The organism is Pseudoalteromonas phenolica, from assembly GCF_001444405.1.
GTDB lineage: Bacteria > Pseudomonadota > Gammaproteobacteria > Enterobacterales > Alteromonadaceae > Pseudoalteromonas > Pseudoalteromonas phenolica.
In genome coordinates this window covers 865,072-922,742 of sequence record NZ_CP013187.1, presented here as the reverse complement: position 1 = coordinate 922,742, position 57,671 = coordinate 865,072, and the positions used below count along the sequence as shown (strand labels likewise).

The 57,671-nt window shown below is 40.7% G+C and carries 45 protein-coding genes, 7 tRNA genes and 1 pseudogene (2 of these 53 only partly in view); 20 read left to right on the top strand and 33 right to left on the bottom strand.

Annotated features, from left to right (window positions below; translation table 11 throughout):
• From PP2015_RS04085 to PP2015_RS04065, 5 genes are all read right to left on the bottom strand, one after another.
• Positions 1–120: the 5' portion of a DUF3015 family protein gene (locus PP2015_RS04085; RefSeq protein WP_058029066.1), read on the bottom strand. 342 nt of this gene lie to the left of the window's left edge; only the first 120 of its 462 coding nucleotides appear in the window; the start codon lies at positions 118–120; its stop codon lies off the left edge, out of view.
• A gap of 149 nt (positions 121–269) precedes the next feature.
• Positions 270–938, bottom strand: a complete 669-nt coding sequence (locus tag PP2015_RS04080) for a DUF799 domain-containing protein (protein WP_058029065.1) — start codon at positions 936–938, stop codon at positions 270–272.
• Positions 935–1,291 carry a DUF4810 domain-containing protein gene (locus PP2015_RS04075; protein ID WP_058029064.1) on the bottom strand — a complete coding sequence of 119 codons (357 nt, stop codon included), beginning with the start codon at positions 1,289–1,291 and terminating at the stop codon, positions 935–937. The genes PP2015_RS04080 and PP2015_RS04075 overlap by 4 nt, the downstream gene beginning before the upstream one ends.
• 15 nt (positions 1,292–1,306) lie before the next feature.
• Positions 1,307–1,966 (bottom strand): CsgG/HfaB family protein, encoded by a 660-nt coding sequence (locus PP2015_RS04070; protein ID WP_058029063.1) that lies wholly within the window; start codon positions 1,964–1,966, stop codon positions 1,307–1,309.
• Positions 1,967–2,077: 111 nt separating this feature from the next.
• A complete protein-coding gene (locus PP2015_RS04065) occupies positions 2,078–3,115 on the bottom strand; it encodes a GGDEF domain-containing protein (protein ID WP_058029062.1) in 1,038 nt (345 codons plus the stop codon).
• A gap of 192 nt (positions 3,116–3,307) precedes the next feature.
• Here PP2015_RS04065 and PP2015_RS04060 point away from each other — a divergent pair, with 192 nt between their 5' ends.
• Entirely contained in the window at positions 3,308–4,111 is an 804-nt protein-coding gene (locus PP2015_RS04060; RefSeq protein WP_058029061.1) for a polysaccharide deacetylase family protein, read from the top strand.
• 253 nt (positions 4,112–4,364) lie between these two features.
• Here the strand turns inward: PP2015_RS04060 and PP2015_RS21855 are convergent, their stop codons facing one another.
• On the bottom strand, positions 4,365–4,532 hold the full coding sequence (locus PP2015_RS21855) for a DUF6435 family protein (protein WP_128724684.1): 168 nt from the start codon (positions 4,530–4,532) through the stop codon (positions 4,365–4,367).
• A gap of 166 nt (positions 4,533–4,698) precedes the next feature.
• Here PP2015_RS21855 and PP2015_RS21850 point away from each other — a divergent pair, with 166 nt between their 5' ends.
• Positions 4,699–4,872 carry a hypothetical protein gene (locus PP2015_RS21850; protein ID WP_157599066.1) on the top strand — a complete coding sequence of 58 codons (174 nt, stop codon included), beginning with the start codon at positions 4,699–4,701 and terminating at the stop codon, positions 4,870–4,872.
• Positions 4,873–5,015: 143 nt separating this feature from the next.
• On the opposite strand, the gene PP2015_RS04055 is transcribed toward PP2015_RS21850, so the two are convergent.
• Positions 5,016–7,007: a winged helix-turn-helix domain-containing protein gene (locus PP2015_RS04055; protein WP_058029060.1), complete on the bottom strand. Its 1,992-nt coding sequence runs from the start codon at positions 7,005–7,007 to the stop codon at positions 5,016–5,018.
• Positions 7,008–7,129: 122 nt separating this feature from the next.
• Positions 7,130–8,773, bottom strand: coding sequence for an SUMF1/EgtB/PvdO family nonheme iron enzyme (locus PP2015_RS04050; protein WP_058029059.1), 1,644 nt, complete (start codon positions 8,771–8,773; stop codon positions 7,130–7,132).
• Between the two features lie 310 nt (positions 8,774–9,083).
• Here PP2015_RS04050 and PP2015_RS04045 point away from each other — a divergent pair, with 310 nt between their 5' ends.
• Positions 9,084–10,892: a sensor histidine kinase gene (locus PP2015_RS04045; RefSeq protein WP_058029058.1), complete on the top strand. Its 1,809-nt coding sequence runs from the start codon at positions 9,084–9,086 to the stop codon at positions 10,890–10,892.
• Positions 10,893–10,913: 21 nt separating this feature from the next.
• Here PP2015_RS04045 and PP2015_RS04040 read toward each other — a convergent pair whose 3' ends face one another.
• A complete protein-coding gene (locus tag PP2015_RS04040; protein WP_058029057.1) occupies positions 10,914–11,600 on the bottom strand; it encodes a lipoate--protein ligase family protein in 687 nt (228 codons plus the stop codon).
• Between the two features lie 170 nt (positions 11,601–11,770).
• Positions 11,771–14,638 carry a TonB-dependent receptor plug domain-containing protein gene (locus PP2015_RS04035; protein ID WP_058029056.1) on the bottom strand — a complete coding sequence of 956 codons (2,868 nt, stop codon included), beginning with the start codon at positions 14,636–14,638 and terminating at the stop codon, positions 11,771–11,773.
• Between the two features lie 585 nt (positions 14,639–15,223).
• Between PP2015_RS04035 and PP2015_RS04030 the strand changes: the two genes are divergently transcribed.
• Complete coding sequence (locus PP2015_RS04030; RefSeq protein WP_058029055.1) at positions 15,224–18,637, top strand: methyl-accepting chemotaxis protein; 3,414 nt, start codon at positions 15,224–15,226, stop codon at positions 18,635–18,637.
• A 212-nt stretch (positions 18,638–18,849) separates the two neighbouring features.
• Positions 18,850–20,166, top strand: a complete 1,317-nt coding sequence (locus PP2015_RS04025; protein WP_058029054.1) for an NAD(P)/FAD-dependent oxidoreductase — start codon at positions 18,850–18,852, stop codon at positions 20,164–20,166.
• A gap of 57 nt (positions 20,167–20,223) precedes the next feature.
• Here PP2015_RS04025 and PP2015_RS04020 read toward each other — a convergent pair whose 3' ends face one another.
• Complete coding sequence (locus PP2015_RS04020; RefSeq protein WP_058029053.1) at positions 20,224–20,751, bottom strand: hypothetical protein; 528 nt, start codon at positions 20,749–20,751, stop codon at positions 20,224–20,226.
• A gap of 20 nt (positions 20,752–20,771) precedes the next feature.
• Positions 20,772–21,032 (bottom strand): DUF3081 domain-containing protein, encoded by a 261-nt coding sequence (locus PP2015_RS04015; RefSeq protein WP_058029052.1) that lies wholly within the window; start codon positions 21,030–21,032, stop codon positions 20,772–20,774.
• A gap of 128 nt (positions 21,033–21,160) precedes the next feature.
• Between PP2015_RS04015 and PP2015_RS04010 the strand changes: the two genes are divergently transcribed.
• Positions 21,161–21,862 carry a hypothetical protein gene (locus PP2015_RS04010; RefSeq protein WP_058029051.1) on the top strand — a complete coding sequence of 234 codons (702 nt, stop codon included), beginning with the start codon at positions 21,161–21,163 and terminating at the stop codon, positions 21,860–21,862.
• A gap of 97 nt (positions 21,863–21,959) precedes the next feature.
• Positions 21,960–22,799, top strand: coding sequence for an SPFH domain-containing protein (locus tag PP2015_RS04005; RefSeq protein WP_058029050.1), 840 nt, complete (start codon positions 21,960–21,962; stop codon positions 22,797–22,799).
• Positions 22,800–22,813: 14 nt separating this feature from the next.
• Here the strand turns inward: PP2015_RS04005 and PP2015_RS04000 are convergent, their stop codons facing one another.
• The 4 genes from PP2015_RS04000 to PP2015_RS03985 form a co-directional block, all read right to left on the bottom strand.
• A complete protein-coding gene (locus PP2015_RS04000) occupies positions 22,814–23,803 on the bottom strand; it encodes an AraC family transcriptional regulator (RefSeq protein ID WP_058029049.1) in 990 nt (329 codons plus the stop codon).
• A 10-nt stretch (positions 23,804–23,813) separates the two neighbouring features.
• Positions 23,814–24,602, bottom strand: a complete 789-nt coding sequence (locus PP2015_RS03995) for an SDR family NAD(P)-dependent oxidoreductase (protein WP_227009192.1) — start codon at positions 24,600–24,602, stop codon at positions 23,814–23,816.
• Between the two features lie 256 nt (positions 24,603–24,858).
• The gene (dld, locus tag PP2015_RS03990; RefSeq protein ID WP_058029048.1) at positions 24,859–26,559 is read right to left on the bottom strand and encodes a D-lactate dehydrogenase; all 1,701 of its coding nucleotides are present in this window, start codon (positions 26,557–26,559) and stop codon (positions 24,859–24,861) included.
• Positions 26,560–26,572: 13 nt separating this feature from the next.
• Positions 26,573–28,276 (bottom strand): L-lactate permease, encoded by a 1,704-nt coding sequence (locus PP2015_RS03985; RefSeq protein ID WP_058029047.1) that lies wholly within the window; start codon positions 28,274–28,276, stop codon positions 26,573–26,575.
• A gap of 233 nt (positions 28,277–28,509) precedes the next feature.
• Here PP2015_RS03985 and PP2015_RS03980 point away from each other — a divergent pair, with 233 nt between their 5' ends.
• Entirely contained in the window at positions 28,510–29,415 is a 906-nt protein-coding gene (locus tag PP2015_RS03980; RefSeq protein WP_058029046.1) for a LysR family transcriptional regulator, read from the top strand.
• Positions 29,416–29,513: 98 nt separating this feature from the next.
• Here PP2015_RS03980 and PP2015_RS03975 read toward each other — a convergent pair whose 3' ends face one another.
• Positions 29,514–30,641 (bottom strand): DcaP family trimeric outer membrane transporter, encoded by a 1,128-nt coding sequence (locus PP2015_RS03975; protein WP_193330485.1) that lies wholly within the window; start codon positions 30,639–30,641, stop codon positions 29,514–29,516.
• Positions 30,642–30,988: 347 nt separating this feature from the next.
• Between PP2015_RS03975 and PP2015_RS03970 the strand changes: the two genes are divergently transcribed.
• The 7 genes from PP2015_RS03970 to PP2015_RS03940 all read left to right on the top strand — a co-directional run bounded on the left by PP2015_RS03970 (position 30,989) and on the right by PP2015_RS03940 (position 38,401).
• Entirely contained in the window at positions 30,989–32,134 is a 1,146-nt protein-coding gene (locus tag PP2015_RS03970; protein ID WP_058029044.1) for an alpha-hydroxy acid oxidase, read from the top strand.
• 204 nt (positions 32,135–32,338) lie between these two features.
• Positions 32,339–33,301 carry a collagenase gene (locus PP2015_RS03965; protein ID WP_083496626.1) on the top strand — a complete coding sequence of 321 codons (963 nt, stop codon included), beginning with the start codon at positions 32,339–32,341 and terminating at the stop codon, positions 33,299–33,301.
• Positions 33,302–33,555: 254 nt separating this feature from the next.
• The gene (locus PP2015_RS03960; RefSeq protein ID WP_058029043.1) at positions 33,556–34,866 is read left to right on the top strand and encodes a hypothetical protein; all 1,311 of its coding nucleotides are present in this window, start codon (positions 33,556–33,558) and stop codon (positions 34,864–34,866) included.
• Between the two features lie 93 nt (positions 34,867–34,959).
• Positions 34,960–36,297, top strand: coding sequence for an NAD(P)/FAD-dependent oxidoreductase (locus tag PP2015_RS03955; RefSeq protein ID WP_058029042.1), 1,338 nt, complete (start codon positions 34,960–34,962; stop codon positions 36,295–36,297).
• 128 nt (positions 36,298–36,425) lie between these two features.
• Entirely contained in the window at positions 36,426–37,574 is a 1,149-nt protein-coding gene (locus PP2015_RS03950; RefSeq protein WP_083496510.1) for a YHYH protein, read from the top strand.
• 10 nt (positions 37,575–37,584) lie between these two features.
• Complete coding sequence (locus PP2015_RS03945; RefSeq protein ID WP_058029041.1) at positions 37,585–38,103, top strand: hypothetical protein; 519 nt, start codon at positions 37,585–37,587, stop codon at positions 38,101–38,103.
• Between the two features lie 88 nt (positions 38,104–38,191).
• Positions 38,192–38,401, top strand: a complete 210-nt coding sequence (locus PP2015_RS03940; RefSeq protein WP_058029040.1) for a hypothetical protein — start codon at positions 38,192–38,194, stop codon at positions 38,399–38,401.
• A gap of 41 nt (positions 38,402–38,442) precedes the next feature.
• Here the strand turns inward: PP2015_RS03940 and PP2015_RS03935 are convergent, their stop codons facing one another.
• Positions 38,443–39,255 (bottom strand): NPP1 family protein, encoded by an 813-nt coding sequence (locus PP2015_RS03935; RefSeq protein ID WP_058029039.1) that lies wholly within the window; start codon positions 39,253–39,255, stop codon positions 38,443–38,445.
• Positions 39,256–39,512: 257 nt separating this feature from the next.
• Here PP2015_RS03935 and PP2015_RS03930 point away from each other — a divergent pair, with 257 nt between their 5' ends.
• Entirely contained in the window at positions 39,513–40,688 is a 1,176-nt protein-coding gene (locus tag PP2015_RS03930; RefSeq protein WP_058029038.1) for a DUF3103 family protein, read from the top strand.
• Positions 40,689–40,807: 119 nt separating this feature from the next.
• Here the strand turns inward: PP2015_RS03930 and PP2015_RS03925 are convergent, their stop codons facing one another.
• The 5 genes from PP2015_RS03925 to purL all read right to left on the bottom strand — a co-directional run bounded on the left by PP2015_RS03925 (position 40,808) and on the right by purL (position 48,693).
• On the bottom strand, positions 40,808–41,353 hold the full coding sequence (locus PP2015_RS03925) for a hypothetical protein (RefSeq protein ID WP_058029037.1): 546 nt from the start codon (positions 41,351–41,353) through the stop codon (positions 40,808–40,810).
• A 189-nt stretch (positions 41,354–41,542) separates the two neighbouring features.
• Positions 41,543–41,863 (bottom strand): YdbL family probable chaperone protein, encoded by a 321-nt coding sequence (locus PP2015_RS03920; protein ID WP_058029036.1) that lies wholly within the window; start codon positions 41,861–41,863, stop codon positions 41,543–41,545.
• Between the two features lie 10 nt (positions 41,864–41,873).
• On the bottom strand, positions 41,874–42,053 hold the full coding sequence (locus PP2015_RS03915) for a YnbE family lipoprotein (protein ID WP_058029035.1): 180 nt from the start codon (positions 42,051–42,053) through the stop codon (positions 41,874–41,876).
• 9 nt (positions 42,054–42,062) lie between these two features.
• Complete coding sequence (locus PP2015_RS03910) at positions 42,063–44,624, bottom strand: intermembrane phospholipid transport protein YdbH family protein (RefSeq protein ID WP_058029034.1); 2,562 nt, start codon at positions 44,622–44,624, stop codon at positions 42,063–42,065.
• Positions 44,625–44,808: 184 nt separating this feature from the next.
• Positions 44,809–48,693, bottom strand: coding sequence for a phosphoribosylformylglycinamidine synthase (gene purL / locus PP2015_RS03905; protein WP_058029033.1), 3,885 nt, complete (start codon positions 48,691–48,693; stop codon positions 44,809–44,811).
• 225 nt (positions 48,694–48,918) lie between these two features.
• On the opposite strand from purL, the gene mltF reads away from it, so the two are divergent.
• Together mltF and PP2015_RS03895 are read left to right on the top strand one after the other, a co-directional pair.
• Complete coding sequence (gene mltF, locus PP2015_RS03900) at positions 48,919–50,295, top strand: membrane-bound lytic murein transglycosylase MltF (protein WP_058029032.1); 1,377 nt, start codon at positions 48,919–48,921, stop codon at positions 50,293–50,295.
• Positions 50,296–50,448: 153 nt separating this feature from the next.
• Positions 50,449–50,628 (top strand): hypothetical protein, encoded by a 180-nt coding sequence (locus PP2015_RS03895; protein WP_058029031.1) that lies wholly within the window; start codon positions 50,449–50,451, stop codon positions 50,626–50,628.
• Here PP2015_RS03895 and tadA read toward each other — a convergent pair.
• A complete protein-coding gene (gene tadA, locus PP2015_RS03890; RefSeq protein WP_058029030.1) occupies positions 50,616–51,125 on the bottom strand; it encodes a tRNA adenosine(34) deaminase TadA in 510 nt (169 codons plus the stop codon). The two genes, PP2015_RS03895 and tadA, sit on opposite strands and share 13 nt — an antisense overlap.
• Before the next feature lie 417 nt (positions 51,126–51,542).
• On the opposite strand from tadA, the gene PP2015_RS03885 reads away from it, so the two are divergent.
• Positions 51,543–52,847: an inosine/guanosine kinase gene (locus tag PP2015_RS03885; RefSeq protein WP_058029029.1), complete on the top strand. Its 1,305-nt coding sequence runs from the start codon at positions 51,543–51,545 to the stop codon at positions 52,845–52,847.
• Between the two features lie 98 nt (positions 52,848–52,945).
• Here PP2015_RS03885 and glsB read toward each other — a convergent pair whose 3' ends face one another.
• From glsB to PP2015_RS03840, 9 genes are all read right to left on the bottom strand, one after another.
• Positions 52,946–53,854, bottom strand: a complete 909-nt coding sequence (gene glsB / locus PP2015_RS03880; RefSeq protein ID WP_058029028.1) for a glutaminase B — start codon at positions 53,852–53,854, stop codon at positions 52,946–52,948.
• Between the two features lie 165 nt (positions 53,855–54,019).
• Positions 54,020–54,379, bottom strand: a complete 360-nt coding sequence (gene hpf, locus PP2015_RS03875) for a ribosome hibernation-promoting factor, HPF/YfiA family (RefSeq protein WP_058029027.1) — start codon at positions 54,377–54,379, stop codon at positions 54,020–54,022.
• Between the two features lie 222 nt (positions 54,380–54,601).
• Positions 54,602–54,677: transfer RNA gene (locus PP2015_RS03870), tRNA-Phe, on the bottom strand.
• Positions 54,678–54,799: 122 nt separating this feature from the next.
• Positions 54,800–54,875 (bottom strand) — tRNA-Thr (locus PP2015_RS03865).
• Between the two features lie 15 nt (positions 54,876–54,890).
• Positions 54,891–54,966, bottom strand: a tRNA-Phe gene (locus tag PP2015_RS03860).
• Positions 54,967–55,090: 124 nt separating this feature from the next.
• Positions 55,091–55,166: transfer RNA gene (locus PP2015_RS03855), tRNA-Thr, on the bottom strand.
• A gap of 15 nt (positions 55,167–55,181) precedes the next feature.
• Positions 55,182–55,257, bottom strand: a tRNA-Phe gene (locus tag PP2015_RS03850).
• 46 nt (positions 55,258–55,303) lie between these two features.
• Positions 55,304–55,379 (bottom strand) — tRNA-Thr (locus PP2015_RS03845).
• Between the two features lie 15 nt (positions 55,380–55,394).
• Positions 55,395–55,470 (bottom strand) — tRNA-Phe (locus tag PP2015_RS03840).
• 393 nt (positions 55,471–55,863) lie between these two features.
• On the opposite strand from PP2015_RS03840, the pseudogene PP2015_RS22060 reads away from it, so the two are divergent.
• Positions 55,864–57,671, top strand: a pseudogene (locus tag PP2015_RS22060) (ATP-binding protein) (its annotated part continues 616 nt past the right edge of the window); the annotation flags it as partial.

The window sequence follows — 57,671 nt, the reverse complement described above, 5'->3', positions numbered from 1 at the left end:
GTTATCAGGGAAAACCATTGCACCGATACCGCATTGTTGCCAAGGGTTGATGTTAGCTTGTGCTGGAGCTGCTAGGAATGCGCCAGCTAGAATAGCTGCAGAAAGAGTCGCTTTTAACATTGTGAAATCCTTATTTTAAATTTTATTTCCCAAAAGGGAGTCAAATTCTATAGTGTGAGAAAAAAATTAACAATCATTTAATTCAGATTTATAGCAAATTTAAACGTCATTTTTGGCTAAGTTTTATTTCTAGCTTTTAAAAACAATATTTAATGATAACTATGAATTTTATGGTATTTATCTGATCTTGGCCCATTCAAAATGCCATTGTGTTTACTTGTCGAAAAAAGTCTATTTATTGCTTTTTTTGAAATATCAAAGCTCACATCAAAAGCACTATCTAATATTTGATGTACAACTGCTGAAAACATCATTGCTACCAATCCACTATCATTATCAGCACGTTCTTCGCTCGATGCAGCCTGAGCTCGACCTTGCCAAAGTAGTATACCTGTTCTTAAATCGACTAACCTCGCTGACAAGCTTACTACTGTATCGCTAGCTAGTAGCGAATACGCAGTGCCATATTTATGTATTTCAATGTATAGCGCTGCATCAGATGCAAAGACATCATGTAATTTACTAGGTGCTAACTGATGAATTTCTTCAACAATGGTGTAACCATTCTGTGTAAATGTTTCTGAAACCAAAGCCATAGGGAATACGTAGTAGCCAGCCTCAGCTAAAGGACGCGTTACATTTGCATTAATTGAAGCTACAGCATCTAATTCATACGAATGATTTATTGGCGGCAAAACTAAAATTGATTTTGGATCACTTTGCTTAAACTCATCGTAATCAACACTCACTTTTTTAGTGGCGCAGCCTTGACCACAAAGAGCCAGCAATAACAATATTAGTATCTTTGGATGAATCACTTTTCAGCTCCTTTTAAATTTTCTTCTAAGAACTGAATATATGCTTCTGATTCAGGGAAGTAGCGTTTTTCTAACCGAAAATATTGTAAACCTTGCTTGTCATTACCAACTTGCGAATATAAATAGCCTATGTGTGCATATATACCTGGAGCGACTAATTTTGACTTTTCTTCCGCCCTTTTGATTATACTCTCAAGTTCTTCTATTTGCTGAGATAAAGGTTTTGTTTCACCTTTAAAATGCGCAAACAAAATTTGATTATAATTACCATGATAATAAAGAGACTCTTTAGACTTACAACCAGTTAATACAAACAGGCAAATAAGCAGTGTAATTAGATAGACCGTTTTCATGTCTATGACCTCAGTCTATAACAGATCTATATTCTCTATTAACTGATTTACAGCTTCACGAACTGCTAAGTCTAAAACTTTGCCATTGAGCGTTGCGTCATAACTAGCCGAACTACCAAACCCAAATACTTCTCGATTAGAAAGACGATATTCACCTGCACCTTGGACAGAAAACACAACTTCTGTCGTGCTTACATCAACAATGTTTATACTTACTTTTGCATAAGCAATTTGAGATTTTCCTCTACCTAAAATGCCAAATAGCTGACGGTCACCCACCTGTTTTCTGCCAAACTCGGTAACACCACCGGTGATTACATAGCGTGCCCCCCGAATAGATTGTTTTGTACCGGAAAACTGCGCTTCTTGATTTAGTGCTGATAAATTAATCCTATCTAAAACAATGAATCTATTTGATTGCTGCAGGTGAGTCTTTAGGATATTTTTTGTTTGAGAGCCCAATCGGTCTTCACCAGTTGAAAAAATACCATTCTGATAACTTGAGCTATTACTGATGTCACCAAGTGATACCTTTGTTTTTTCACCAAGGTATTGCACTGAAGCTTTATTTACCTTTTCTGATTGAACAACTCGAGATGACTCTGTAGCAGTACAGCCTGATAAAACAGCCATAGTAAGTGAAGAAATAACAATTAATTGTGTGCGTGCATTCATGTCAAGTTGTTCCAAATCCTTAATAAACTGAAAACAAATATGACATCATTGGCCTTTAGATTCTGTGTAAGAGATGTTTTGAAATGTTAGAAAGTGTCAGATTACTCAATGTTAATCAAAGTAGGTCACCCGATCTCGACCTGAGCGCTTACTCTCATACAATGCCTGATCAGCATATGACACTGCAGTCTCAAAGTTCATATTCTTATGCCACTTAGCAACACCAAAGCTCAAAGTCACCTTTAACTGCTCTCTACTGATATTGTGTTGCTCTAGAAGAGTCGTTATCAAATCAATAAAGCGCTGTATGGTATGTTCATTCTCTTCATGAACAACGAACAAAAACTCTTCTCCCCCCCACCTAATCGCTAAATTTGGTTGTTCAAAGCAGTCAATGAATATGCCTGAAACAATACGTAAAACATCATCGCCCCTTTCATGACCAAACCTATCATTGATACGCTTAAAGTGGTCAATATCAGCCATAACAACAAACACAGCCTCTTTGTTATAGCTTTCAAACCAATTCGGGCAATTCAAATGTTTTTGTGCAAAACGTCGATTATGTAACCCTGTTAAAGCATCTTTACTCGCCATCACAGTCAACTCTTCACGTGATTGAATGCTCATCTCTCTTAATGAAGCTAGCGCAAATATCATTGGTAAACCACTAATTAAAACATTCGAAAAATGAATGAATGGCAATAGTTTTGGATAAGGGAAATAGCTAATATTAGGAAATTCGAATGTGACCAAGATACCAAAGGTCAGCATCATAGTGACTGCAAAAGCGATTGAACGAAAAATAGGGATTGTCTGTTCAACAAGTAAAATACACGCTATAGCCCACAAGTAATAATGAAACCCTAACTCAATACCAAAAGTAAGGCTCACTGCAACAGAGTGCACTAACACTTCAAAACAAATGAGTTGTAACGCATTCGCTACTTTACCATTTGATAATAAATTCAGACCAACTGCCCAGCATATGACACTGAGAACATTTAACCCTGATAACCAATAAGCTTCGATGTAAGCAAAAAAGAAAATCAATGCAGCATGCAAATACAAACAATACCAAGCCACTTTATTTAATATGGCTACTTTTTTTTGCTCAATCGAAAAAAAATCGTGATTTTGAATACTCACTATTACTTCTTTTTTAGACTTTAATCTTCACAAGTATAGGAAAGATTGCTGCACTTATGACAACAAAAATGATGTTTTATCACATAAAATCTTAAGTTTAATTTTATTCATGTTTTGAAATTGTGCGAGTTGATGGTTTTGGTTTAAATCTATACCTTGGGAGTTTACCTATTAGAAAGGACTGATTCTATTATGCAATTCATCACACCTATATCACTTGCTCTGTGTGCTTTAACCTCTCTTTCAAGCCATGCTTTTTATCCCAATACAGCAAAGTATGCAATCAGCTTAAGTTTTGATGATGCACGAAAATCTCAAGTTGACGTTGGTATTCCCTTACTAAACAAACATGATGTTAAAGCAACTTTCTATCTCATGCCTTACCACATGCAAGGCAAAGAACAGCAGTGGAAACTGGCTGCAAAGGCAGGCCATGAGATCGCAAATCATACATCCAGTCACTTATGCACAGGTAACTTTCGTTGGCTAAGAAAGCAGGATAAGGGCTTAGAGCAAAGTAATTTAAGCTTTTTAAAAGAGGATATAAAGCACGCGCAGCAATATATAAAAACGCATACAGGTGTCGATGCAAATGGATTTGCTTATCCATGTGGGCAAACATTTGTTGGCCGAGGCACCGAAGTAAAAAGCTATGTCCCTTTAATTGCTGAAACATTTAGTTATGGTCGAACTTGGAATGATGAAACAGCTAATGATCCTTTTTATTATGACCAAGCACAGATCCGTGCATTTAGCATGGATGGGAAAACATTTTCAGAACTGAAAGCACTCATAGAGCAGGCTAAATTCGACAATGCATGGATTGTACTCGCGGGACACGAAGTTGGCGAAAAAGGACCTTACACTGTCGACCGAATTGCTCTGCAACAATTAATTGAATACATAAAAGACCCATCAAATGAATTTTGGCTTGCGACGGTTAGTGATGTAAACGAGTACATAAACAGAAAAACCAAAGGGCACGACAAGAAATAATCAACAAGATTAAGATTCTACTTTAGTATTTTTAATCTTGTTTAAAATCATATAAACAGCATTCATGTTTCTAAACCACTTAAGACACAAGTGCATGATTTATTTTGATATAGTTAAACTTCACTCAAAAGGCTAGGCTTTAGAAAATAGCTGCTTGGTCGAACGACGAAAACAGTGGTTTGGCAAGTTTAGGAAGAGCCCGCCTTTCTTAACCACAATGTTATGATTAAGAAAGCCTGATACGCAGGCTTTCTTAATCAGGTAATTTTTCAATCTCAGTCCATAAGCTTTCTGCTTCTGCTGTCAGCATAGAGTATGTTCTGATATCCCCATTTCTTTGAGCATGCATCGCCTTTTCAAGTAACGCATCATACTCCTTGCGCATTTTCTTTTTTGGGTTTCTTTTAAACAAGCCAAACATAGTACCCTCCAAAATAAAACCTTCAATACGGTAATCATACCCATAAGATCAGTTTTATATTTCTGAACAATGACTGAATAAAAAATGAACCAGTTCTTTACCACAAACGTTCAATAATTACTGAAAGCTTTAAAGATTAACCTTAAATTTTGTCGAGGTGATAGCGATGCATGATGAAGAATTTGATCTCTCAGTCTTTAAACCGTTGGCTAATAGAAACAGTGATGAAGTACTCAATAAATTAAGGAAGAAGCAATTGGAACTAGACAATGCTCATGAACTAGCAGAAATAGAGTCACAACATAGTTTGGACTACTTGTTCGACGAGTTAGACCTGTAAAGGTGAACTTTTTTACTCAACGTTCGTATATTTAATTGGGTTTCTCATCTTCCTTCCTTTGACTTTCCTTTGAGAGTGCAGACAAGGAAGCTTTTATTAGCGAGTCAATGGGTGCGCCACTTTGGTGGTCCACCCATTTTTTATTACAAGCCTGCCATTTGAGCTTCTGCGTCTATGCCGACTGTCGCCAATCTTTCTTTGCGCCAATTTAACCACCAATATGACGCATGATTAGCGATGAACTCTCTATATTCAGCTAATTCATGGATTTCACCTTGCGTTTGTTTAAGCTCTAACAACATTAATGCACTGTTTAAGCTTAACCAATTAAGATGCTGACCACGACCGATATTAAACGAACGTTTTGCATAACTAATTGCACTTTGTATGTTGTTAAGGGCACGATAATATTGTGCATGTAACAGTGCGGAACGAGCAGGCTCAGTAATTTTTTCGATCACTGCAAGCGCTGCTTCAGGCTTATCTGCTTGTAAATATAGTTTTGATAATTGATCCGCTGAAGAAAAGAATACCCAATAGTTTTCAGGTGTCACAGGTTTATCTAATACCTCATGATAGAATTTAATTCGATCTTCAATTGTTTCAGCAAATAAGGCGAAGTGATACGTAGGCAGCATATAGTGAGAACCATCTAGCTGGTACTCAGAGAGGAGAGTCTTGGCCTGGATAAGATAATCCATGCGCGCTTTTTTCATACCAAACTTGCTGGCTTTAATTGATAGCAAAGTATAAGCGCGTATTTCAGCCACCGGTTTTTTTCCTAACCTCGCCAGACTAGCAGCCTTATATAAATAACGATGTATCGCATCATAATCTTCTTTCGTATGTGCTATCGAATGTGCAAGCTCTGCCATCGATTTATTTACTTCAGCTTGCAGATCATAAATATGCGCGTCTGAGAATAATAAATCAGCCTGCTCATAGAAAGTCTGTGCTCCTACAGCATCCCTCTTTCCTTGATAAAGCTGCCCCTTTAACCACTTACCATATGCATAATAGAGAGGGTGTTCCAACTCACTTTCAGCCAATAATAATTCTATATATCCACTGGCTGAATCAAACTTATCAGCTTGGATTAGTTGATGAGCTAATAATGGCAGTGCATGCAAAGATTCCCCCATACTATCATGCATAAGAGAAAGTTCAGCTGATAGTAATGACTCACTTTTCAAAACAAAATAATCACCTTGCGAGAGTTTACTTAGCAGCGTTTTGGTCTGTTTTGCTAAATCAGACATTGAGGTACCGTACAAGTAGCTGGTCCAACTGCGCTCCTGACCTTGCACAAGCAGCTCCAATAAGTACGGCATCTTTTTCTGCGTCGCTGAGTCACCATTACTTTTTAAAATACCAGTAAATACCAAAGCATTGCTGACGTTCAATTTTTGATACTGCATAAATGGCGAGTTAATAAATTCTCTAGAAATTAGTGATTTATTCTCGAACGCAAAGTCTAGATGAGTATGTAAGGTTACCAATTCACTTTGAAAATGCCTCGGACTATCCGCTGTAAAAGGAATAAACTGTAATTCACCATCAAATGTTTGTTCTGTTCGTTCAAGGACAGGCTCTTGAGCTTGCCTTTCACCCATGAGATTAGAAAAACCATTTAAATCTTGAAAGTACACACCTCCTAACAATAAAGAGACCATCATCAGGCATACAACACCAATACGCACATATAAAGTTTTATGTAACTCTTTTGGCTCGATGGTTATTTTTGGATTAGACCTTTCTTCTATCCTACCTTGTTGTTGTGACACGCTTAGGTTAATTGATTCCTTCGGATTTACGGTCTCTTTAGAAGCCTCTTTTAGTTCATGAATCATCACTAACTCGAGTTGCCACTGATAGCCTTTTTTTGGAAAGGTTTTAATTGCATCCTCGCCTAAAATTGCACGTAATTGACTAATGTTTTGAAAGACCACTTGCTCAGATACGACCTTAGAATGCCAAACTGATGTGAGGATATCTTCTTTACTAAATACTTTTTTAGGATTAGAGATAAAAAGCATCAATAAATTAGACTGCGTGCTGTTTAGAGGGATCACCTTACCAGCTTTAAATAAGATTGACTGACTCTCATCAAACTCAAAATCTAGAAACTGGATCATACTTCACGCAACCTTTGCTTTTATTATTTTGAAAGAGAAAAAATGGCCCTGAACAGTTTTCAATGATGAGGGCCGGATTTCTATCTTAGGGGTTTTAACTGATTTTTAAAACTTAAACGACACTATAACTTTTTTACATCTAACCAATTAATAGAAAAGCGTGTTCGCTCACCCATAGGCTTAATAGTGAGTACGTGCGTACCTTTAGGTAAAGTCACTGGTACTGCACTTGCTGTTTGCCAACCATCTTCGCCAGTAGTAGTGATTTCTTTCAATAATTGTCCATTTAAAAACACAGAGAAAGTCTGCTTGTCACCACTATGAAATACTCTAGGCTCAAGGGTATACTTACCCGCTTTTGTTACCTTAACCTGATAATCAGCACTCGTATTACGCATATTGATAAAAACCAAATCGTGTTTAGGTTCTTGAGATGAGTTTCGTACATTGACCGCTGCACCTTTACTAAATGCCTCTGCCTGAATTCGGGCCGGTAAGTTATGCGTAATGACTGTATTTGAATCAACCGTATTCGAAACTAACCCTTCTCTCTCGCCCACTTGTGCTGTTACTGTGTATCTCGCCTTATTTTTACTTGGCTTAGTATCTACATATTTCAGCTCTGTTATCCCTTGCGCAATAACTTTCTCATGATTAGAGACCAAATCTAAACGTGTAATCTTATAAGTTGTGCCTAACGACTGCCTACTATGCTTCCAAGTTAAAACAACATTTGGCTCTTTTTCATGTAAAGATAAATCAGAAACCTTAGTTGGATATTCGGCTATTTGAGCATGAACAACTTTTGCCTGCTTTTGTGCTTGAGCTAAGCCCATAACAAACTCATTATTGCCAGTTTGAGCAGGTAGAACTTTTCCTTTTGTATTAAGTACCAAGCGAAAACCTTCTATTGCCGCGATAAAATCATCAGCCATTTCACCTCTTCGGTCTAGATCAGGTACCTCCCAGTGCCAACTGCTGCCTTTAGCAATACGTGAAGTACAGTTAGCTTGAGTTACAGGACCACCACCTTGAGGGAATCCTTGTTTACCATCAATATAACAATCAGCAACCACCTCCTGAATATTTCCAAGCAGATCATGCACCCCATATTTATCCGCTTTATATAAGCCAACGGTAGAAGAAAGTATCTCCTTATCGTTACAATCCTCAATGGTATAAGCAGATGAATATGGGGCTTGATAAATTTTTCCTGTCATCGCATTTGCGTGCTGGTCTGCTAAATTGGCTATTTCACATACTTGATGACGCTTTTTGCCTTTTTCAGAAATATACTCATCGTAACCTCCTGTCTTCATTACATAAAGCCATTGAGCCTCTGACATTAACTCATACTGTTTACCTGTTTTATTAGACAGCCATTTAGCATAATCTTCAGCACCTGTAATGCCGATACATACCACAGGGTGATACTCAGAAAGATTGAAGAAGTTATTATCCCACGAACCATCTTTCTCCCCAGCCCCAAACCACCCGGGGCCAATTTCATGCATACAATTTGTTGGCGCCTTGTAACCCGTATCTTCAACAAACTTTCTAAACTCTGCCACAGTGAGTTCATACTTTGCCATTTGAAATGGCTGCATTATTACTTTATATCGACCTTCACCTGCATGATTCTTTGCCATAAAGCTGCCAGCAGGAATACTGGCAGTAGGAGGCTCAAAATAAGTACTTACCTGTGAATTAGCGATAGCTTGAGCGCAGCTTAAAGCTGAGACTATTGAAAGGATATTTTTTACCATTGTGTGCTCCATTTACACCTGCTTTGTTGTTGAACAAACCATAGAGCCCACTCAATATTTAATCCTATTATTTTTCTAAAATATTCTTCTTCAATTTTTTAATCTTTAAATACAAGGACTTTAATTTTTTTATAGCGACTAAATCCGGCTAATTGAATACCATTTTCTTAAAAAATTACGCGCTTAAATTTTTTTAGGGTAATAAATGTCAGATTTGCACTATTGAGTTTTTCCACATTTACAGGCATGTTCTACACTTAAGTAACGCTAAAATTAAATAAAACATTATGAGAGTCTGTTTAAGGGTGCCATGAGATTAAAGAGCGGATTTATCATTTCCCAAGCTTGTATCATTATCAGTTTAATCGTCATTGTTGTTGGTGGTATTTTTCTACATCAACAGTCACAATTGAACAAACAAACAGATCAACAACTTCTCGAGTATAAAAATACTTTTAGTCGCTTTCTTAATTTGCAATCTGCATTTAGCCTATACCGTTCAAAAGACATTGAAAACGAACTTAGAGAACACAAAAATAATTATGCTCTTGCAGCGATTTCACTCAAACAACGTATTGAGAAGGATGACATTGCTCTACTCTTACTTAGCCAAATTCAAGTGGGGATCGGCGAATTTGAGAAAAACTTGTTAGAACAAATAAAATTGCAGAGGCGTTTGGGGTTTGATGAAGACAGAGGATTAAGAGGTTTTTTTCGTAAAGCTGTACATAAATTACAATCTATCTCTTCAACGATAGAAAATCACCAGTTTGAAATATTAGTTTTAGAACTTAGACGAAGAGAAAAAGACTACCTACTACGTTGGGACCAAAAATATCTCAAACTCCATAAGGAGTTAATAACCAAAACACAGCAACTATTCCTCTCTCTCCCTCCTGAATTGAGCGCAGAACTAAACACCAGACTCAATGAGTATAATCAAGGATTTAATCAATATATTTATCATTTAGAAACACAAGGACAACATGCTTCTCAAGGCTTAAAAGGTAAAAACAACGAACTTTCTAAAGAGCTTGGAGAGCGTTTTGATAAGCTGTATCAACATATTAATGAACAGCAGGCATCGACAGCTCAAGATTACCTTAGAAATATCTTTATCCTTATTTTGGCTACATCCATACTAAGTCTTTCTGTCTCCTTTATTATTAATCGCAGAATGACTTTTTCTCTAATTGCTGTCACCTCTTTTATTAAAAAACTGTCTAAAAGTGAAGATTTTAGCGAGCGATTAAAACTGGGCGGTAATGACGAACTTTCTCAATTTAGTGATGATTTAGGTGTGCTGTTAAGTCATGTTGAAACACTCATTGAAAGATTATCTATGGCACAAAAACGACTTATTGAAGATGCAAAAATGGCTAGCCTTGGCGGGTTAGTGAAAGGTTTTGCTCATGAGTTAAATACCCCGCTGGGCGTTGCCATTACCAGTGAATCTTTTCTGAGAGATAAAGTAGGCAAGCTCAAAGAAGACTTCAGGCAAGGAAAGATTTCTAAAGCCAACTTGCAAATTTTACTGCAAGAGTTTGATGACTCACTCAATTTAATTGAAAGTAATTTAACTCGTTCAGCAGAGCTCATAACTAGCTTTAAGCAAGTTGCATCTCATCAAGAATATGACGAGTTGGTTGAGTTTGATATTCTTGAATTTTTGGAAAATTTAATAATCAGCTTAAGACACGAAATTGATAAGCATAATGCAAATATCACGCTCGACATCCCAAAAGGGATGATCATAAAAAGCTACCTAGGTGCGTTTGGACAAATATTTACTATCTTTATCGTCAACAGCCTACGTCATGGTCAAGTTGAAGATAAAATACTCAATATTGAGGTTTCTTGTAAATTTGTCAGCGGTGCGATCCATTTCAGATTTAGCGATGATGGTGCCGGCATAAGTGAAAATTTGCTAGATAAGGTGTTTGAGCCCTTTGTAACAACAAAACGAGGAGAAGGTGGAACAGGCTTAGGTCTAAGTATCGTTTATAACTTGGTCACCCAGCGCCTAGGTGGTCATATTGAATTACAAAGTATTGAAGGCAAAGGCATATGTATTTATATGCACTTCAATGATCTCCCATTTCGTCAGCACTTTGAGTGAATTACCTAAGAATCATAAAAGCTATGAAAAGGCCTTTATTAAATTTTGAAAGTAACCCTCAACAGAGTCTTGCTGCTCAGTATGTTGAGTTAAGCAAGTATGGGCCTCTGAACGAACACGTTCAGTTTGTTGGTGGTATTCGTAACAGGTATTTACGGGGTTTATGATGGTGCTAATGTCTGTTTTAATTAAAATACAAGCTTGTGCAAGTACCACCTTTCCACCACCATTCTTAAGCACCACTCGCTGAGCTGTTCCCACGACTTTTTTTCCTGAAATATTGAGATTGTAGTCACCATCACAATAAGAAAACTCAGTGGCATGTACATCAACTTTAACGTTATATAGAGCAAAAAACCGAGATAGCTTGTCACAAAAACCTTGATAGGCTTTGGTTATTGAATAAGGTGTTTGCTCATCCCAAACATACATATGAGAAACATTAATCACGCCGGGGACTTGTGGTACAGGCGCACCACCTGTTTTGCGACTAAACAACTGCCACCCCATTTGCATAAGCTGTTGATGCAGTCCTTCTGAACTTTGCCACTTATTACCAGACGGCAAAACCAATGTTGGCTTATCAGGTTGCCACAAAATTAAGGCTTTATTTAACTCCCCTTTTTGCAATTGACCTAAGACTTCCGTTTCTTTTGCAAATACATTTTCAACCTGAATATTTGGATACAATAAAAGTTTAGGTTTCATAGGCTAGTAACCTTGAGTTTTGTTTATATTTTAATTGTTGCATCAGCAATATATAACAAAATAGGGTCGAGTAAAGACAAGTTTGATAACACAAAAAAGCGCCCAAATTGGGCGCTAAAATAAAGTGGGCCAGGGAAGCCCATTTGATGCTCTAGTCAGACTAGGTCTGATTAGAAATCAAGCTTGAAGCTTGCAAATAGACGACGACCGATTGTGTCGTATGTACCTGGAGCCGTATTTGCGTTAAAGCCACTGTGATAACGAGGTGCATCTTTATCTAACAAGTTACTAATACCCACACTAAAGCGAGCATTATCCATGCTATAGCTTGCGCTTACGTCGTGATAAAGTACCGCATCTGCGATATTGTCATCAGTAATTGACGCTGGACGTAATGCATCCGTCGTTTCACTGATATAGCGAAGGTCATAGTTCGCATCCCAGTTATCACCGCCAAAGATGAACGAGGTTGTGAACTTAAGCTCAGGATAGATTTCGAACGGGTAAGCATTACCTACCATGTCACGCTCAAGGCCTAACTCAACCCATGTTTCAACACGCTCGATGTTATATGTACCACTTACACGCACACCAATGCGGTCAGTGAAACCTAAGTCAGCTTCTGTCGAGTAGTCCAGTTCAAAGTCGATACCAGACGTATCCAGCTCACCAACGTTACCGAATGCAAACGTTGCATCATTAGGAAGACCAAAAGATGCGATTGGCATCGCTTTACCGTTATCATCTTTCGGGAACGCCGAACATGAAGACGCAGAGTAATCTTTTGAATCCATACAACTATTAAACAGTAACTGGTATGGCGTAGAACCAATTAAGTCTTCAATACTGATTCTCCAATAATCAACACTGAATACTAAGTTATCGTCCATTGGCACTGTGTATACAAAGCCGATGTTTGTGGTTACCGATTCTTCAGGGATCAGGCTTTTCTCTGGTGCTTCTGTTGTATAAGCTGGTTGCCAAGCGTAACCTAACTCAGCCGTATCAGCATCCGCAATACAATTAGCTCTTTGCTGATCGGTGATATCATTACGAATGTCTTCAAACTCACAAATAAAGTCAACTGTTGGGAAACCAGTAGATTGGTTTTGATTCATCTCAGAAATATTTGGTGCTCTAAAACCTGTTGAAATACCACCACGTACTTTAAGTGAATCTAGTGGACGCCAATCAACTGACACCTTAAAGTTTGTCGAGTCGAAAGTTGCGCCTTTATTATTCTCATAGTCAGAATAACGAATTGCCGCTTCAATTGATAATGAATCTGCAACAGGGATGAAGGTCTCAAGATAAATTTCGTCAGCAGTAAAACTACCTAGTTGAGGATCACTCGCACCACTGGTTGTTAGACCTTCTGATGAGAATTCATCTGGAATTGATTCGCCTTTTTCTTTGCGGTTTTCAAAGCCTGCAGCCCAGCCGATGAAACCACCACCAAAATCTGTTTCAATTTCACCTGATAAAGTCGCGATGATGTGACGAAGCTCACCATAGCTGAAATCTTTCAGTGAATTCGCACTTAGATATGCCATTTGCTCGGGCGTGATTGCACCAAAGTCAGCAAACGGGTCTAATACACCCGCAGCTTTACAGTCGGCGTTTGCCGCACAATTTACTGCATTTGTGATAGTCTGCCAGCGGTCAAAACGGTGATAGTTTTTGGTGTTATCAAGTTGTTCATTATAACCATGAGTGAAAGACACATCGTAGAACATGCCATCACCGATTTCACCTTCAAGACCCGCTAAAATTCTGTAGGTATGCGCTTTTTGAGTAAAGATACGACCACCAGACTCTGTGAAACGACGGTTAATATGAATACCTTTCATAGGATCCGTTTGTGCTTCAGTTAAGTCAGATGCCGAGAAGTCTACACCCCAAGGGTTACGATCTGCAGCACCAAATGGGTTATTCGGGTTATCCCACACATACTGCATTTGACCTCGTCCAAATGATGCATCAGGCGCTAGACGTTGCAGAGATTCACGTTGCGTATAAAATGCGTCAACATACGCATTGGTGCCATCAGCCACTTCGTATTTACCATTTAAGGCAATTTGAAAACGGTCGTTTGGCGTGATTAACGCATTGACTGGCGCATAGTTATAAACATCTTTAGTGTTGTCATATGGTCTAACTTCACCAGTGTCTGCATCTACAACCCAGCTTGCTTTGTCAGGACCACCTGCGGCTGCGATTGCAGCCCTTTGGTCACCGGTTAAACGAATGGTTCTTGAGTTTGAACTACCACTGGCGACAGCTTCGAAACCTAAAACTTCACCTGTATTTTCATCACGGATCGCTGAAGGGTAAAGCGCATCATGTGCCCAATCACGCTCACCCTGCTTTAACTCTTCTTGAGAGTTGTATTCTAATGCAACAGTGATTGAGCCTTTGTCACTGGCTGTACCCATTAAGACAGAGAAGGTTTTTTGCTTTGCATCCCATTCAGAGGTACCTGCACCAGCACTACCCGAAACGCGTACACCCTCGAAATCATCTTGCAGAATAATATTTACAACACCTGCAATTGCATCAGTACCATAGATAGTTGAAGCGCCATCTTTTAAAACGTCAATACGCTTAACCATTGACATAGGCACTTGGTTTAAATCTACTGCGCCGTCAGAGTTTACGTCGCCGATTGAACGCTTACCATTGATAAGAATAAGAGTACGGTTAAAGCCCATACCACGAAGGTCAATTTTCTTTGCACCATCGTTACCATTGTTAGTTGTCGCACCAAGCTGGAAACCTGATGTCGCAGGAATGAACTTTAAGAATTCATCGACACTTGTCACACCTGATTTAGCAATATCTTCTGCATCAAAACTTGCAACTGGACTTGCCGATTCAAACTCAGCACGTTGAATACGTGAACCTGTTACTTCGATTCTTTCAACATTTTTGCCTTCAGTGTCTTCATTTGCGATAGCAACACCGGTAGACAGTCCTGTAGAGATCACTGAGCAAGCAATCGCATATTTTACTGCTTTAGCTACTTTATTATTTTGCATTATTTCATCCATCTTAACTTATAATTTTTATCAAAAACATACATCCACCCCTGAGGAAGAGACGGATTAACAGAAACTATACAAACCTGTTAACAGCCATAAAAATATGCATATAAATAAACACAGTCAAGACTATAAAAAACTAGCAAACTCTATTTAAACCCATGATTATTGCAAAAAACACACCCAACAAAAAACTAATGAAAACACAAAAAATAGAATAAAAACAGTAGCATAAAAATAAACAAAACATTAAAAAGTGAAAATACAACAATAAAACAATAACAAACAAGTCAATTAACCACCCTTATATTGCAATAAAAGGAACAGTTACAATTTAAAAAAAATATGAATATTTTTGATTTAAATTATGTAAACAGGTAGGAATCATAAAGGCACAAAAAAAACAACATAAAGAATATTAAATTTATAAGCCATATTTTTAAAACAGATCATTTCCAAAAGTGGAACAATCTATGTATTTTGGTTATATAAAGAAAACTTTATACTTTGATTTTGTATAAATACTAGGCTACCACTTAGTATTGCATCTTTTATTATTGGTACATTTTTAGGAAGCTAGGCATGGACACTGCAACTCCCTCATTTAATATTTTCAGCACACTCAAAGCAAAACTCATATCAGCCTTTACTTTAATTTTGTGCATTTTAGCGGCAATCGGAATGACCGCCTATTTAGCATTAACATCTGCCGACGAAGGATTCAAAAGCTATCGGGAACTTGCAAGAGATTCCAACCTTGCGAGCACATTACAATCAAACATGCTTATGGTGCGAATGAATGTGAAAGACTTTCTTCTCACAGGGAGTGAAAAAGACCTTCGTGAATACAACCAATACTTTGAAGAAGTTGATCGTCTCATACTCGATGCCAAACAAGAGATAAATAAGCCTGAACGGGCACAAATGGTCACTAAACTCATTCAAGAAATTGAGCAATATAATGTGACATTCGAAGTCATAAAAGCGTATCGGGTTGAGCGCAATGAATTAGTGTTAAACCAACTAGATATTATTGGTCCTAGAATGGAGCGTGAGCTAACGCAAGTCATGCAAAGTGCCGCCCAATCTAATAATACGCAATTGGCTTATGCCGCAGGTGAAGCAATGCGCAACTTATTACTAGGCCGATTATATGTTGTGAAATACCTTGAAAGTAACCAACTTTCAGCGTCTGAGCGAGTCAATAAAGAATTCTCTAGCTTCCAAGACCAGCTCATAAATATGAGTACATTTAATTTAAATACAGAAAATCAAACTAGGCTAAACAACATCAATGATATGTTCCTTGATTACACAAATGCCTTTAATCAAGTTCAAAGTCTTATAATCGACAGAAATGACAAAGTAACCAATGTATTAGATGTGATAGGTCCGCGTTTCGCCGCTTTAGTCAAAGATTTAAGTAATTCTGTTAAGTCGGATCAAGATATTCTAGGCCCTCAATTAAAAGCCTCTAATGAACAAGCCGTATCGCAAATTTTCATTATGTTCATGACAGCGCTTGTAATTAGTGCTGCTATCGTATTTTTCTTACTTCGAATGGTAATGAAGCAACTCGGTAAAGATCCTAGTGAGCTAGATAACATTGCGACCGCCATATCAAAAGGCGACTTAGACCAAGACTATAATGAACGAGCACCGCAAGGTGTCTTCAAATCTATGCTCGAAATGCGAGAAAGCTTAAAACTCATCCGTGAAAAAGAAGAACAAGAACGTCGTGTGGCAAGGGTCAATGCCCGTATTAAAAGTGCATTAGATAACGCCAATTCTAATGTCATGATCACCAATACTGAGCATCAAGTCATTTATTTAAATAGCTCAATTCAACACATGTTTGAAGAAGTTGAAACGCAATTACAAACTGAGCTACCTCACTTTAGTGCAAAGCATATTCTAAATGCGCAAATCAATGGATTAATGCCTTACTTTGAACAACACCTTGCACAGATTGAAAGTCTAACCACTAGCCTTGAAGAGCAATTTGAAATTGCAGGAAGAACATTCAAGCTGGTCGCAAGCCCTGTCATCGTTGAAGCGCAACGTGTTGGTACGGTATTCGAGTGGCAAGATAGAACAGATGAGCTTGCAGCGGCAAAAGAGAAAGCACGTATTGCCTCTGAAAATGCACGTGTAAAATATGCTTTAGATGGCTCTTCTGGTCAGGTGATGATCGCAGATAAAAAACTAAGTGTAATTTACATGAATAACGCCATTCATGACATGTTTAAAATTGCCAGCCAAGATATAAAACAAGCTATTCCACACTTTAATCCAGAAGCCATTATTGGGAATCGAGTCGATGCGTTTTTTGAACATTTCAGCAATAAAGTAGAAGAGTTCAAAACTCAAACGACAAGCATTGAAACTGAGTTTGTGATTGCTGGTAGAACATTCACTGTTATCGTTAGCCCTGTTAGTGTTGAGGGTGAACGTGTTGGTACAGTATTAGAATGGCAAGATAGAACTGACTGGTTGGCTCAAGAGCGGGAAAAGACACGTATTGCAGCTGAAAATGCCAGAGTAAGATATGCCCTTGATAGTGTCTCGGGCAATGTCATGATTGCAGACAAAAACCTTAATATCATCTATGCGAACCAAGCACTGAAAAGCACCATAGAAAGTGCTGAAGGCGATATTCAAGCCCACATAGGGCAGTTCGATGCCAACAACCTAATTGGCTTTCCAGTTAATCAATTCTACTTGGAACCAGAGCAGCAACGTGTCTTATTTAATAACTTATCACATACCCACAATAGCACTGAATACATTGAAGAGCGGGTCTTTTCTGTGACCTCTAATCCTATCTTCGTAAATAACGAACGTATTGGTACAGTACTCGAGTGGACTGACAGAACCGCAGAAGTAAATATTGAAAAAGAAATAGACAACTTAGTGCAATCTGCCGCACAGGGTGACTTAAGCCAGAAGCTATCTCTTCAAGATAAGACAGGCTTCTTTGAAAAACTCAGTACAGGCTTAAATAACCTTGTATCTACGGTCGAGATTGCACTTGATGACGTCACAAAAGTGCTGAGTGCATTAGCTCAGGGCGACTTAAGTAAACGTATCACCAACGATTACGAAGGCTCTTTTGGTCAGCTAAAACAAGATACCAACAGCACGGCCGATAAACTGACCGAGGTCATTGAAAACATCACCCATGCCTCTGGCAGTATTACTCAGGGCGCAAATGAAATAGCTCAAGGTAATGCAGATTTGAGTCAACGTACTGAAGAGCAAGCCAGTAGCCTAGAAGAAACCTCGGCAAGTATGGATGAAGTTACCGAGATTGTTCGTCAGAGCTCTGAAAAAGCCGAAGATGCAAATGCCCTTTCTATGACTGCTGAAGACAAAGCCAGTCATGGCGGTGAAGTCGTGAAACAAGCCGTCAGCGCAATGCGTGAAATCAATCAGTCGAGTAAACAAATCACCGAGATCATTAGTGTAATTGATGATATCGCATTCCAAACTAACTTACTTGCCTTGAATGCGGCTGTAGAAGCAGCCCGAGCGGGTGAACAAGGTCGAGGGTTTGCTGTCGTTGCTGGTGAAGTACGTAACCTAGCCCAGCGCTCATCAAATGCAGCAAAAGAGATCAAAGATCTGATCAGAGACAGCCAATCTAAAGTTGAAGAAGGCACCGACTTAGTAAACCGCTCTGGCGACACCTTAAGTGAAATCGTTGAAGCCACCAGCAAAGTACGCGTCATGATGGCTGAGATTGCCCAATCAGCAAGACATCAATCAGAAAGCATTATGCAGATTAATACTGCGATTACTCAAATGGATCAGATGACCCAGCAAAATGCAGCACTGGTTGAGGAAGCAGCCGCAGCTGGTGAAGCCATGGCGGAACAAGCACAAGTGATGAACCGAACGGTAGAATTTTTCTCCTTAACTGAACGCAATGCTTCAACTCCAGCTTTAGAGCAAACCTATCTACCCGATGAACGTTACTTGCCAAATTTGGCTTAATGATTAACGATCATTAAAGGGCTGCTTTTGCAGCCTTTTCCATACTCAATTTGAAACATTTAGAAATACTTTTTTCATATTGCTAGCAAACAGTTAGGCGTACAATAACCTCAAGTTGTGCAAGGTTATAACGACCTGAACATCATGTACGTAAATCTGATATTTACAAAGGATTGTGCTCAGCTCTTTATAACTTTTTAAAGGGCACAACTATGATTAACACGCATCCCAATATTGTCATCATCGGTGGCGGCGCTGGTGGCCTAGAACTGGCAAGTAAATTAGGGAATAAACTTGGGAAGTCTCGTCGCGCAAATATAACTTTAATCGATAAGAACCGAACACATATCTGGAAACCGCTCTTACATGAAGTGGCGACAGGCTCACTCGACACAAGCTTAGATGGTGTCGTTTATTCTGCCCATGCGGCTCGGCATGGATTTCAGTTTATTCTGGGTGAGTTCATCAATTTAGACGCTGAAAAACAAGCAATATACCTAAAAGAGCAATATGATTCAGACGGTGAATTAATTTTGCCACAACGTACCGTTCACTATGATGAGTTAATCATCGCCATTGGAAGTGTCAGCAATGACTTTAATACGCCTGGTGTCAGTAAACATTGTTATTTCTTAGACTCTCACCAGCAAGCCGAGCGCTTTCAACATGCGCTACTTAACTGCTTCACGCGTGTACATCAAGCTGCAAGCCAATTACCTGAAGAACAAAATCGTCTTTCAATCGCCATTGTCGGTGGTGGGGCAACCGGTGTTGAACTCAGCGCCGAACTTGTTCATGTCGCTCAACTTCTAAAACACTATGGTATGAGTGCGTTTACCAGCACCAAGCTCACCATTCATTTAATTGAAGCCGGGCCAACTATACTACCTGCCCTACCGACTCGAATAAGTAACTCTGCGCGAGACGAGTTGCGTCATTTGGGTGTAAATATCTTAGAAGGCACCAAAGTGAGCAAAGCAACTTCTGAGGGCTTTATCACCGACGACAATACCTTGATCCAAGCCGATTTAATGCTTTGGGCGGCGGGTGTAAAAGTGGCTGACTTTATTAAAAACCTCGACTGCTTTGAGTTCACTCGCAACAATCAAATTAAAGTAGACGAATATTTACAGGCAAAAGGCACTTCACACATCCATGTATTGGGTGATGCTTGTGCCTGCGAGCAAGAAGATGGCACTTTCGTGCCACCTCGCGCGCAAGCTGCACATCAGATGGCGAGTAATGTCGCGCACAATATTTTAGCCAAATTCACAGGCAAAGCGCCAAAACCTTTTGTTTATAAAGATCACGGTTCACTGGTGAACCTTTCTCGCTTCAGTGCAGTAGGAAGCTTAATGGGCAACCTGACTAATAACACCATGTTTATCGAAGGTAATCTAGCGCGAGTGATGTATTTATCGCTTTATCGTATGCATCAAAACGCCATTCACGGCCCAATTAAAACCACGGCTTTGTGGTTATCAGAAAAGTTACTGCGCAGCGTGCGCCCTAAGATGAAATTGCATTAAATCTATAATCAGCCTGAACATTTAGTAAAGTTCAGGCTGCTATTTTTTCACTTCTTTTTACTGTCCTTCAGCCAGTGCTAGCACTTCATTCAATGCCGAAACAGAAAACCCTCTGTCGTAGAAGTAGATAATTTTGCCGTTTTTATCGAGTAGCATCACTCTGGCGTTATTCGGGTTTTCATTACCTGTAAACGCTTGGATTTTTTCACCGTCTTCATAAATGGTGATCACCCCACCCCATAGCTCTTTAGGAATTCCACGACGCATGCCCTCATCGATTTGCGTGCTAAACATTCTAGGGAACATGCCAGCAATGGTGGGTAACTCATACGCTTTAATATCAGCGCCTTTCATATCCAAGCCAATCAACCAACGGTCAATGTCGAACTGACTGTCCTGCTTGTAGCCAACCAAAAATAGTGCAACTTCACCTTTAACGAAATCAGGTAGGTTAATACGCTGCTTTTCTAGGCTTCCACCTGAAACACTAGGAAAAGCTTTTCCCGTCACATCTTGGTTTGGGTATTGGGCTGCACAGCCCGTTAATAAAAACAATACAAATATAAGTAAAAGTTGTTTCATCAATTTATTATTCCTTTTTGGTTTTACTGAAATTGCTTGGCAATGACATCCAGCTTTTTCAAAAATTCTTCTTTTAATTTACTGTGCTCGTATTCAAGGTCATATTTGTTATGAAACCCAAAACGGAGCAGCACCCCATTACCCTGCAAATAGATGGTATAGCCATCAATGTCAGAGAACGCCGTGATCCCTTCTAAATGCTTGCCCTGTTCGTATGGCTCACCATGTTGTTGAATATGCTCATATACACGCAAAATATGTTTTGACTCTAAATTATTCTTCATATGCCGACCTTATTGCATTCATCACTTATTTTTACGTCTTACACTGCCATTAAGTTTAGTCTGATTTTGCTTTCACATTGTTTTCACACCTGACTTGCGACCATCAAGTAAAATTAAGGAGCAAAGCCATGCGAACTATCTTTCAACTTTTACTACTTATTTGGTTGTTATTTTTAAGCAATCAAACCAATGCAACACAATTTGAAGCGTCACACTTAAAGTCTGTCGTTCAGAATGCGATCCAGCGAATTAAAGACGTCGACAAAACAAAGTGGGCATTTGAGCTACACAGCATTGAGAACGAAGAAGGAGAAGTCACAGACTATACGGCAGCATTTAACGGTGCGCTTCCCGAGGGACAAAAGTGGCAACTGCTCACGAAAGACAAAAAACCTGCGACCGACAAACAAAAGCGCGCTTTTATAAAACAACGCAATAAAGACAAGAAAACCTTCAGTGTTAAACTTGATCAGCTTATTACTATAGATTCATTACAGTTACTCGATTCTACAAACGAGGCGATTACGGCAAGTTTTGATGTCAACATCCCAAAACTCGGGGATGACGCCATTGGTAAGCTAAAAGGCACATTAGTCGTCTCGCCAAAAAATCACTTACTTAAGCAAATTACCATCACGAATTTAGCTGAGTTCAGCCCTATGGCCATGACAAACATAGAAAAATTTAAGATGGTTTTAACCTTTACCGAAGTGTCGGGGCAAGTACTACCTATAAATGCAGAAATGACGATGCGCGGCACCTTTGCCGGCTTCATGGAACTCAATGAAACCTCAAAAGATAGTTATATCAAATATAAACTTTTAGAATGACGACGAACTTGTAATACAAATGTATAAAGAATAGATTTGTTTTAATAGAATCAATTATTTAACATATCTACCTAGTTTAAAAAAAGGAAACACACGCATGATGCAAAAAAAGTCAAAAGTAGGTAGTACCATTGGCTCTATTATAGCTTTAGGAGTTTTTCTATTGTTTGCCGCAACCTCGTGTACAAATCCAAGTACACCCGCGGGCCATGAAGGTTATGTATACGAGCAACCAAGATTTTTTGGTTCTGGCGGATATCAAGGCAGCTTGATTGGACCCAGTAACTACGGCTTTTCTTTGCTGAGAAATAAAGTACTGAATGTCGATATGAGGCCAAATACATACACTGAACGCTTTAATATTTTGGCAAATGATGACCTTAATATTAGCTTCGACTTTCATGTTGTTATTTCAATAAAATCTGGCGCAGTTAAAGATGTTGTAGAAAGTTTTGGAAGTGACAATTGGTATGAAAGGTATGTCAAAGAAACTTTCAGAACTTTTGTACGCGATGCTGTACAACAATACGACAGCAGAGAGCTTAAGGCTAAACGCGAACAAATAGCGCAACGAGTGACATCTAAATTAAAAGCTTATTTGGATAACACCCCATTTGACGTGAAACAAGTAGTTATTGGCAATATTAATTACCCTGAGATTGTTGCCAATGCCGTTGAGAAAAAGTTAGCAGCACAACAGTTATTGGCCGAGAAAGAAACCCAAAAAGCAATAGCGCAAAAAGATGCTGAAATTAGAATTGAAGAAGCAAAAGGTATTGCTGAAGCACAAAAAATAATTAACGCAACTTTAACGCCTAATTACCTACAATTAGAAGCTATAAACGCACAGTTAAAAATGGCTGAATCACCAAATCATTCAACCGTTTATATTCCTGTTGGCACAAATGGCATTCCACTTGTTAAAGGTACTCAATAGTTCTAAATTAGAGTTTAACCTTGCCTATAACTACCCGGTGGTTGACCAAACCACTGGGTAAACGCTCTGATAAATGAGTTAGTCTCTTGATACCCCAATAAAAAAGCTATTTCGCCTAAAGATAATTTAGATTCATGTAGGTAATGGCTCGCCAACTCTGCTCGAACTGATTGTAAAAGGTCATTAAAATTACTTTTCTCAGCGCTTAATTTACGTTGCAGTGTGCGTTTGCTCATGGCCAGCTTTTCAGCAACATATTCAATTGCACTATGCCCTGCTGGTAATGCCTCTAACAATACTGCGGTGACTCTTTCAGCCATAGTCGCTGTCGCATCTAACTCATTTAATTTTTGTTGCAGCTCATCAGCAAAAAATGCCCACATTGGCGCATTAGCAGTTAAAAAGGGTCTATTTGTATCCTCATGACTAAAATGTATTTGCACTGATGGGCCCTGAGTTAACTTACACCCAAAGTAAGCTTGGTACTCAGCTAAGTTCTCGGGTAACTCGGGCAATTGAACAAACAAAGGCTCTATGAAATGGCGAGTTGTTAAACGTGCAAGTTGAGTAAAAAACACCAATTCTAATAAACCGACGCTTTTTGGTAATGAACTTGGATAGCCATAACAACTTACCGTCAATCCAGTCCATTTTGCTGTCTCTTTAATATCCATCATCATTGGGCCAATGAGTGGCTTGTACTGCTGTAAACGCTTTAGAGCAGTATTCAGATTAGGGCTGCAAACCGCTGCAAAAAGAGGCGCATCAAAAGCTTCAACCGATAAATGTTCAGCCAGTAATAACGGCAGACTTCTCTCTCCTGCCGCCAGCTCAATACCGTGCCATAGATTAAAATACCCTTCAACGGATAAGGTTGCATTTGGGCGAGTAAATAGATCTGCGGGCAATTTCGCCAAAGCCAACACCATGCTCGGTTCGAGCTGCATATCTTTGAGTAAAACCTGCCAAGTAGGAGAAATAGTAAATTGCTTTGCCCGCTTCATACAAGCCTCTTTATGCTGTTTTTTCCATGGATTGACGAGATAACTTTAATACCAATTTTCGAGGTAAAAACGGGATCACCCAATTTAATAAAAACTTCAATCCAGCCTCATTAAAAGCCAGTAAGTCGCCGCGATGCATCGCATTATAGCCACATTCAGCAACTGAACGTGCCGATCTTGCGTTATTAAATACTTCAACACCATCTAAATTACCTGCCGATGCAAATTCAGTCGCCACAGGTCCAGGGCAAAGTGCTGTTACTGTAATGTTATGCTCAGCTAACTCTTGCGCAATCGCCTGTGAGAAAGATGTCACGAATGCTTTAGTTGCATAATATACCGCTTGCAACGGACCAGGAATAAATGAAGCTGTAGACGACACATTCAAGATTTTACCTTGCTTTCGGCGGATCATACCTTGAGTGAAATAATGAGTGAGTTCTACCAATGCATTCATATTCACTTGCATCATAGCTTGATCAGCATGTAATGCACGTTCTGCAAATTTTCCATGACCGCCAAAGCCGGCATTATTAATCAGTGTATCAACCTCAATGCCTAGCTGCTGAGTTTGGTTGAAAATATGCTCTGCCGCATTCTGCTCAGACAAATCCGCTGGTAAGACAGTGACTTGCACTTTATGTTCATTGCGTAATTGTTCGGCCAGCTGTTCAAGTTTATCAGCCGAACGTGCCACTAAAACAAGATCACCGCCTTTTTCTGCGTGAAGCTTTGCTAGCTCCAACCCAATACCACTCGAAGCGCCTGTGATTAGCGCTGTGTTATGCATATTCGCCATTATATTTCTCCTACCAGATCTATGTACTTTGTTGATAGGGTTAGTTTAGGCAATCATAACGCGCCACACACTAGCGAATAATGACAACCCACTATCAGATAATGCCAAGCAAGAAAAAAGGCAGCCTAGTGAGATAGACTGCTTTGATACCAATCCTTATTAATACTTAATCATTTTGAGGGACTCATTAATAGAATTGGTATTGTATTGAGGACAACTTGTAAAAACTTTTATGCCTATAATGTGTTTCAAAGGTTCAGCAACATGAGCAATTTCGTTTATGCTTTTCCATCTTACCCACCCCAGGGTTAAAGCGGTTGGTCGGGTCTAATGAACGATAAAATGCTTTTACATCTTCTTCTGCTTCATAAAGATGACCGACATTGTGCTCAGCCGGGTACTTAGCACCTCGAGAATCAAGTAGTGCCAACATTTGCGCTTTCACTTTCTTAGCATCCGCACCTTTTTTCAGCACATAGTCTTGATGAAATACATGGCAGAAGAAATGCCCATAATAAAGGCGCTTATCGACCTGACAGGCAATGTCTTCTGGCAACTGCTCAACCCAGTCAAAGTCATTTCTACGTAGGGCAATATCGAGCGCTAAAATGTCTCCAACTTTATCTTCATGCAATGCTTGATAACGAATAGCAGCACCTGCCGCTGCAAAACGTTGTAAATATGCCTTACTGGCTTCATCGGGCGTACATTCAAAATACCCCCCCGCTTGCGGGTTTTGAGTAAAGTATGACTTTAGAAATTGTTTGGCTTCGGCAATACCACCATCACTCATTTTTAAGATTAAGTGATGCTCATAATTATCTCTAAATTCGAGCATGCGCTTAGGTAAATGCTGTGGGAATAAGTAGCTTGCCAACTGCATCACCTTGTCGGTGAAATTGCTTGGCATAAAGCGCCACTTTTTAAAAGTCGCATCTAACCGCCCTTTTAAGGCAAACAACTTAGGTAATCTATCGGTGCCTAAATGCTGAATGCTTAAAAAAGTATCTTTGCCATATTTTTCTGCAATATCGAAGATTTCGCGGTGCAGGTATTCCCCCACCTCTGGCAAATTTTGAAATTCAGATAATATGTGACGTCGTAAATCGCTTAAAGTTTTAGGGTCATTAGTACCAATATAGAATGTCTGTTCTTGATTTGGTACTTCAAAGGTATCTAGACGTACAGCAAATACAGCTATTTTACCTGCACAACCACTGGCCTCATAAAGTTTTGAGGTATCGGCATTAAAACGACTCGGCGTATCAGCATCTACATCGCGTAATAAGCCTTCATAATCGGTCGCACTGGCTGATTTACCGGTGACCAAGTTGTTGTGAGCGAAGTTACCCGACATCAAGTTCTTTAAGATCTCTTCTGGCGTTTCACCCAATTCAATGCCTAAGTGATTCACTAAATGCAATTGGCCTTTTTCATCTACGCGGGCAAAGAGTGACAACTCAGTATAAGCTGGCCCACGCTTTACCAATGCGCCACCTGAGTTGTTTGCCACCCCGCCAACAATCGATGCCCCTAAACAGGAAGAGCCTATCACCGAGTGTGGCGCTCTTGCCAAAGGCTTCAAGGTTTTTTCTAACTTATGCAACGTAGTGCCGGGAAAGCTCAACACTTGTTTACCCTGCTCTAGCACCACTAAGTCATCCATTGCCAAAGTGTTAAAGATCACGATGTCTCTATCATAGCCGTCACTCGAAGGCGTTGATCCTTCGGTTAAACCGGTATTCGCCGCTTGCATTATCATTATGCAGTCAGCTTCGACACAGAGTTCTAGCGCGTGCCAAAATGCCAATAAGTTTTGCGGAAATAGAACAGCCAGCGCACTACCGCCACCCGAGCGCCAGCCCGTTCTATAGTGCTCGGTTTTATTTGCTTGAGTTTGTATATTCTCGCTGCCTAACACTTTGCTCAAAGCGGCCAATAGCTGCTGGTTGTTCATATTCTTCTCCATTTTAATGACTTAACGGTCCTGCAATATTCAAAACATATAAGGCAGTCATCACTAAGGCGCCTGACGCCAAAACATAATATAAGGTTGGCACGATTGTGCGTCTGAGTGTGGCCCCTTCTTGACCCAATAAGCCAACTGTTGCACTTGCCGCGACCACGTTATGAATGGCAATCATGTTACCTGCCGCAGCCCCCACAGCTTGTGCTGCTATAATTAATGCAGGCGATAACCCTAAACTCATTGCCGCTTCAAACTGAAATTGGCTAAACATCATATTTGATACGGTATTAGAGCCCGCAATAAAGGCACCTAGTGCACCAATAGTTGGGCTTACAAGGGGAAAAGCCTCACCAAACCAAGTGGCAAACATCTGGGCACTGGCCATTGGCATACTAGGTAAATCGGATAGGTTCACACCTGAATTAATAAATAGACGAACCATTGGCACAGTAAACATTAAAACAAAGCCAGCACTGATCACGGTTTTAGTCGATTCACCAAATGCATTTCGTACGATTTGACCTTTTTGACCCGACTGACCTTGTAAAATGAGCGCAACCAAAGCAGCAATCACCATTAATCCACCTGGCAAATATAAAGGGGCAAAAGAAGCGCTTACCCCAGTTTCACCGAGAATATTACTGAAGCTGATACTCAAACCAGTTAAAAGCCCTTTAAATTCTGTAAATACACGAGAACAAACTAATAAAGCCGCAACGATTAAGTAAGGCACCCAAGCCACGACAATAGACATTGAACGACTACCGCTGATGTTTTCAGCTTTAATCTCTAGGTTGCCTAACCACTGTTTAGGCCAAGTCTCTTTATTCGCAAAATCCCATTGTGTTTTCGGCACTAAAACTCCTTTTTTCGCGGCGGTAACAACAATGGCAATACTCACTAAACCGCCAAGGAGCGATGGAAATTCAGGACCGAGAAAAACCCCAGTTAATGCATAAGGAACGGTGAAGGCTAAACCTGCAAAAATAGCAAACGGTAACACCTCAAGACCTTCTTTCCAGCTTTTGTTTTTTCCAAAAAAACGTGTCAGCATCATCACCATAAATAGTGGCATCACAGTGCCCACAATGGCATGAATAATTGAAACATTGGTGGTAATGAGCTGCAGATATTGCTCCCACGTCCAGCCTTGAGTCGCAAGCTGTTCAGAAATTGCTGTGGTATCTAACCCTTTATTTACACCGATGATAATAGGTGTGCCCACAGCACCAAAAGAGACTGGCGTACTTTGGATCATCATGCCCATTAACACTGCTGCTAAAGCTGGAAAGCCGATTGCAACCAATAATGGCGCGGCAATTGCCGCTGGCGTACCAAAGCCTGAGGCGCCTTCTATAAACGTGCCGAAGCACCATGCAATCACAATGGCTTGAACACGTCGGTCTGGCGAGACGTGCATAAAGCCTTCACGGATGACGCCAATGGCCCCAGTATGCTTTAGCATATTCAATAAAAAAATTGCGCCAAAAACTATCCACAAGATAGAGAAGGTGATCCCTAAGCCTTGTAGAATTGACGCTAACACGCGATTAGTTGACATATCCCATACAAAGAGCGCCAGTGCGGCAGTCGTTGCTAGCACCACAGGCATGGCTTTTTTCGCAGGCCAACTCAGGCCCACCAGCAGCAGAGCTGCTAATGCAATTGGCAATAAAGCCAATGCACCTAGTGTTAATTCGTTCATATTACTTTCTCTTGTTGTCTAGTTTTTATTGTTTTACTTACCCACAACGTGCTTATTTGTGATTTATATAATTATTTGTACTTAACCAAGGCTCAGGTTAATTAAGCATCGAGTAAACAAAATTTATAGAAATGTACAACTCTGTTAACTATTAATATATATTCATTAAAGAGAATGTTTTTTTCCTTTTTTGACATAATCAATATTGTTGAAAGAGGCTGTTAGGTGTATTTATGGTTAAATCTGATGATATTTTCTTGTTTGTTCAAGTCGTTGATGAAGGCTCGTTTTCTAAACTCGCTGAAAAACTTGAGATGACCAATTCTGTGGTAAGCAAACGGATCAGCCGTTTAGAAAAAGCCTTAAATGTACAATTATTGTATCGTACAACGCGCAAACTCAGCTTAACCGATGCAGGACAAGCCCTCTACGGTAAAGCGCGCTTGGCCAAACAAGCATTGCAAGATGCACAAGATACAGTGACAGGTTATGGTGATGCTGTACGCGGTAAAATTCGCGTGACCGTGCCATCTGTCTCAGCCAATCTATTACTGAGTAAAGCCATTGCTGAGTTTTGCCAACTCTACCCTGATGTTGAGGTTGAACTTCATGTCAGCAATCGATTGGTCAATATTCTTGATGAAGGCTTTGATTTAGCAATCAGAACTGCTTTTCTTGAAGACTCTTCTTTGGTGGCGAGAAGGCTAATTGATTCACAGTGGATTGTATGTGCCAGCCCAAGTTACTTAAATCAGCATGGTATTCCTCATAAACCCAATGACCTACTGAATCATGAATGTTTGATTTACAAATATGAAGGTGTCGGCCCTGACAACTGGCTCTTCCAACAAGATGGTGTAGAGGCAAACGTGCAAGTACAAGGTCGCTTTTATACCAATAGCCTTGCGGCCATTCGCGATGCAGCCGCAACCAATTTTGGTATTGCTTATTTACCTCGCGCACTGGTTCATGATGATTTAATGTCAGGCAGATTAGTATCTTTGCTAGCTGATTACACAGCAAAGGAGCTTGGGGTCTATGCGGTTTATCCAAAATCGCGACAGCCAGATAAAAAGCTTAATCTACTCGTAGAGCATCTTCGTGACGCGTATTTAGCAAAAAAAGAGTATCTTTATTAAATGAAGATACTCTTTTTACTTTAAACAAATTTATAGAACTTTTTGCTTAAAAATCGCGCTCAGAAATTGTCCTGAGAACATTTAATTAAAACCTTTAGTTAAAATTTTAGCTTGGCGCTGAATTGTAAGTAATTTGAATCAATGCTCTGCATGCCTTCATCGTCAACACTAAAGTTACCAAGCTCAACCCCTAAATCTAAATATTCGTTGTAGCTGGTGATCAAGTTCGCACCAAAATGACTGCGCTTGCGCTCAAGCACATCTGTTGAAGCACTGCCGTAAAACACCGATGAACGTAATTTTGGTGTCCAAAAGTGTCTATATGCAATCGCATAGGCCACCGTACTTTCAACTTCGGCTGTTTGCTTACCCTCTGCGGTGACTATGTCAGGAGTAATGCCCGCTGCAACATAGCGCCCAGCGTCCCCACTGGTTACCTGAAAACGTAGATCGTCTTTGCCAATGGTGTTAATTTTGGCCGCGATATTAAATGCAGTCGCCGTTTTATCTAAACCGCCTTGATCAACTTGGCGTAACAGGCCAGCCACAGATACCATGCCCCAATCCGCTTTGTGGTTATAACGGGCAATAAAATCTGGTAGCGATTCATCTTTATCTGCCTGAGCACCCGTCACGCCCACCCCACTGACACTGCTGCCGATATCTCCGTCACCATTGGTCTCTGGGTTTTCAATCGCAAACTGCCACGCACCATGGGTGTACCTCAGTTGAGTTTGACGAATAAAGACCTCACCAGCATGTGGGCCACCAAAATCAAGTGACTCTGGCAGTGCGTGTAGTGGCATAAAGGTGGTCCAGTTTTGACCCGCCATCCAGTTCTTATACTGAATATATAAATGTCTTAAGCGTGGATTTGATGAGTTACTAACCACTTCATTACCACCGCCGCCATAGAAATCCATCTCAACAAAGCCTTTAATGTCGCCATGCTGCACAGTTAAATTCACTCGAGACTCTTTAACATTAAATGCCGTATGCGAGGTATCTTGTGCGGCACCTCCAGGAAAGTTTGCTAACCAATAATCTTGGTAAGCCACATCACCAGAGACATGACGAATATCGACCTTGCCGTAACCGCCAATTGCCACCTTAGTTTGTTTTTCACCCTGTTTAACGTTCAGTATTTCTACAGCTTGCGCTTGTGATGCGAGGCTCAGTGCACATGCACCTAACCCTAAAACGACTTTATTTGATAGCTGTTTCACCACGCACTCCTCAGTTTAGGTTTATTGTTATGGATGAAAATTTACGGGTAGCTAACCTTTCGATAAATGGACATAAAGCCAAAGACTTTTTCCAAAAAGTACAAAATACTAAAATCCCTTGATGAGCTGATTTAGCAAGTTATTAACATTAAACTGAGCATTTATCGAAGATTAAGTCAGCGTCACGCGCTCTGTTCAGCTGTTTGTTAAACCATTTAACATGGTTAGGTTGCCAATTTGGCAAAAATGCTTTTCTATTATTGCTATTAACGCTTTGTAGTTTTCAGCCATACACTTCGCAAAACACAGCAGTACTCATACTTCTGATAACACTTAGGACACCTGTTATGCGCCTTAATCAATGCTACAACTTTCAAGACTTTAGAAAACTGGCAAAGCAACGCTTGCCCGGCCCGATCTTTAATTACATCGATGGTGGCGCTGACGATGAGACTACTTATCGTCGCAATACAGAGGCGTTCGAAGGTTGTGATTTACTACCGAGCGTACTGACGGGGGTCGAAGATATTGATTTATCTGTCACTGTCATGGGCCAAAAGCTCGACATGCCAGTGTATTGCTCACCCACCGCATTACAAAGACTGTTTCATCATCAAGGTGAGCGCGCAACTGCGGGTGCCGCTGAGAAATACGGCACCATGTTTGGCGTGTCTTCTCTTGGCACTGTCAGTTTAGAAGAGATTGCCCAGCAAACCTCGACGCCTCAAGTTTATCAATTTTACTTTCATAAAGACCGAGGGTTAAACCGCGCTATGATGGAGCGTGCCAAGGCGGCGGGTGTACAAGTGATGATGCTAACTGTTGATTCAATCACAGGTGGCAACCGTGAACGGGATTTGCGCACGGGGTTTTCAATTCCGTTTCGTTTAACACTCGCGGGCCTGATCCAGTTCGCCATTAAACCAATGTGGGGGCTGAACTACGTATTCCACGAAAAATTTAGCCTGCCGCAGCTTGATGCACACATAAATATGGGGAGCAGCACCAGCTCAATTGGTGACTACTTCACAAATATGCTCGACCCAACCATGAACTGGGACGACGTCGCCGAAATGGTAAAGTTTTGGGATGGTCAGTTCTGCCTAAAAGGCATTATGACCGTTGAAGATGCCAAACGTGCTGTTGATATTGGTTGCACGGGGATTGTGATCTCCAATCATGGTGGTCGACAACTGGATGGCGCTCGTAGCTCATTCGATCAGTTAGCTGAAATCGTCGATGCCGTCGGTGATAAAATTGATGTGCTATTCGACAGCGGCATTCAACGGGGTACTCATGTTTTAAAAGCGCTTTCACTGGGCGCAAAAGCTGTGGGCATTGGTCGTATGTATTTATACCCGCTCGCTGCTGCGGGTCAGCCAGGTGTCGAGCGTGCACTCGGCCTCATGCAAGAAGAGCTCATTAGAGATATGCGCCTAATGGGATGCAAATCTATCTCAGAGCTTTCCCGCAAAAATTTAAGATTTAGGTAGTTTCAAAAATTCATAACACGTTGTCATACTTGCATTATGAAACTCAAGCCAACCTTTTAGGTTGGCTTTTTTGTGCTTCAAAATATAAGCAAAAATATGTGAATTAGCACAAAAACTTAATAATCGACTTTCTTTAGTGTATTCAAAATCAAAATAAGTATAATGTATACAAAATTCACATTAAGCATTTGGATACTTGAAACAATGAAAGCAAAAATAATAACTGTGGTCCTATCGCTTGCCGTGCTTGCAGGTTGTCAAACCACTGAGCAACCAGCTGCTGTCGTAGATTATAGTAAAGTAAAGCTGGCATATGGCAATGTCGTTAAAGAAGGTGAAGTCTATATTCCAGCTTGGAAACGCAATGAAGCGAAGATCAACCAAGTGCTTGCAAATCAGCATTACTGCGCTGATAACTTGGTCTTACGTTTCCAAGCCATGTCGCAGCAAAATATCGAAGATTCTTGTAAATTACTGCTAGAAACAGAAAAGCGTTTTCACACTCTATTCAATACGCGTGGTAAGCCACTATTACACGACAACAATGATGTGTTACGCGCCAATATTTACGCAAGTCGTGAAGATTACGTAAAGTATGTCACCGATCATTTTGACGTACCCTCTAACAATGGCGGCATGTACCTCGAAGGTTTACCACATTTAGAAGACAACAGTGCCGAGTATGTGGCTTATTTGAAAAAGGGCACGGTGTGGAACTTAAACCATGAGTTTGTGCACTATTTAGATGGTCGTTTTAATACTTATGGTGATTACTGTGCACCGCCTCATGATAATCACTATGGTCCAGAATATTGTCCAGAGCCCGCTGCTGAGCCTCCTTATTTAATTTGGTGGGGAGAAGGACTAGGTGAATATGTTGCCCATATGAACAATAACCCGCGAGCACTTGCGTTGGCTGGCGAGAAAACCTATCAACTGAGCGAATTGTTTTATAATAACAGTGCCAACTGGAATACCGATCGTATCTACCGTTGGGGCTACTTAGCAGTACGCTATATGATGGAAAAGCAACGCGATAAAGTCGAAGAGATGCTATTTCATGTGCGTCGCGGTGACTATCCACGCTATCAAAAAATCGTAAAGAATTGGGGTACCAGCATGGACGCTGACTTTCATGCTTGGTTAGATACGGTCGCAACCAAATAAACTAACGCATTACTTTGCAAAAACTTGGTTAACATCTTTTGATCCAAGTAACACTTTTAAGTGTCGATTCAATAAGGTGCAGTATGCCTAGGTTTCAACCTCTGCACCTTATTTTTTATAAAAAACAGAAGCTTATAGCCTAACCCTCTCATTGATTGTTTACATTTTGTCACACTCCAAATTCTCACCATTCTTTCACCAAACATGCAAAAGTGAGATAATTTATTCAATAAAAACAAAATGTAAGATAAGTAATGAAAAAATATCTACTCACTCCTCTTGCGGCAGCATTAACACTTACTTTAACAGCGTGTGGCGGCGGTTCATCTGGTGAAGACACTACTGAAAAAGGCCCCGGTTCAGGTGGTGGCGTAACTACACCACTTCAAAAGATATCATTGGAGGCCTACACATACTCTTGCCAAACCGAGACACCTTATTCAACCGATATTGTTTTCCACAACGAAGCAGGTAAACCTGTAGGCACAGCCAAAACCAATGCTGAAGGCGTGTTTTCAGGTGAAGTACCAAAAGACACGAAACACGTTTCAGTATTAGGTGATGAAGTTGAGTATGATGACGGCGAGTATAAAAAAATTCGCACCGTTTTAGATATAGAAAACAGAACCAACCTTGGTAAGTTTTATTTTAATCAGTTCAAATCTGATTGCGGTTGTGAAACTTATACGCTAGACACAAGTGAACTAACGTATATGGAAACAGGCTACTCACTTTATGCAGGTTATTTTAGCTCGGTTACTGACACTGTAAGGGTATGTACTGATGAAGACATTTACTTCTCCGTTGTCGCAAACGATTCAAATGAAGCCAAGGCTACTATCATGGCTTTGCCAACAGATACAAAAACAATCAAGCTTACTGATGCTGACTTTGCCGACCAAGGTGTCTGGGTAGACCATCAAGTCAGCGCAGGAACTGAGTACATTACGACTGCTGGATATTTCGAAGAAATACACGCGTTTAAATTCTATCAACATAGACAAGTCGAACAACTTACACCTGTATTTATTTTTCCGACATTAACAGAACATAACTTTTACAGACAATACTTTGACGAGGATAGCTATGTGGGCGATGTAAACGTTCGCATGAGAAGCCAAGCACGAAGTAGAATAAAAAATGATGGCTCACTTGAACTTACAGAATTACCCATCATATCTGCAGGCCTAAGTGCTGATATTGTGGCCTTTGCTAATGCCAGCGACTTGAGTTACGACTTTACCTCTGTTGATGATCGCCTAACAAATACCGAAATTGATTTTAGCTTCTTAGTTGATGATGCAGCTGAGACACGATTTGATATGAATATCAGAGGCTATATCAGTGGTAAAGTACCAGATTTATCATTTGGCTCTGTATTCCCAGAACCTGAAGGAAACGCGACTCTTGAGCAACTTGATATCTTTTTATATGGTTATGCTGGCAACCCTACAGATAAGAAAAGTGTAGATGGTTTACTTGAAGAAATAGCCCAAGGTAAGCACCTTACAAAAGATAAATTTAGTAATTACGTATATATAGATTTAGATGCATCACTAAACTAAGCATTAAATAAAGGCCACATTCGTGGCCTTTTACTTCTCTCCTTTCAAGTAATACACTGATCAGCGCTTTTATTCTTCAAACAACAATAAATCATGAGCAAATATTACGACCCTATTAGCGCACAAGACTGCCAAAACCAAGCCTTCGCCCCAAGTTATTGGGCCAGTACCCAATCATTGCCTGAATTACTGCCAGCTATCACATCTGACACAAATTGCGATGTCGTTATCATTGGCGGCGGTTTTAGCGGTTTGCTTAGTGCCTATTACTTAGCAACTGAGCATCAGCAAGAGTGCATTGTGCTTGAAGCAAATCAAGTCGGCTTTGGTGCCAGTGCGCGCAATGCGGGGTTTGTGCTAAAAGGCTCGGGACGTTTGAGCTACCCGCAAATGGCGGATAAATGGGGCATGGATGTTTGCCAAGGCATTTATGGCGAATTTACAGAAGCAGTGCAACGGGTTGAAGATCTCATTAAAAGCCAACAGATAGCCTGTGACCCGCAACCCAAAGGCTATCTAAAAATAGCGCATAATCAGCAGGCCTTTGCAGGTCTTAAAGCACAAGCTGAATACTTACAAAAACATCTCTCCAGTGATGCTGAATTTTTGTCAGTAGAAGAGTTAAAAGCTGGCTATATGCACAACAAACAAGCCTATGGCGCCATGCGTTTGCCCGATGGGTTTGGTATTCATCCACTTAAATTAGTGCTGGGTTATAAAAAAATGGCCATGGAGGCAGGCGTTAAAATATTTGAGCACACACTGGCAAGCGATATTAACGACACAGGTAGCCATGTGACCCTTAAAGCTAATGGCTTTAATATCAAAACCAATAAATTGGTGATATCAGGGAATGCTTATAATAGTAAGGTGACTTCGCCAGTTATTAACAATCGTTATCTGCCGATCCTAAGTAGCATAATGGTGACAAAACCGCTCGCCCAAGCGCAACTTCAAAGCGCTGGGTTAAAAACCCGCCAAGTGACGATGGATACGCGCACGCTAAAGTATTATTACCGTTTATTGCCTGATAATCGCTTGTTATTTGGTGGCCGTGGCGCAATCTTTGCAAAAGATCAAAATAAACCAACCTACTTAAACAACCTAAAGAAAGGCCTCGCTGATTGCTTCCCAACCCTCAGCAATGTCTGTCACGACTATTATTGGCATGGTTATATTGCCGCTGCGCTAGATGATATGCCCCACGTCACAGTGCAAGGAAACATTGGTTACACCCTAGGTTATTGCGGAGCAGGCGTCTCTTTTAGCGCACAAGCTGCATACAGGTTGGCGCAACAAATTGCGGGAGTCACAGTGCCAAATTTACCTTTATACCAAACGCCCTTACCTTATTTACCATTTCCTAGCTTCAGACGCTTTGGCCAATGGGGCTATTATCAATATGCACAACTTAAAGATAAACTTGGCTAAATATAATCTACACTAAGTGTCTATCATTACTTTTCAAAAGACTGACACTTTGTGCACATTTACTGCACAATTGAGTTCTAAAGTTAAATCACAATCCAATCGAAACTTGACCAATAGGAGTGAGTGTGATGAAACAAGTAAACTTCATAGCGCCTGCACATCTATTAATACTCTCAACTACTTTCACACTTTTTGGTTGTGGTAGCTCTGACAGTAATACTGATAGCGAAATCATCGCAGAAACCCACTCAACCAGTGACTCTAACAGTACAGCAGACTCAGATAACAACGCTTCTTCTGATACCGACACTGATACTAATACTGATACTAATACTGATACTGATACTGATACTGATACTGATACTGATACTGATACTGATACTGATACTGATACTGATACTGATACTGATACTGATACTGATACCGACAATAATCCGCCTGTAATTGATGGGTCAACCGATGGCGTGTTATGTGATTATTATTACAACGAGTACAATAGCTCAGATTCAGTCCAAGCCACCAGTAACGCCCAGTGGTCATGCAACGGAAGCAGTCGCTTACTAACTGCCAATGGCTTACCAGACCATATGACCGGACAATTTCCAAATGCAAATAACCCGAATGAAATCAGCGAGCAAAACGTTTCTATAGCTTATACGCTCACTCCCAATGAAAGTACAACAGCAAGTACTTTAGGAGGACCCCGAGGTGCAACTGGCTATGTTTTAAATGGCGTAAAGATTGATGCCAATACTGCTGGCACCTGTGATGATTCTGGTAATAACTGCAGCCTAATTGGCAATGAAGGTAATTGGCATATTGAAGCTTTAGGACAAACCAGTTTTAACTTCGGCACTGACGACAATAACGCTCATGTTCAGCCTAGTGGAGCCTATCATTATCATGGTATGCCAGAGGGGTTTATAACATTGAGGGGTGGTAATAACACCACAATGACCTTAATTGGTTGGGCGGCCGATGGCTTTCCTATTTATGCAAGGTATGGATATAGCGAAGCAGACAACGCAAGCTCGGCAATAAAAGTCATTACTGGCAGCTATCAGTTGATTGAAAATATTAGCACCAACCGCCCATCTGTCGAAGTTTACCCATTGGGCACCTTTGCAGAAGACTGGCAATATGTAGCAGGCTCAGGAGACCTAGACGAATGTAACGGCCGCTTTGGTGTGACACCTGAGTTCCCTGAAGGTATTTATCATTACTACGCCACAGATTCGTATCCATATTTTCAACGCTGTGTAAAAGGCGAGCTATAAGAGGTTAAATATGACTATGAAACTCAAATTGTGCTTTGCACTCATTGGAATTTTACTGAGTGCTTTTAGCAATAACATTCAAGCTCATTTGATGGCACCTAACAAAGGCACGTTAAATTTCGATCCATCTGGAGGGTATTTAGTTTTGTCTTTGCCTGTATCAGCTTTCACCCACTTTGATAAGAACAGCGACAAAGCACTTACTTTCAAGGAAATTAAGTCTCAGCAAAAAGCAATGATTAAATATATTACTGATTCATTATATTTAAAAAGTAATAACCAAAAAACGTTTTTAAGCGGTGCAATGCTAGCACCACAGCGAAGCCATGATGTGAACAACAATCAAATTGAGCAAATTGTTGTCATCGGTAAGTTCTTACTCCCTTTTAATAATGAGGTTTCTATACATACATCACTGTTAAATAGCTTATCTCAAAATGAAAAGTTAACCATTACTACAACAGAAAAAGGTAGCAACTCAAAGCAAATATTTACGCTTGATGGTACATATTCAGATCATACCTTCTAAGGACAAAAGCACAAATTATAACATTAAATTTACATATACCAATTTAGATGACATAGTAAACAAGCTTGATTAAAACAAGGAAAATAAGATGAAAATTAAGTTACAAAAGAAAACCATGAAACAACTAAATACAGATGCAAAAACAATTGCGAATAATCAAACACCTCAAGTAGCTGGGGGTACTGCAACTCAAGGGGATTGTTACTCCTTAGGGTGTGATACCGCAGCATTCTTAGGCTGTCCCACAGGAAGAAATTGTTATTCAGCAATCGATGAAATATGTATGAGACAATATTAGTACGAAAGGGAAGCAACACGCTTCCCTTTCTTATGATCAAATTACTTTTGTTTAGAGCTCAGCGCATCTTGTTCTGTAAATATAGGATAACCTTCAGGTTTAAAACGGTTTAAGTTATATAAAAAACGACTGTCTTTTACAGGCAAAGTTGCTGAATCATAGTCATACTGATTCAGCTTATCTCGAAGTCCCTGATTATCAATCCCGTCCCCCTGCATTTCGTACCAACTAATAATTGGTGGCGTTACGAAGCGATTGTATGCTGTTTCAGCAATTTCGTTGCTTTTGGCAAATCGAAGTGCATGAGTCAAAATGCCATCTTTGTGATAAACAACTTTTAAATGGCCATTTTCCATAGGCAGTTCAGATGCGGGCTTAGTAAATAAGTCTCCATGCGCACTGTAACTTCCGTGCGTCACTAATCCATCTTTGGTCCATACAGCTGCATATTCCCAATCATGACGATGCCCTCCTCCAAAGTATGAAAATACCTGATCTTTTTTAAAATAAAGTGCATAGAAATGCGCGCAATACTGCCCACTTTGGGTATCTTTACACGCATAACGGTGTACGGTATTAGAGGTATTAAGAAACCAAGTATCTCGGCAGTTTCCGCCTAAACTGCCTGATGTTTTCAACCCGGCATTTTGCTGCCCGGTACGGCTTATACCTGCGCTCGGCAAGCAACCATCACCATCAAAATCGAAGATAGGTTCTGTACCATTGATAACGTACGAAGGGGGTAATGCTTCATCTAAAGCGGCAAAGTCATTTGCCAAGAGATTGGTTGAACTTAACGCACAAGTCATAGTGAGGCTTACGCTGAATAACAGAAATGTCTTTGGTGTTGTCATAATGATTGTCCTTAAATAAATCCAAAATGAAAATACAACACTTTTGTTACATTTGAAATTTATTTTATCAATTCAGAATTTGATACTAAAACCCTATTTTTATTAGGGACTCCGTCTAGCCTCTTATTCCTAAAACACCAGATTGTAAAATAAATGTTATAAATAAATTGACGATGTAAAGCTGTTACTCTATTTTATCGTTACACCTCAATGGGTGCTGTGAACAACATAGACACGGATTATTTCAAGGAAATCTTATGAATCACTTAATTAAATCAGCCTTAATGGGCTCGTTATTGGCAAGCTTTTCAAGCTTTTCAGCAGACCTAGTAAAAACAACAAGCACACTCTCTCCACACCCCGAACTCGACATGATTGACCAGTACAACAGTAGCGCAATGCAAGTAACCGATATAAAACGCGTCATGGCAAGCAATGTCGCGAGAGATTTAGACACGCACAATAAGCATTGGTTAAACATGCTTAATAAAAATCACACCGCAAAATTAAATACTCTAAATTTAACTCAAGATAATCGGCAGTTGATGCAAACGGCCAACGTTCGCACGCGTTCTCTAAAAGGCCTGGAGCAAGAAAGTTCTAACTTGTACCAGCTTAGACTTGCTTCTGAAAAGATGCTTGAGCAATGGCAAGATGGCCAACAACCCCTTATTGCTTTTGCACCTAAAGGCGATGATAAAGATTGGATATACATTGAAGCATTTGACGCCCAAGGCAATGTACATTTGCTAGATGCGCATACTATGCCTTCTCAACCTGTTCTGATCTTAGAATTAGACGGCCAACAAGTTAAAAAAGAAGGCCTTGCTGTTATGCAGTCTATTTTTAAGGAAGCACGTAGCCAGCCTGATACGGAGTTTATGACACAGCAAACTGTGCAGACGTCAGCTATCTCAACATCAAAGCTCGATAGGATTCGTTTGAATGATGATGAAGAGCCTTGGATCTCTGGTAAAGCAGAAGTCTATGCGGTGGTGACTGGCGTAAGTCCATCTCGTGATGAGCCAATCTTAGACATCGTCGATATGCCATACCTAGATCATGATGGCACTGACTATACACCAAACCAAATTCTGATCCATTGGGAGCGCTACCGCTGGCAGGCTGCCGATGTCTTGTTGATGGAGCAAGATGACAATACTAACTATCAAGACTTGGCGACGACGTTTTTAGATATTGTTACGCAAGTAATGCGCGCAATACCAGAACCGAATGTACAAGGTTATGCGATTATTCCGCAATTAACTAATCAGTTAATCAAAGCTATGCCAAGCCACTGGTTTAGTAATGATGACGATTACCTAGATGTATTTTATACACTATTTGAGGGCCAAACTTATAGCAACCATATGGGCGCAAGCAACAATGCAAAAATTACCTTAACCCCACTAACAATTGACGCTAGAAATTAAAGCATAAGTAAGCTTAAAAACATAAGTTTTAAAACTAGCAGCTAGACTCCCTGCCCTAACAGCAAAAGGCCTTAAATTAACTTTTAAGGCCTTTTCTTATTGTGAAAATACCTTGCTATTTAGCCATGTTGGTAACATCTATAAGGCTTTGCTGTCTTGCGATTAATAATTTGTACTTGATCATGTTCTAAGCCTTCAAGACTCGGTTTTATTGCGCGTTCAAAACGCATTGACGCCGCTTCAATTCTTCTCGCTTCTTTCTCAATTGCACGAATATCAGCTTCATGATGTCTTACTATTTGCTCTATTTTTCGTGCTAACAGCTTTTGCTCTCTTAACTTCTGCTTATCTATTTTTAGCACATTGTCATCTTCATAGGTCACCGCATCAGCAAGCTCTTCTAACTGTTCTTGATACACTTCTAGCTCTTCATCCATATCGCGTACGGGCTTTTCAAGCCGTGTCATTGTATCTTCGATATTTTGCAGTGCCTGATAGGCAGAAATCTGTGAGTCAGACATAGGCATATCTTTTACTTTTTCACAGTCTTTAAATACTTGGATGCGGTAGTCTGAGTCTGCTTGTTTCTCTGGTGCAGCATTGGCAGCAACACATGCTGTTAAAACTGCGCTGCTTAATACGGTTATGAGGGCTTGAATTTTCATGGCAGTCACCTTTCCTGTTGATGTCATTGTTAATTAGTATTTGAAAGGTTAGTCGCAGCGGTTTTGAAAATAGTTTGAATAAATAAAATTTAAGCAATAAAAAAGCACAGGGCGAGTATTTTATTTACTCACTGTGCTTTTAGCTTTTAGCTTTTAGCTTTTAGCTTTTAGCTTTTAGCTTTCAGGCTATTACTTCTTAACCCACTTACCATTTACTTTTACAAAGTGGCCTTTGGCTGTTTTTTGCAATGCTTTTTTGCCAGCTTGTTGTTCCACCTGCGCTAAGGTAATACCATGCTTTTTCGCTAGCTGCTCATACTTTGCTTTACGTTTAGCATTAATTGAATCAACCAAGCTTTTTGCATCAGCACTGTTTTTAACTGTAGCTAAATAACCCGATGCAGTTTCACCTACCAGCCCTTGAGATTTGGCCGCAGTTAAATCTAATGCGAAAGCTGAAAAGGCAAAACTTAAGGCTAAAATTGGCAATAAAAATACACTCTTTTTCATAACATTCTCCTTAGAATAACTCACTGTCATCGCTAAATAAGTCATCTAGCTCTTTATCTACTTTTACTCGGATCTCATGATCTACTTTTACATTCAAATTAATGGTGATTGGTTCTTTGGTTTCTACTTGTACCTTGTGCGTACATCCCATAAGCACTAAGGCACTGAATAAAGCCGCTATCCACTTCATGGTGTTCCCCTATTGAGTTAAAGCTTTCTCTACTTGTTGACTAATTTCATCATTCAATCGTAACGCCTTAAATAAGGTGTAAATGTTTTCATGATGCGTGTAATTAAAGTTCACTGGCTGTGCTTGGCTTTTATTTTCACCCTTAATATTCACACCCAATGTTAACCAGCCGTCTTCTGTTAATGCCACATCACTGTGCAGCGTATCTATATCTAAATTATCCAGTAAACCAATCACCGTCTTCAATTGCGGCTGTTGAGCTTTGAGTGCATTCACTGATGCATTTTCTGACACACTCAACATGCCCATACCTAAATTGTAAAGTTTACCTTCAGTGATACTCACTTTGCCATCGCGCACTTCAATAGGCAATTCACCCGACACTCGCCCAATGAGCTCAACGCCCGCTTCGCGACCCGCTTTAGCTAAAATTGCCAAGTCTAAGTTTTCAGCTTTTGCTTCAATGCGTTGTGGCGCTTTTGTGAGTCGGAATTTATCCGCTGTAAGTAAACCATCAAACGCCTCTGCGGTAATACTACTCAACCACGCCTGATTATCTTTAGCCTGAAGATCTGCGGTTATGTTTGTGAGCACCGCACCTGAACGAAACTCGTCAATTGTCACTGTAGTTTTTGGAATATTAATCACACCTGAATTGACCTGCCCCGTAATTTTGCCTGATGCATTACTTATATAATGCGTATCAAACAAGGCAGATGCGCCAAATTGCACATCAAAATCAACATTCTGTGACACTAAGTCACCACTTGCCACAACGCTGGTACTACCCGTTTCTATTTTTAATTTTGGCGCAATTTCCTCCAAAACTGGCTGTAAACCGGTAAGGTCTTGTTCAATCATAACAAGCTGAAAAGGCTGCGCTTTATTCGTTAATTCATGGCGAAACGATAGATTCATGTCGAGCACATCAATATCATGCTCAAAACGTATACCTTCATTAAAATTAACTTGAGAAGTGATATTCATATCTACTACGAGCAGTTCTGGAGTTGCAATCGCATCAAGGTGTGTTGTCACCGCGAGCACACTAGAATTCATAAAATCTTGCATACTGCCTTTTAAATTCAAGCTTTGTTGTATACCTTGAATTTGATTATCGGCTTGCTTAATGCCTTTTAACTGCCAGTCAGCGTCAAATTGAATCGCGTCATCGATGAGCTTTGACTGCCATTTTGCTTTAAGATCTCGCCCCTGTAGCAAAGGGTGATTGAACGATAAAAGTGACAATTCTCCATCCGCTATCGCATTTATACGCTCTGAAAGGTCGCCCTCTACATCCAAATTAAGTGTTACCTTGGGTAGTTTAAGTGCTTGTCCTTGGCCGTCGATAAATTCTGCTTTTAGAAGTTCAAGCTGGTTACTCGATTTAAATGACATGTCGCCGCCAAGCTTGCCTTTCACATCAAGGTTTGAATCAAGCTTTATATTCGCTTGTTTTATAGGTGAGTTATCAATTAAAAAAGTAGGCACATTAGGTTGAATTAAACTAATCGATATTTGGCTTTGAAACGCTTCATCTCTGATATCGACAGGCCCATCTAGCTGTAATGTGCCAATTAATGCAGTTTGATGCTTTAAACTAAATTGAGACTTAAAATCCTGAGTAAATATTTTGGCTTCTAGATTTTCTAATTGAACCTGAGTTAGCTCGCCGTTTGAGAGAATGACACGGTCAGTCGACAAGAGATTATTACGTACTGACAACACACTAGGTAATTGTACAGTAACTTGATCGGCTATAAAGTCAGTAGCTTGAATCCCCTGTGGCAAATGTGCTTGAAGTGCCTCAAAACACGAGAGAGTCTTTACTGTATTAGTAAGCTGGTTAAAATCTGCGACAGCCTCTCGATTCAATAAATCTATTTCACCGCTAATATCACCTTGCACATTTGCTGACATCGCACACTCTGGTAAATGGTGTTCAGCTTGCACTTCAATCTCACCATCAAATTGTAATTGTAGGCCGTCAAATACTGCGTTCATCGAACCTGCTAACATCTTTACTTGTTCAGGTTTAAAAGCTTGTATTACGTTACTTTCTAATGAAATTTGATTAAGTGCTAGCTTATTTTTAAATATGGTAAGTTGGCCAATGAGATCACCATTTATTTCAAACTGATTGAGGCTTGGTTCAATAAGGCTCATTGTTACAGGCTTTATTAATGGAGAACCTGACAAGCGAATTCTTTTGATATTTAACAATGGACGAGTGTCAGGTAATACAAGATTAAGAGACTTAAGGTGAGGCGTTTCAGCGCTTGTCTCTGTTACTTGCTTTAGCGCAACATTCAATTCTGCTAAAACAACATTTGACAGGTTAATGTCTGCATTTATTAATTCAATAGACGCAGTAGAATGTTCAATACATGCCCGCTCAACCCTGATAGAACGAAGCCCAGTAAGCGACCAATCAATACAACTGAGCTCTACATTGGCATCGCCTAAATAATGCGAAGCCACTTTGGCAACCAGTGTATTTCTAAATCCATAAAGACAAATTAGGGCTGTGAATAAAAATACACTTACCCAAAGCAATCCCTTTTTAAACATAGCACCCTGAGTGATAAGAATTAGACCCCATTATTTTACCTAGTTTTGCGATGTTTGTATCAGCAAAAATGTAATCAGATGTAGGCCATTATAAAAGATACCTTGCCTATACTATTTCATTTTTTGTAGGCAACAAAAAAGGCCACCTAAGTGACCTTTTCTTTAGAGCTACATATTCACTCTATTAACCCACATTCTTACGTGCGTTACGGAACATGCGCATCCATGGGCTATCTTCTTTCCACTCATCTGGGTGCCAAGAGTTAGCGACTGCGCGGAATACACGCTCTGGATGTGGCATCATTACTGTTGCGCGACCGTCTGTTGATGTAATACCTGTGATACCTTCTGGAGAACCATTCGGGTTGTTCGGGTATTGCGTAGTCGGGTTACCAAAGTTATCAACGTACTGAACGGCTACTGTGCCAGACTCTAGTGCTGCTTTCACTGCTGCGTCGTTTGCAAACTCAGCATGACCTTCACCGTGAGATACTGCGATTGGCATACGAGAGCCTGCCATACCTTGGAAGAATACTGACGGGCTTTCTTGTACTTCAACAAGGCTGAAACGTGCTTCAAAACGCTCTGACTTGTTCGTTACAAAACGTGGCCAGTGCTCAGTGCCTGGGATAAGCTCTTTCAGTGTAGATAACATCTGACAGCCGTTACATACACCTAAGCTGAACGTGTCTTGACGCTCAAAGAATGTTTGGAACTGATCGCGTGCCATGTCATTGAATAGGATTGACTTAGCCCAACCTTCACCAGCACCTAGTACGTCACCGTAAGAGAAACCACCACATGCTACAAGGCCTTTGAACTCTTCAAGCGTTAGGCGTCCTTCAAGGATGTCACTCATGTGTACGTCTACCGCTGCAAAACCTGCACGGTTAAATGCTGCTGCCATTTCAACGTGAGAGTTAACGCCTTGCTCACGAAGGATTGCCATCTTAGGCTTAGCACCTGTTGCGATGAAAGGCGCTGCAATGTCTTCGTTTAGATCGAAGCTTAGTTTTACGTTAAGACCAGGATCTTTTTCGTCAAATTTCGCATCAAATTCTTGCTTAGCACACTCAGGGTTATCACGAAGTGCTTGCATCTTATAAGTCGTTTCAGCCCAAATAGTGCGTAGTTCAGTACGTGTATTTGCAAGTACTGCTTCGCCACCACGGTTGAAGATTACTTTGTCTTCAGTATTCAGTGCACCGATAGTATGGCTGATTGCCGCAAGGCCGTTATCAGCAAGAATAGCTTCAACTGCTGCAAGGTCGTCGTTGCGAACCTGAATCACGGCACCTAGCTCTTCGTTATAAAGCGCTTCGATGTCAGAGCCTGTTAGGCTATCAAGGTTTACAGTCACACCTGTGCGACCAGCAAATGCCATTTCAGCAACCGTTGTGAATAAACCACCGTCTGAACGGTCATGGTAAGCAAGTAGCTTCTCATCAACCACAAGTGCTTGCATTGCGTTGTAGAAACCTTTTAATAGCTCTGGGCTATCTACGTCAGGTGTCTTGTCACCAAGTTGTTTGTAAACCTGTGCAAGGCTTGATGCACCCATGCGGTTTTGACCTGCACCTAAATCAACTAGGATTAGGCTTGAGTCACCTTTGTCAGTGCGAAGCTGAGGCGTTACTGTTTTACGAATGTCTTCTACACGGCCAAAAGCAGTGATAACTAGAGAAAGTGGCGCTGTCACCGCTTTGTCTTCACCGTCATCTTGCCATGTCGTCTTCATCGACATTGAGTCTTTACCAACTGGGATAGTTAGACCAAGTGCTGGACACAACTCTTCACCTACTGCTTTTACTGCTTCGTAAAGACCTGCATCTTCACCTGGGTGACCTGCTGCTGCCATCCAGTTTGCAGATAGCTTGATGTTCTCAAGACCGCCAATGTTTGCGCCAGCAATGTTAGTTAACGCTTCTGCTACTGCTAAACGTGCTGATGCGCCGTAGTTTAGAAGTGCTGCTGGTGTGCGTTCACCCATTGACATGGCTTCACCGTGGTAAGTGTCAAACGCAGCTGCTGTTACAGCACAGTTTGCTACTGGTACCTGCCAAGGGCCAACCATTTGGTCACGTGCCACTAGACCTGTTACCGTACGGTCACCAATGGTGATAAGGAATGTTTTCTCAGCAATCGTTGGTAGACGAAGTAAACGCTTAGCGGCTTCCTCAACGTCGATGCTGTCAGTGTTTAGTGCTTCACCTTCAACTTGCTTTGACTCAACGTCACGGTGCATCTTAGGTGCTTTACCAAGTAGTACTTCTAGTGGAAGATCTACAGGGTTGTTATCAAAGTGGCTATCCGCAACGGTTAGATGACGCTCTTCAGTTGCTTCACCAATTACCGCGTACTGTGCGCGCTCACGCTTACAAATTTCTTCAAAACGTGCGAAGTCTTCTGCCGCAACTGCAAGTACATAACGTTCTTGTGATTCGTTACACCAGATCTCGTGTGGCGCCATGCCCGGCTCATCATTCGGGATATTACGTAGTTGGAATTTACCACCACGACCACCGTCGTCTACTAGCTCAGGGAATGCATTTGAAAGGCCACCCGCGCCCACATCATGGATAAACGCGATTGGGTTTTCGTCGCCTAGCTGCCAACACTTGTCGATAACTTCCTGACAACGACGCTCCATTTCTGGGTTTTCACGCTGTACCGAAGCAAAGTCTAAGTCTTCGTTTGACTGACCAGATGCCATTGATGATGCAGCACCACCACCAAGACCAATGTTCATCGCAGGGCCACCAAGGGCTATTAGCTTAGCGCCTACAGGGATTTCACCTTTTTGAACATGCTCAGTACGAATGTTACCAAGACCACCAGCAAGCATAATTGGCTTATGGTAACCACGTACTTCTTCACCATTGTGGCTGTTAACTTTTTCTTCGTAAGTACGGAAGTAACCAAGTAGGTTAGGACGACCAAATTCGTTGTTGAATGCTGCGCCACCTAATGGGCCGTCGATCATGATATCTAGTGCATCAACGATACGACCAGGCTTACCGAAGTTAGTTTCCCACGGTTGCTCAAAGCCTGGAATACGAAGGTTAGATACGGTAAAACCAACTAGACCTGCTTTTGGCTTAGAACCACGACCTGTTGCACCTTCGTCACGAATTTCACCACCAGAACCAGTCGATGCGCCAGAGAATGGTGCAATTGCCGTTGGGTGGTTATGCGTTTCAACCTTCATCAAGATTTCAATGTTTTCTTGATTGTAGCTGTACTCACCTTCTTTGTTCGGGAAGAAACGACCCGCTTTAGAACCCTTCATTACCGCTGCGTTATCTTTATAAGCAGACAGTACGTTTTCTGGGTGCGTTTCGAATGTGTTTTTGATCATTTTGAACAGCGACTTAGGCTGCTCTTCACCGTCGATTGTCCAACCGGCGTTGAAAATCTTGTGACGACAGTGCTCAGAGTTCGCCTGTGCGAACATGAATAGCTCGATGTCGTTCGGGTTACGACCTAACTTAGTGAAGTTTTCTACTAGGTAGTCAATTTCGTCATCCGCTAGTGCAAAACCTTGCTCAACGTTTGCTGTTGCAAGCGCTTCGCGGCCACCACCAAGAATATCTACTGATGACATTGGGCGCGGCTCTTCAACGCGGAATAACTGACCTGCATCTTCAAGGCTGTTGTGAACAGACTCTGTCATACGGTCGTGTACTAGCTTAGCAACTTCATTTAGTTGCTCTGCGCTTAGCTCACCCTCAACATAGTAAGCAATACCACGCTCAACACGGTGAACCTTATCTAGGCCACAGTTGTTAGCGATGTCAGTTGCTTTTGATGCCCACGGAGAAATGGTACCAATACGTGGTGTTACTAGAATAAGTGCACCTTGAGGCTCGTGTTCGGCGATAGTTGGGCCGTACTTAAGTAGTTTATTTAGCTTGTCTAATTCCGATTCGCTCAGCTCCGCAGTTAAGTCTGCAAAATGCATAAACTCAGCATAAATACCAGTTACTGGTAAATTCGCGTCAGAGCAGGTTTTAAGGATTTTTTGAACTTTGAAATCAGAAAGTGCTGGCGCACCACGTAAAATCAACATAGGTTATTTCATCCGGGGGTTAAGGATTGAACGATATTTAGGGCCGCTATTATAGTCGAATTCATGGCTAGTTTTAACTGTAAAATTATAAAACTGCCAAAAATCGTATTCGGTTCTTTATTAGAGTAAAAAAACACTTTTACTTCAGAGTGTTAGATTTCTCATTTTGCATCCACTCAGAACTTTGATAGTTTAGTTTTATTAATAACCTCACGCTTTGTCTTCATGCAGTTAAAACCATTGCTTACACTCATCATTTTTATGTGGGTTTTAGTCGGATGTGATAAACCGCCTATGACGCAGCTTGAACGCGTGCAACAAAAGCATGAATTAAAAGTAGGCACCCTGGCGGGGCCTGCTAATTTTTATCAAGCGCAGCAAGGCGAACAAGGCTTTGAATATGAGTTAACACAAGCGTTTGCAAACTCACTTAACGTCAAACTCAATATCGTGCCGTTTTATAGTTTGCCAGAGCTTTTCCAACGTTTGGACAGTGGTGATTTAGATTTTATTGCCGCCGGACTCAGTTACGACCCACAACGTGGCGAGCATTATCGCTTTGGTCCAAGTTACCGAGCCATTAGCCAAAAGTTAGTTTATAAACAGGGACCAAGACGACCAAGGAGTTTTGAACAAGTCGATGCTCCTATTACTGTGTTAGCAGGCTCAAATCACTTAATTAGCTTACAAGAAGCGAAAAAAGCCTATCCTAATATTGAAATACATGTTGTTGATGATGTGGATGAAGAAGAGCTACTACAAAACATCATTGACGAAAAAATTAGTTACACGATTGCTGACTCGCACTCTCTTGCCCTTTTCCGCCGCTACCACCCAGAAGTCAGTATTGCTTTTTCGGTCACAAAACAAGATTCGATCAGTTGGATAATGCGCAAAGACCCCGATGACTCGCTATACGCATTACTGATGCCTTTTTTTGACAAAGTAAATCAAAATGGAAAATTAGCAGAGCTTGAAGAAAAGTACTTTGGCCATGTTGAAACATTTAACTATGTAAATACCCTCGCCTTTGTGGAAGCCACGAAGGAAGTACTCCCCAAGTATCAAGCATGGTTTAAAAAATACTCAGAACAAAACAAACTTGACTGGCGACTACTGGCCGCATTGAGCTACCAAGAGTCCATGTGGAAGCCGCGTGCAAAATCCCCCACAGGGGTACGTGGCATAATGATGCTCACGCAACCAACCGCAAAGCAAGTGGGTGTAAAGAACCGCCTTAAACCTAAGCAAAACATAAAAGGGGGGGCTATTTATTTGCGTAAACTGATCAAACGCGTTCCTAAGTCCGTACAATATCCAGACAATGTTTGGTTCGCTATGGCGTCATATAATGTGGGTTGGGGACATGTGAATGACGCGCGTAAGATTACTGAGCAACAAGGTGGCGATCCGAGCCGTTGGGCCGATGTAAAAAAACGACTACCACTGTTGGTAAAAAAGCGCTACTATCGAAAAACACGATATGGATATGCACGCGGGGATGTAGCAGTTCAATACGTTGATAACATCCGCCGATATTATGATGCACTGGTTTGGTTAGACGAAAACGGTGCGCTCAATTCAGAAAACGGACAAAAGTGACGCTTTCGGTCGCGTTGTCACATATTTGCAATCATTCCCTGTAATTCTGCCAATCGTAGTATCAATCAATTTTCTTAAGTAAAGAGTTATGTTGTTTGATATATGTACCAAAGACATTGGTATGGTTTAATCTCTCACAATTAGGAGGTGTCGATGCTTAACAGACGTCGTACTCACCAATTTAAACGAAACACTTCTCATACGTCACCAAATCGAAGACGTGTTTTGACTAAAAATTCGCACAAGAAGGTGCTAAATCGAAGAAAAGCGTTCGCCATCATGCAAATGGATGAAATGGCAGAAAAAAATGAATCAGCAGCTCAGCCTTCTTGAGCTGCTTGTTTTGCTAGCCTTTTCGCTTCTTTAATTTCTTTTCTGCGGCGACGAAAAAACGCCGATAACTTTTCTGCACACTGATCAGCCATCACCCCCGAAGTCACCTCTAACTGATGGTTTAACTTAGGCTCTCTAACGATATTCATTATAGACCCTGCAGAACCTGTTTTTGCATCAGCTGCACCATACACTAAGCGCTTAATTCGACTGTGAACAAGTAAACCAGCGCACATAGGGCAAGGTTCAAGGGTGACATATAAAGTGCAATCAATCAGGCGATAATTCTCGATTTTCTTACCAGCTTCTCGCACTGCCATCATCTCAGCATGGGCTGATGGATCATGGTTACAAATAGACTGATTCCAACCCGCGCTAACAAGTTCACCATCTTTCACTAACACGGCCCCAACAGGAATTTCATTCTGTTGCTCAGCTTTATCAGCATATTCTAGCGCCTTTAGCATCCAGTATTGATCTTGCTCGATTTCTGTCATTAGTGTCTGTTACTGCTACTATTTAGGAAGTTTAAGCGCAAATATACCACATTTAATTGCAATATTTGTCGATTTGGCATGGCTCAAGCTCCCGTATTTAGGCTATAATTCGCCGCTTTTTTTATTTCTTGAGCTATTATACCCGAACAATCTCAAGATAAATGACTCAGAGCGTGGCGTTCTGTTTCAGTTCAAGGAAAAGGACGCAGCGTATTGGCTGGTCCTTTCCAAGTTCTTTGACGAAGAAATGGGACTGAAGACGCGCTCCAAAGGCGAGCTTGATTGACTTTCATACTGTGTTGTCGATTTTCGATTTAGTCCACTAGATCTTCAAATCGATGCCTTGCCTGAAAGCCAATCAATTCTCGCTGAGCCACGTATCTTGAGTTAGTTTGGGTACACACACACGGGTAACACATGAAATTTCCGGGACGCCGCAGGCATAAACATTATTTTCCGGTGGAAGATAAAGACCCACTACTAGACCAGATAAGTAGTGAAGATGGGCTTAAGCGCAGTTACATTTGCGGCATAGACCAAATCGTTGTCGATATCGAAGCTAAAGTTGATCAAGCATTTCTTGACGAGTTTGGTTTGAAACGAGGTATGTCACAAGTCATCGAAAGTGAGGTGACAAATGCGTTATATGACCGTCTTAAACGCGAGAATATGATCGATTATGAGTTTGCAGGTGGCACTATAGGTAATACCATGCACAATTACTCGGTGTTAGCGGACGACCGCTCAGTACTGCTTGGTGTAATGAGTGAAAACATAAAGATTGGTAGCTACGCATACAAGTTTTTATGTAATACCTCTAGCCGAGTCGATCTGGATTATTTGCAACCAGTTGACGGCCCTATTGGCCGATGCTTCACATTAATTGATGATACAGGGGAGCGTACTTTCGCGATCAGCCCTGGCTTAATGAATCACTTAAAGCCTGAGTCAATTCCAGAGCAACTTATTGCAAATGCTTCAGCACTGGTGATTAGTGCCTACCTAATGCGTACATCTGGTGATGAGACGATGACAGAGGCTACAATTCAAGCGGTTAAGTACGCCAATGAAGCCAATGTTCCAGTTGTTTTATCACTCGGCACCAAGTTTTTAATCGAACAAGATCCTAAGTGGTGGGCTGAGTTTGTTGAAAAACATGTCGACATCTTAGCGATGAACGAAGAAGAAGGTGAAGCAATCACTGGCTTCAGCGATCCGCTATTGGCTGCAGACAAAGCGCTTGACTGGGTTGATCTTGTTATCTGCACCGCGGGCCCGAAAGGCCTCGTAATGGCGGGTTACGTTGATGATAAATTCAAACGTGAAACAGAATACCCGCTATTGCCTGGTGCAATCGCTGAATTCAATCAATATGAATTTTCTCGATCTATGCGTAAAGATGCATGTGTTAACCCAATTAAAGTTTACGCACATACAGCGCCTTATATGGGTGGCCCTGATTCAATTAAAAATACCAATGGCGCGGGCGACTGTGCGTTAGCTGCGGTATTACATGACTTATCAGCCAACGAATACCATAAAATGAATGTGCCAAATTCAGCAAAACACGAACACACAGCGATTACTTACTCATCATTAGCTCAGATCAGTAAGTATGCGAATCGTGCTAGCTATGAAGTTTTAGTACAGCACTCTCCTCGTTTATCAAGAGGGTTACCAGAACGCGAAGATTCATTAGAACAAGCGTATTGGGAACAATAATCAGAGTTGCATCAAATCAAAACAATTAAAACTTATAAAGCCGACTAATTTGTCGGCTTTATTGTATATATCATTGCGTATTAATTATTAAGTAAATTCTAATGGTTAACATACTCAGCAAGATATTCCAATGCAGCAATGCCTGCGACCGAATTGCCAAAACTATCTAGACCAGGAGACCATACAGCAGCAGTAAATTGACCCGGTAACACAGCGATAATAGTACCTGACACGCCTGACTTCCCCGGCATACCAACACGATAAGCAAAATCGCCGGCTGCGTCATAAAGACCACTGGTAAATAATAACGAATTGAGTTGTTTGGTTTGCTTTGCCGATATCACCTGCTCACCACTTTGCAAACAAACGCCCTTATTGCTTAAATAAGAAAACGTCTTTGCAAGCTCAATCACATTCACTTCTATGGCACAGTAATTAAAGTAACTCCAAAGCACTTTTTCGACGTCATTATCAAAGTTACCAAAGGACTTCATTAAATAAGCCATAGCCGCATTGCGATACCTGTGCTGATATTCAGAGTTAGCCACGGTACGATTTATTACAACATTACTGTTACCCGATTGCGCTCTAAATTTCTCTAGAACAGCATGAATAGGTGCGCTCAAGCGAGAATAAAGTGCGTCGGCAGTGACGATAGCTCCTGCATTAATAAAAGGATTTCTTGGTTTACCTTGTTCGAATTCTAGCTGAGTTAGTGAGTTAAACGCAGTTCCAGATGGTTCTTTACCAACACGCAGCCATAAATCATCACCATAGCGCTGTAATGCCATAGTTAAGGTGAGCGCTTTTGACACCGATTGCACAGTAAATTTATTACTGACATCTCCTGCCGAATATACTTTGCCATCAATAGTTTGCAGCGCAATTGCAAACTGCCCTTTCTTCTGTTCGGCAAGCGCAGGAATATAGGTCGCGACTTCTCCCTGGTGAGAGAAAGGCTCAACATGCTGGCATGTTTTTTCTAATAAAGTTTGATAATCAAGCACTAAATAAAGACCATAATTTTTTTCACAATATAGCCGATGTTAAACCACCAAAACACCAGTCGATATTCGTAACTAATAATATTAATTCAATACAAAAAACTGATTTTACTTATAAACGAAACAAGCCCGATAAATCGGGCTTGTTTCGTTGTATTTGCAATAAACTTATTGACTTAAGTTCATCTCTTGAATAATTTCGTGGGCGATAGGTGGTGTGGTACTCACTGGCTTTTCATGCCTATCTGCTTTTAACTGACCTTTTCTATGCTTTAGGGCTGCATCTAGTTTTTTTGCGGCATTTGCAATTGCCGGATACATAACTTCACCTTCTCCTTTTACCGCTACGCGTGCGCCTTCATAGTTAGTGCTAATTTCAGTATAAAACTGGTTGTGCTCTTTACTAATAATAATATCTAAGGCTATCAATGAAGGAAAATGCGTTGCGATTTTGGCAAACTTTTCTTGGACATGCTGTTTTACTGCGTCGGTTACATCTACGTGATGACCAGAAAGATTTATTTTCATAGGGTATCCTTTTTTTGTTTACCTCAACTACAGTATTGAGGGCAAAATTGGATTTCACAAGCAAAAAAATAGAAATTTTATTTTAATGAGAATGTCATTTGATTCAGATCAGCACCACATTGCAAGCGCCTAAAATGAAAACACCTTTCTATGGTTTTGAGTTGACTGAGGTTTATTTTGCTAGAAATGAAAAAGCCTCGCTATTGCGAGGCTTTTCAATGATGGTGCCCAGAGGCGGAATCGAACCACCGACACGAGGATTTTCAATCCTCTGCTCTACCGACTGAGCTATCTGGGCAAATTTTGTTTTGTAATAAAAACTCTAATGGATTTTCAATACTATCACCATAAGCTCTATCGAATGAGCTATCTGGAAATTTTTAATGAATTTAGGCTTAGTTTTACTTCTTAGCAAGAAAATGGTGCCGACTATCCGAGTCGAACGGATGACCTACTGATTACAAGTCAGTTGCTCTACCAACTGAGCTAAGTCGGCAACACCAAAAATAAGTGGTGCCCAGAGGCGGAATCGAACCACCGACACGAGGATTTTCAATCCTCTGCTCTACCGACTGAGCTATCTGGGCAAATTTTGTTTTGTACTAAAAACTCTAATGGATTTTCAATACTATTCCCGTAAGCTCTACCGAATGAGCTATCTGGGCAAATTCTTCATGAATTTAGGCTTAGTTTTACTTCTTAGCAAGAAAATGGTGCCGACTATCCGAGTCGAACGGATGACCTACTGATTACAAGTCAGTTGCTCTACCAACTGAGCTAAGTCGGCAACACCGAAAATAAGTGGTGCCCAGAGGCGGAATCGAACCACCGACACGAGGATTTTCAATCCTCTGCTCTACCGACTGAGCTATCTGGGCAAATTCTTCATGAATTTAGGCTTAGTTTTACTTCTTAGCGAGAAAATGGTGCCGACTATCCGAGTCGAACGGATGACCTACTGATTACAAGTCAGTTGCTCTACCAACTGAGCTAAGTCGGCAACACCAAAAATAAGTGGTGCCCAGAGGCGGAATCGAACCACCGACACGAGGATTTTCAATCCTCTGCTCTACCGACTGAGCTATCTGGGCAAATTTTGTTTTGTACTGAAAACTCTAATGGATTTTCAATACTATTCCCGTAAGCTCTACTGAGTGAGCTATCTGGGCAAACAACGCTTTCAAACGATTAAAACAAGTAACCATCTGGGCGTGCGGCGTATTAAACGAGTTTTGCCCCTTCAAGTCAACCCTTTTTTTAAAAGCAATGTTTGCTTGCTTAGTTTTCAACCATCAATAGCAAAGTTTGTACAAACAGTGTCTTAATTGCTTAAAACTACACCATCAAAAAGAAATAACCATGTTCCAAGATTGAATCGAAAATCCAGAAAAACGGCGAGCTTTAATAACAAGACAATGTTACGATTGGGTACTTAATAAACCAATAATAATCGAATTCTAGAGCAGTTAAATCGGACCTTATCAATGCCAAACTCTGAGAATATAAAACTATCAGGCTTTTTACCTCTGGTGCTAACAAGTATATTAACTGTTGGCTCTATTTGTGCTGCAGCCGCATTCTTTCTTCCTAAATCACAACAAGCACCACAAATTGATTTTGCTAATCAAGCACAACAGCTTTCTGAACCACTTGCAAATACCATGATGAAACAAGGATTCAGTCAGGTTAAAAAGTTATTAGCAGGCATTTCTGAAGCAGATCCAAATACTCAGTATTACTTATATAGTATGACGGGTATGTCAGAGCCTGCGCTTATCTTCCAAAGTGACGAAACAGCAATTTCACCGATTTCCCAAGTCAAACAATTTAAAGTCGGCAATACGCTAACGGTGCATCAACCTTTAAAGCTCGATGGGCAGTATGTTGGCGAGTTGATAATAAAGCATCAAGTAGAAACTGGCAGCAACACGAGTAATATCGCATATGGTTTATTTGCACTGGCTGTATTGCTAGCATTTGGCTTTGCACTTTTTGCACAACGACGCCTCGCTAAACAACTTGCTACTGATAAACAGAAATTAAAATTAGAACTTAAAAAAGTAACTGAAGAGCAAGATTACAAGAGGTTTATAGATAGCAACTTAGGATTTGGTTTTGATGAGGTAGCTCAATCTATTAATGACGTACTACAACAAGTGCAGACTTCGATAGACAATAATCAAACTTCTGAAAAAGAGCTTAAGCAACTCCAAACCAGCCTAGAAACAGAGGTGCAAGCTCGAACACTCGCACTAGAAAAGGCGACAATGAACGCCGAACGTGCCAACGAAGCAAAAACAACCTTTTTAGCAACAATGAGTCATGAGATCAGAACACCGATGAATGGTGTTATTGGTACTATTGACTTATTACGCCAAACAGACTTAGACGGCGCACAACATCGTCTAAGTACCATCATTCGTGATTCGGCTTTCTCTTTGCTGGGTATTTTAGACGATATTCTAGACTTCTCTAAAATTGAAGCCGGTAAGCTACAAATCGACAACACCGCATTCTCGGTGACTGATACCATCGAAGAAGTGGCGCGCGTACTATCTTCTGTGGCCAAAAAACGTAAGCTGGACTTACAACTTGCGATCGCCCCAGATATTCCTAAAAACCTAATTGGTGACAACATTCGTGTTCGTCAGGTTTTATATAACCTATGTAGTAACGCCATAAAGTTCACAACCACAGATGAAAACCGACAGGGCTTTGTTAAAGTCGCGGTAGAAGTTGCACAAAATACATCTGAGCATTACACATTACGTTTCTCTGTAACAGATAACGGTAAAGGCATGACTCAGCTGCAGTTGCGCGAAATTTTTAATCCGTTTATTCAAGCAGAAAACTCAATCACCCGTGAATACGGTGGTACAGGGTTAGGCCTTTCCATTTGTAAGAGCCTAATTGAACTTATGTTAGGTTCTATCAATGTAACCAGTGATTTAGGTATGGGTAGTGAGTTTGTGGTTGAGCTACCATTTAGCACTGATGGCAAAGTTGAATATGCTAATAAAGCAGTATTAGGGCAAAAGTCTGTTGTTGTTCTTACTGACAACCCTGCTCGCAAAGCCATTATATGCCGCTACCTTTCATTTATGGGCGCCAATACGAATGCTATTGATTCGATTGATGAAGCCGCTGAATTCCAACATATGCCTAATCTAATTTGGGTGCTTGATGGTTTAGAGGGTATGGCACCAGTAAACGACCAATTACGTTCTCTGCTTTACTCCCTAGAACAAAATAACCAACAGGTGATAGTTTTAAGTACCATGGACGAGTCAGC

Coding starts and splice junctions, on each gene's coding strand:
- PP2015_RS04075 (WP_058029064.1), bottom strand. CDS start 1,291: ATGAAAACGGTCTATCTAATTACACTGCTTATTTGCCTGTTTGTATTA.
- PP2015_RS04070 (WP_058029063.1), bottom strand. CDS start 1,966: ATGAATGCACGCACACAATTAATTGTTATTTCTTCACTTACTATGGCT.
- PP2015_RS04060 (WP_058029061.1), top strand. CDS start 3,308: ATGCAATTCATCACACCTATATCACTTGCTCTGTGTGCTTTAACCTCT.
- PP2015_RS21855 (WP_128724684.1), bottom strand. CDS start 4,532: ATGTTTGGCTTGTTTAAAAGAAACCCAAAAAAGAAAATGCGCAAGGAG.
- PP2015_RS21850 (WP_157599066.1), top strand. CDS start 4,699: ATGCATGATGAAGAATTTGATCTCTCAGTCTTTAAACCGTTGGCTAAT.
- PP2015_RS04055 (WP_058029060.1), bottom strand. CDS start 7,007: ATGATCCAGTTTCTAGATTTTGAGTTTGATGAGAGTCAGTCAATCTTA.
- PP2015_RS04050 (WP_058029059.1), bottom strand. CDS start 8,773: ATGGTAAAAAATATCCTTTCAATAGTCTCAGCTTTAAGCTGCGCTCAA.
- PP2015_RS04045 (WP_058029058.1), top strand. CDS start 9,084: ATGAGATTAAAGAGCGGATTTATCATTTCCCAAGCTTGTATCATTATC.
- PP2015_RS04040 (WP_058029057.1), bottom strand. CDS start 11,600: ATGAAACCTAAACTTTTATTGTATCCAAATATTCAGGTTGAAAATGTA.
- PP2015_RS04035 (WP_058029056.1), bottom strand. CDS start 14,638: ATGCAAAATAATAAAGTAGCTAAAGCAGTAAAATATGCGATTGCTTGC.
- PP2015_RS04030 (WP_058029055.1), top strand. CDS start 15,224: ATGGACACTGCAACTCCCTCATTTAATATTTTCAGCACACTCAAAGCA.
- PP2015_RS04025 (WP_058029054.1), top strand. CDS start 18,850: ATGATTAACACGCATCCCAATATTGTCATCATCGGTGGCGGCGCTGGT.
- PP2015_RS04015 (WP_058029052.1), bottom strand. CDS start 21,032: ATGAAGAATAATTTAGAGTCAAAACATATTTTGCGTGTATATGAGCAT.
- PP2015_RS04010 (WP_058029051.1), top strand. CDS start 21,161: ATGCGAACTATCTTTCAACTTTTACTACTTATTTGGTTGTTATTTTTA.
- PP2015_RS04005 (WP_058029050.1), top strand. CDS start 21,960: ATGATGCAAAAAAAGTCAAAAGTAGGTAGTACCATTGGCTCTATTATA.
- PP2015_RS04000 (WP_058029049.1), bottom strand. CDS start 23,803: ATGAAGCGGGCAAAGCAATTTACTATTTCTCCTACTTGGCAGGTTTTA.
- PP2015_RS03995 (WP_227009192.1), bottom strand. CDS start 24,602: ATGGCGAATATGCATAACACAGCGCTAATCACAGGCGCTTCGAGTGGT.
- dld (WP_058029048.1), bottom strand. CDS start 26,559: ATGAACAACCAGCAGCTATTGGCCGCTTTGAGCAAAGTGTTAGGCAGC.
- PP2015_RS03985 (WP_058029047.1), bottom strand. CDS start 28,276: ATGAACGAATTAACACTAGGTGCATTGGCTTTATTGCCAATTGCATTA.
- PP2015_RS03980 (WP_058029046.1), top strand. CDS start 28,510: ATGGTTAAATCTGATGATATTTTCTTGTTTGTTCAAGTCGTTGATGAA.
- PP2015_RS03970 (WP_058029044.1), top strand. CDS start 30,989: ATGCGCCTTAATCAATGCTACAACTTTCAAGACTTTAGAAAACTGGCA.
- PP2015_RS03965 (WP_083496626.1), top strand. CDS start 32,339: ATGAAAGCAAAAATAATAACTGTGGTCCTATCGCTTGCCGTGCTTGCA.
- PP2015_RS03960 (WP_058029043.1), top strand. CDS start 33,556: ATGAAAAAATATCTACTCACTCCTCTTGCGGCAGCATTAACACTTACT.
- PP2015_RS03955 (WP_058029042.1), top strand. CDS start 34,960: ATGAGCAAATATTACGACCCTATTAGCGCACAAGACTGCCAAAACCAA.
- PP2015_RS03950 (WP_083496510.1), top strand. CDS start 36,426: ATGAAACAAGTAAACTTCATAGCGCCTGCACATCTATTAATACTCTCA.
- PP2015_RS03945 (WP_058029041.1), top strand. CDS start 37,585: ATGACTATGAAACTCAAATTGTGCTTTGCACTCATTGGAATTTTACTG.
- PP2015_RS03940 (WP_058029040.1), top strand. CDS start 38,192: ATGAAAATTAAGTTACAAAAGAAAACCATGAAACAACTAAATACAGAT.
- PP2015_RS03935 (WP_058029039.1), bottom strand. CDS start 39,255: ATGACAACACCAAAGACATTTCTGTTATTCAGCGTAAGCCTCACTATG.
- PP2015_RS03930 (WP_058029038.1), top strand. CDS start 39,513: ATGAATCACTTAATTAAATCAGCCTTAATGGGCTCGTTATTGGCAAGC.
- PP2015_RS03925 (WP_058029037.1), bottom strand. CDS start 41,353: ATGAAAATTCAAGCCCTCATAACCGTATTAAGCAGCGCAGTTTTAACA.
- PP2015_RS03920 (WP_058029036.1), bottom strand. CDS start 41,863: ATGAAAAAGAGTGTATTTTTATTGCCAATTTTAGCCTTAAGTTTTGCC.
- PP2015_RS03915 (WP_058029035.1), bottom strand. CDS start 42,053: ATGAAGTGGATAGCGGCTTTATTCAGTGCCTTAGTGCTTATGGGATGT.
- PP2015_RS03910 (WP_058029034.1), bottom strand. CDS start 44,624: ATGTTTAAAAAGGGATTGCTTTGGGTAAGTGTATTTTTATTCACAGCC.
- purL (WP_058029033.1), bottom strand. CDS start 48,693: ATGTTGATTTTACGTGGTGCGCCAGCACTTTCTGATTTCAAAGTTCAA.
- mltF (WP_058029032.1), top strand. CDS start 48,919: ATGCAGTTAAAACCATTGCTTACACTCATCATTTTTATGTGGGTTTTA.
- PP2015_RS03895 (WP_058029031.1), top strand. CDS start 50,449: ATGCTTAACAGACGTCGTACTCACCAATTTAAACGAAACACTTCTCAT.
- tadA (WP_058029030.1), bottom strand. CDS start 51,125: ATGACAGAAATCGAGCAAGATCAATACTGGATGCTAAAGGCGCTAGAA.
- PP2015_RS03885 (WP_058029029.1), top strand. CDS start 51,543: ATGAAATTTCCGGGACGCCGCAGGCATAAACATTATTTTCCGGTGGAA.
- hpf (WP_058029027.1), bottom strand. CDS start 54,379: ATGAAAATAAATCTTTCTGGTCATCACGTAGATGTAACCGACGCAGTA.